Annotated in this window: 56 protein-coding genes (1 of these 56 cut by a window edge); 33 read left to right on the top strand and 23 right to left on the bottom strand. The window is 63.3% G+C overall.

The window, feature by feature from the left end; genetic code table 11:
- Positions 1–766, bottom strand: the 5' portion of a protein-coding gene (gene glmM, locus C495_RS12675) for a phosphoglucosamine mutase (RefSeq protein ID WP_008163510.1). It extends 563 nt beyond the left edge of the window; only the first 766 of its 1,329 coding nucleotides appear in the window; its start codon is at positions 764–766; the stop codon falls past the left edge of the window.
- A gap of 211 nt (positions 767–977) precedes the next feature.
- On the opposite strand from glmM, the gene C495_RS12670 reads away from it, so the two are divergent.
- The 4 genes from C495_RS12670 (at position 978) to C495_RS12655 (ending at position 6,386) form a co-directional block, all read left to right on the top strand.
- The gene (locus tag C495_RS12670; RefSeq protein WP_008163509.1) at positions 978–1,286 is read left to right on the top strand and encodes a transcription factor S; all 309 of its coding nucleotides are present in this window, start codon (positions 978–980) and stop codon (positions 1,284–1,286) included.
- Positions 1,287–1,474: 188 nt separating this feature from the next.
- Positions 1,475–1,780, top strand: coding sequence for a DUF7518 family protein (locus C495_RS12665; protein ID WP_008163507.1), 306 nt, complete (start codon positions 1,475–1,477; stop codon positions 1,778–1,780).
- 81 nt (positions 1,781–1,861) lie between these two features.
- Positions 1,862–5,446, top strand: a complete 3,585-nt coding sequence (gene smc, locus C495_RS12660; RefSeq protein ID WP_008163505.1) for a chromosome segregation protein SMC — start codon at positions 1,862–1,864, stop codon at positions 5,444–5,446.
- Positions 5,418–6,386, top strand: coding sequence for a segregation/condensation protein A (locus C495_RS12655; protein WP_049890341.1), 969 nt, complete (start codon positions 5,418–5,420; stop codon positions 6,384–6,386). The genes smc and C495_RS12655 overlap by 29 nt, the downstream gene beginning before the upstream one ends.
- A gap of 123 nt (positions 6,387–6,509) precedes the next feature.
- Here the strand turns inward: C495_RS12655 and C495_RS12650 are convergent, their stop codons facing one another.
- The gene (locus C495_RS12650; protein WP_449406475.1) at positions 6,510–7,028 is read right to left on the bottom strand and encodes a DUF7344 domain-containing protein; all 519 of its coding nucleotides are present in this window, start codon (positions 7,026–7,028) and stop codon (positions 6,510–6,512) included.
- 477 nt (positions 7,029–7,505) lie between these two features.
- Here C495_RS12650 and C495_RS12645 point away from each other — a divergent pair, with 477 nt between their 5' ends.
- Positions 7,506–8,954 (top strand): MATE family efflux transporter, encoded by a 1,449-nt coding sequence (locus C495_RS12645; protein WP_008163499.1) that lies wholly within the window; start codon positions 7,506–7,508, stop codon positions 8,952–8,954.
- A gap of 13 nt (positions 8,955–8,967) precedes the next feature.
- On the opposite strand, the gene C495_RS12640 is transcribed toward C495_RS12645, so the two are convergent.
- Entirely contained in the window at positions 8,968–9,666 is a 699-nt protein-coding gene (locus tag C495_RS12640) for a phosphoribosyltransferase (RefSeq protein WP_008163497.1), read from the bottom strand.
- Between the two features lie 151 nt (positions 9,667–9,817).
- Here C495_RS12640 and thiC point away from each other — a divergent pair, with 151 nt between their 5' ends.
- Positions 9,818–11,260, top strand: a complete 1,443-nt coding sequence (gene thiC / locus C495_RS12635) for a phosphomethylpyrimidine synthase ThiC (RefSeq protein WP_008163496.1) — start codon at positions 9,818–9,820, stop codon at positions 11,258–11,260.
- Positions 11,261–11,317: 57 nt separating this feature from the next.
- Positions 11,318–12,217: a PhzF family phenazine biosynthesis protein gene (locus C495_RS12630; protein ID WP_008163494.1), complete on the top strand. Its 900-nt coding sequence runs from the start codon at positions 11,318–11,320 to the stop codon at positions 12,215–12,217.
- Between the two features lie 69 nt (positions 12,218–12,286).
- On the opposite strand, the gene C495_RS12625 is transcribed toward C495_RS12630, so the two are convergent.
- Positions 12,287–13,003 carry a helix-turn-helix domain-containing protein gene (locus C495_RS12625; RefSeq protein ID WP_008163492.1) on the bottom strand — a complete coding sequence of 239 codons (717 nt, stop codon included), beginning with the start codon at positions 13,001–13,003 and terminating at the stop codon, positions 12,287–12,289.
- A 192-nt stretch (positions 13,004–13,195) separates the two neighbouring features.
- On the opposite strand from C495_RS12625, the gene C495_RS12620 reads away from it, so the two are divergent.
- The 4 genes from C495_RS12620 (at position 13,196) to C495_RS12605 (ending at position 17,833) form a co-directional block, all read left to right on the top strand.
- Positions 13,196–14,053 (top strand): SDR family NAD(P)-dependent oxidoreductase, encoded by an 858-nt coding sequence (locus C495_RS12620; RefSeq protein ID WP_008163490.1) that lies wholly within the window; start codon positions 13,196–13,198, stop codon positions 14,051–14,053.
- A gap of 2 nt (positions 14,054–14,055) precedes the next feature.
- Complete coding sequence (locus tag C495_RS12615; RefSeq protein ID WP_008163488.1) at positions 14,056–16,083, top strand: AMP-binding protein; 2,028 nt, start codon at positions 14,056–14,058, stop codon at positions 16,081–16,083.
- A gap of 105 nt (positions 16,084–16,188) precedes the next feature.
- Entirely contained in the window at positions 16,189–17,160 is a 972-nt protein-coding gene (locus C495_RS12610; protein WP_008163486.1) for a deoxyhypusine synthase, read from the top strand.
- Between the two features lie 184 nt (positions 17,161–17,344).
- Positions 17,345–17,833 (top strand): cupin domain-containing protein, encoded by a 489-nt coding sequence (locus tag C495_RS12605; RefSeq protein WP_008163484.1) that lies wholly within the window; start codon positions 17,345–17,347, stop codon positions 17,831–17,833.
- A gap of 183 nt (positions 17,834–18,016) precedes the next feature.
- On the opposite strand, the gene C495_RS17675 is transcribed toward C495_RS12605, so the two are convergent.
- The 3 genes from C495_RS17675 to C495_RS12595 form a co-directional block, all read right to left on the bottom strand.
- Positions 18,017–18,328: a hypothetical protein gene (locus C495_RS17675; RefSeq protein WP_152418909.1), complete on the bottom strand. Its 312-nt coding sequence runs from the start codon at positions 18,326–18,328 to the stop codon at positions 18,017–18,019.
- Between the two features lie 250 nt (positions 18,329–18,578).
- Complete coding sequence (locus C495_RS12600; RefSeq protein ID WP_008163482.1) at positions 18,579–20,807, bottom strand: LUD domain-containing protein; 2,229 nt, start codon at positions 20,805–20,807, stop codon at positions 18,579–18,581.
- Entirely contained in the window at positions 20,804–21,328 is a 525-nt protein-coding gene (locus C495_RS12595) for an LUD domain-containing protein (protein WP_008163480.1), read from the bottom strand. The genes C495_RS12600 and C495_RS12595 overlap by 4 nt, the downstream gene beginning before the upstream one ends.
- A gap of 200 nt (positions 21,329–21,528) precedes the next feature.
- On the opposite strand from C495_RS12595, the gene C495_RS12590 reads away from it, so the two are divergent.
- From C495_RS12590 to C495_RS12555, 8 genes are all read left to right on the top strand, one after another.
- Positions 21,529–24,657 (top strand): FAD-binding and (Fe-S)-binding domain-containing protein, encoded by a 3,129-nt coding sequence (locus tag C495_RS12590; protein WP_008163477.1) that lies wholly within the window; start codon positions 21,529–21,531, stop codon positions 24,655–24,657.
- Positions 24,658–24,729: 72 nt separating this feature from the next.
- Positions 24,730–25,407 carry a LiaF transmembrane domain-containing protein gene (locus tag C495_RS12585; RefSeq protein WP_008163475.1) on the top strand — a complete coding sequence of 226 codons (678 nt, stop codon included), beginning with the start codon at positions 24,730–24,732 and terminating at the stop codon, positions 25,405–25,407.
- Between the two features lie 67 nt (positions 25,408–25,474).
- On the top strand, positions 25,475–26,971 hold the full coding sequence (gatB, locus tag C495_RS12580) for an Asp-tRNA(Asn)/Glu-tRNA(Gln) amidotransferase subunit GatB (protein WP_008163474.1): 1,497 nt from the start codon (positions 25,475–25,477) through the stop codon (positions 26,969–26,971).
- Between the two features lie 244 nt (positions 26,972–27,215).
- Positions 27,216–28,565, top strand: a complete 1,350-nt coding sequence (locus C495_RS12575) for an ABC transporter substrate-binding protein (RefSeq protein ID WP_241430608.1) — start codon at positions 27,216–27,218, stop codon at positions 28,563–28,565.
- 15 nt (positions 28,566–28,580) lie between these two features.
- Positions 28,581–29,465 (top strand): branched-chain amino acid ABC transporter permease, encoded by an 885-nt coding sequence (locus C495_RS12570; RefSeq protein WP_049890339.1) that lies wholly within the window; start codon positions 28,581–28,583, stop codon positions 29,463–29,465.
- The gene (locus tag C495_RS12565; protein ID WP_008163468.1) at positions 29,458–30,516 is read left to right on the top strand and encodes a branched-chain amino acid ABC transporter permease; all 1,059 of its coding nucleotides are present in this window, start codon (positions 29,458–29,460) and stop codon (positions 30,514–30,516) included. Before C495_RS12570 ends, C495_RS12565 begins: the two co-directional genes overlap by 8 nt.
- Positions 30,513–31,244, top strand: a complete 732-nt coding sequence (locus tag C495_RS12560; RefSeq protein WP_008163466.1) for an ABC transporter ATP-binding protein — start codon at positions 30,513–30,515, stop codon at positions 31,242–31,244. The genes C495_RS12565 and C495_RS12560 overlap by 4 nt, the downstream gene beginning before the upstream one ends.
- The gene (locus C495_RS12555) at positions 31,245–31,955 is read left to right on the top strand and encodes an ABC transporter ATP-binding protein (RefSeq protein WP_008163464.1); all 711 of its coding nucleotides are present in this window, start codon (positions 31,245–31,247) and stop codon (positions 31,953–31,955) included.
- Between the two features lie 60 nt (positions 31,956–32,015).
- Here the strand turns inward: C495_RS12555 and C495_RS12550 are convergent, their stop codons facing one another.
- The gene (locus C495_RS12550) at positions 32,016–32,471 is read right to left on the bottom strand and encodes an acyl-CoA thioesterase (protein WP_008163462.1); all 456 of its coding nucleotides are present in this window, start codon (positions 32,469–32,471) and stop codon (positions 32,016–32,018) included.
- A 143-nt stretch (positions 32,472–32,614) separates the two neighbouring features.
- On the opposite strand from C495_RS12550, the gene C495_RS12545 reads away from it, so the two are divergent.
- From C495_RS12545 to C495_RS12535, 3 genes are all read left to right on the top strand, one after another.
- Positions 32,615–32,749, top strand: coding sequence for a hypothetical protein (locus C495_RS12545; protein WP_008163460.1), 135 nt, complete (start codon positions 32,615–32,617; stop codon positions 32,747–32,749).
- 113 nt (positions 32,750–32,862) lie between these two features.
- Entirely contained in the window at positions 32,863–34,155 is a 1,293-nt protein-coding gene (locus C495_RS12540) for an NAD(P)/FAD-dependent oxidoreductase (protein WP_008163459.1), read from the top strand.
- Positions 34,156–34,230: 75 nt separating this feature from the next.
- Positions 34,231–34,710 (top strand): cupin domain-containing protein, encoded by a 480-nt coding sequence (locus C495_RS12535; RefSeq protein WP_008163457.1) that lies wholly within the window; start codon positions 34,231–34,233, stop codon positions 34,708–34,710.
- A 30-nt stretch (positions 34,711–34,740) separates the two neighbouring features.
- Here C495_RS12535 and C495_RS12530 read toward each other — a convergent pair whose 3' ends face one another.
- Together C495_RS12530 and artA are read right to left on the bottom strand one after the other, a co-directional pair.
- Positions 34,741–35,451, bottom strand: coding sequence for a metallophosphoesterase (locus C495_RS12530; protein WP_008163455.1), 711 nt, complete (start codon positions 35,449–35,451; stop codon positions 34,741–34,743).
- A 114-nt stretch (positions 35,452–35,565) separates the two neighbouring features.
- Positions 35,566–36,582, bottom strand: a complete 1,017-nt coding sequence (gene artA / locus C495_RS12525; RefSeq protein WP_008163451.1) for an archaeosortase A — start codon at positions 36,580–36,582, stop codon at positions 35,566–35,568.
- 137 nt (positions 36,583–36,719) lie between these two features.
- Between artA and C495_RS12520 the strand changes: the two genes are divergently transcribed.
- Positions 36,720–37,499, top strand: coding sequence for a DUF7839 domain-containing protein (locus tag C495_RS12520; RefSeq protein WP_008163449.1), 780 nt, complete (start codon positions 36,720–36,722; stop codon positions 37,497–37,499).
- A 72-nt stretch (positions 37,500–37,571) separates the two neighbouring features.
- Positions 37,572–38,360: an enoyl-CoA hydratase/isomerase family protein gene (locus tag C495_RS12515; protein ID WP_008163447.1), complete on the top strand. Its 789-nt coding sequence runs from the start codon at positions 37,572–37,574 to the stop codon at positions 38,358–38,360.
- A gap of 2 nt (positions 38,361–38,362) precedes the next feature.
- Here the strand turns inward: C495_RS12515 and C495_RS12510 are convergent, their stop codons facing one another.
- Both C495_RS12510 and C495_RS12505 read right to left on the bottom strand, forming a co-directional pair.
- Positions 38,363–39,262, bottom strand: a complete 900-nt coding sequence (locus C495_RS12510; protein ID WP_008163445.1) for a glycosyltransferase family 2 protein — start codon at positions 39,260–39,262, stop codon at positions 38,363–38,365.
- A gap of 147 nt (positions 39,263–39,409) precedes the next feature.
- Positions 39,410–40,117, bottom strand: a complete 708-nt coding sequence (locus tag C495_RS12505) for a class I SAM-dependent methyltransferase (protein ID WP_008163442.1) — start codon at positions 40,115–40,117, stop codon at positions 39,410–39,412.
- Between the two features lie 455 nt (positions 40,118–40,572).
- Between C495_RS12505 and C495_RS12500 the strand changes: the two genes are divergently transcribed.
- The 4 genes from C495_RS12500 to C495_RS12485 all read left to right on the top strand — a co-directional run bounded on the left by C495_RS12500 (position 40,573) and on the right by C495_RS12485 (position 43,240).
- The gene (locus C495_RS12500) at positions 40,573–40,851 is read left to right on the top strand and encodes a helix-turn-helix domain-containing protein (protein WP_008163440.1); all 279 of its coding nucleotides are present in this window, start codon (positions 40,573–40,575) and stop codon (positions 40,849–40,851) included.
- An 80-nt stretch (positions 40,852–40,931) separates the two neighbouring features.
- Complete coding sequence (locus C495_RS12495; RefSeq protein ID WP_008163439.1) at positions 40,932–41,717, top strand: MBL fold metallo-hydrolase; 786 nt, start codon at positions 40,932–40,934, stop codon at positions 41,715–41,717.
- Positions 41,718–41,746: 29 nt separating this feature from the next.
- The gene (locus tag C495_RS12490) at positions 41,747–42,448 is read left to right on the top strand and encodes a YkgJ family cysteine cluster protein (protein ID WP_008163436.1); all 702 of its coding nucleotides are present in this window, start codon (positions 41,747–41,749) and stop codon (positions 42,446–42,448) included.
- Between the two features lie 66 nt (positions 42,449–42,514).
- A complete protein-coding gene (locus C495_RS12485; RefSeq protein ID WP_008163434.1) occupies positions 42,515–43,240 on the top strand; it encodes a heptaprenylglyceryl phosphate synthase in 726 nt (241 codons plus the stop codon).
- Positions 43,241–43,251: 11 nt separating this feature from the next.
- On the opposite strand, the gene C495_RS12480 is transcribed toward C495_RS12485, so the two are convergent.
- The 3 genes from C495_RS12480 to C495_RS12470 all read right to left on the bottom strand — a co-directional run bounded on the left by C495_RS12480 (position 43,252) and on the right by C495_RS12470 (position 47,049).
- Positions 43,252–44,616 carry a hypothetical protein gene (locus C495_RS12480; RefSeq protein WP_008163433.1) on the bottom strand — a complete coding sequence of 455 codons (1,365 nt, stop codon included), beginning with the start codon at positions 44,614–44,616 and terminating at the stop codon, positions 43,252–43,254.
- A 188-nt stretch (positions 44,617–44,804) separates the two neighbouring features.
- The gene (locus C495_RS12475; protein WP_008163431.1) at positions 44,805–45,209 is read right to left on the bottom strand and encodes a TRAM domain-containing protein; all 405 of its coding nucleotides are present in this window, start codon (positions 45,207–45,209) and stop codon (positions 44,805–44,807) included.
- Between the two features lie 112 nt (positions 45,210–45,321).
- Complete coding sequence (locus C495_RS12470; RefSeq protein ID WP_008163430.1) at positions 45,322–47,049, bottom strand: radical SAM protein; 1,728 nt, start codon at positions 47,047–47,049, stop codon at positions 45,322–45,324.
- Between the two features lie 115 nt (positions 47,050–47,164).
- Here C495_RS12470 and C495_RS18125 point away from each other — a divergent pair, with 115 nt between their 5' ends.
- Both C495_RS18125 and C495_RS12465 read left to right on the top strand, forming a co-directional pair.
- Positions 47,165–47,323, top strand: a complete 159-nt coding sequence (locus C495_RS18125; RefSeq protein WP_008163428.1) for a DUF7559 family protein — start codon at positions 47,165–47,167, stop codon at positions 47,321–47,323.
- Between the two features lie 207 nt (positions 47,324–47,530).
- A complete protein-coding gene (locus C495_RS12465) occupies positions 47,531–47,959 on the top strand; it encodes an Hsp20/alpha crystallin family protein (protein WP_008163425.1) in 429 nt (142 codons plus the stop codon).
- A gap of 101 nt (positions 47,960–48,060) precedes the next feature.
- On the opposite strand, the gene C495_RS12460 is transcribed toward C495_RS12465, so the two are convergent.
- A complete protein-coding gene (locus C495_RS12460; protein WP_008163423.1) occupies positions 48,061–49,245 on the bottom strand; it encodes an NAD(P)/FAD-dependent oxidoreductase in 1,185 nt (394 codons plus the stop codon).
- A 258-nt stretch (positions 49,246–49,503) separates the two neighbouring features.
- Between C495_RS12460 and C495_RS12455 the strand changes: the two genes are divergently transcribed.
- Both C495_RS12455 and C495_RS12450 read left to right on the top strand, forming a co-directional pair.
- Positions 49,504–50,187, top strand: coding sequence for a DUF502 domain-containing protein (locus C495_RS12455; protein WP_008163420.1), 684 nt, complete (start codon positions 49,504–49,506; stop codon positions 50,185–50,187).
- A gap of 63 nt (positions 50,188–50,250) precedes the next feature.
- Positions 50,251–50,451 (top strand): hypothetical protein, encoded by a 201-nt coding sequence (locus tag C495_RS12450; RefSeq protein WP_008163418.1) that lies wholly within the window; start codon positions 50,251–50,253, stop codon positions 50,449–50,451.
- Positions 50,452–50,507: 56 nt separating this feature from the next.
- On the opposite strand, the gene C495_RS12445 is transcribed toward C495_RS12450, so the two are convergent.
- From C495_RS12445 to C495_RS12435, 3 genes are all read right to left on the bottom strand, one after another.
- Positions 50,508–51,098 carry an NUDIX hydrolase gene (locus C495_RS12445; protein WP_008163416.1) on the bottom strand — a complete coding sequence of 197 codons (591 nt, stop codon included), beginning with the start codon at positions 51,096–51,098 and terminating at the stop codon, positions 50,508–50,510.
- 109 nt (positions 51,099–51,207) lie between these two features.
- Complete coding sequence (locus tag C495_RS12440; RefSeq protein ID WP_008163414.1) at positions 51,208–51,681, bottom strand: DUF7109 family protein; 474 nt, start codon at positions 51,679–51,681, stop codon at positions 51,208–51,210.
- Between the two features lie 26 nt (positions 51,682–51,707).
- A complete protein-coding gene (locus tag C495_RS12435) occupies positions 51,708–52,868 on the bottom strand; it encodes a glycosyltransferase family protein (protein ID WP_008163413.1) in 1,161 nt (386 codons plus the stop codon).
- A gap of 169 nt (positions 52,869–53,037) precedes the next feature.
- Here C495_RS12435 and C495_RS17870 point away from each other — a divergent pair, with 169 nt between their 5' ends.
- On the top strand, positions 53,038–53,208 hold the full coding sequence (locus C495_RS17870) for an HVO_0758 family zinc finger protein (RefSeq protein WP_006067948.1): 171 nt from the start codon (positions 53,038–53,040) through the stop codon (positions 53,206–53,208).
- Between the two features lie 55 nt (positions 53,209–53,263).
- Here the strand turns inward: C495_RS17870 and C495_RS12430 are convergent, their stop codons facing one another.
- The 4 genes from C495_RS12430 to glmU all read right to left on the bottom strand — a co-directional run.
- Positions 53,264–53,818: a metal-dependent hydrolase gene (locus tag C495_RS12430; protein WP_008163406.1), complete on the bottom strand. Its 555-nt coding sequence runs from the start codon at positions 53,816–53,818 to the stop codon at positions 53,264–53,266.
- A gap of 109 nt (positions 53,819–53,927) precedes the next feature.
- Positions 53,928–54,443: a metal-dependent hydrolase gene (locus C495_RS12425; RefSeq protein ID WP_049890338.1), complete on the bottom strand. Its 516-nt coding sequence runs from the start codon at positions 54,441–54,443 to the stop codon at positions 53,928–53,930.
- A gap of 1 nt (position 54,444) precedes the next feature.
- Positions 54,445–55,074: a hypothetical protein gene (locus tag C495_RS12420; protein ID WP_008163403.1), complete on the bottom strand. Its 630-nt coding sequence runs from the start codon at positions 55,072–55,074 to the stop codon at positions 54,445–54,447.
- A gap of 53 nt (positions 55,075–55,127) precedes the next feature.
- On the bottom strand, positions 55,128–56,059 hold a 932-nt coding region (gene glmU, locus C495_RS12415), incomplete at its 5' end, for a bifunctional sugar-1-phosphate nucleotidylyltransferase/acetyltransferase (protein ID WP_008163400.1).

Here is a 56,059-nt window from a genome sequence, read left to right as displayed (position 1 = left end):
CGAACAGCGCCAGCAGGAGGTCTTTCGGAACGAACTCACCGCGCTCGTCGACAGCCATCATCCGGTCACCGTCGCCGTCGTGAGCGATGCCGAGGTCGGCATCCGTCGCCCCGACAAGTTGCTGGAGATCCGTCAGCGTCTCCGCGTTGGGTTCGCTGGGTCGCCCCGGGAACCGCCCATCGGGCTGGGCGTTGAGCGTCCGGACGTGACAGCCGAGTTCGACCAGTGCGTCCGCCGTGACGCTGCCGGCTCCGTTGCCGACGTCGACGACGACCTCGAGACCCTCGAGGCCCTCGACACTGTCGACAATCGTCTCGACGTGGCGCTCGAGCACGCCGTCGTGGTGACTGCGGTCGCCGATACCGGTCCAGTCCTCGAGGTCGTAGCGCTCGTTCTCGACGCGGTCGGTGATCGCCGCCCGACGCTCGGTGTCGAAGGCCTGCCCGCTCGGTGACCAGAGTTTGATCCCGTTGTCCGTGGCCGGGTTGTGCGAGGCCGTGATCACGACTCCCGCGTCGGCCTCGAGCCAGTCGACGCCGCGGGCAACGGTCGGTGTCGGCGCGACGCCGACGTCGACCACGTCGCCGCCACACTCTCGAACACCGGCGGCGAGTGCGTCGGCCAACATCGTCCCGCTCTCGCGGACGTCACGGCCGACGACGACGCGTTCGTACCCCTCCGAGGCGAGCGCTCGACCGACCGACAGCGCCAACTCGGCCGTCACTTCCGAACCGACTTCGCCGCGAATACCGCTCGTTCCGAACATGCTCGAGGGATAGTACGAGTGGGTATATAAAAATCAGAATCCCGTCCAACACACTGAGACCGAGACGGTGCCCACTGTGACCACTCTCGGACGGTTGTAACTCGGGTGGCCGTTCACAGAATTGCGAGGCGGATGCCACGGGACTTGACCCCGAGGCAGTTGACGTTAAACGCTCCGCTTAAGTCACTTGGCAGACGTAGCCCGGACAACGATGGAATTTTGTGACGAATGCGGTTCGATGATGAAAGCCAACGACGGGCTCTGGGAGTGTGGCAGTTGTGGCTATACGAAACCGAAAGGCGACACGTCCGACTACACCGTCACGGACGATCAGGAAGCGAGTGAGGTCATCGAGTCCTCCGGCGAGACGTCGCTGCCGGAGACCGACACCCACTGTCCCGAGTGTGGAAACGACCGCGCCCACTGGTATATGCAACAGATCCGATCGGCCGACGAATCCGAGACGCGCTTTTTCATCTGCACCGAGTGTGAACACAAGTGGCGCGAAGACGACAACTGATCTGCAGACCGGCTGCTCATAGGGATTGCTGTCGGCAGTGACCACCGGTCGCCGATCCGTGACTGGCGATCGGTCCAACAGTCTTTCTCATTCGATTCCATGACGAGTACGGTCCACAGCGTGAACGTACCAGAACGGTTAGCTGTGTCTGACGTATGTTTATGTGGGCGGACGAACCGCTAGATGATATGTCGAAAAACCGTGTCGAGCAACTCGAGTCGACAGTCGCAGAACTCGAGTCGACGGTCGAAGGGCTGACGGAGGAACTCATCGAGGCGAAAGAACGCATTCGCGTCCTTGAGGCCGAACTCGATACCGAGACGCCGACTCGCGTTCCCGAGCGACGCAGCGCGACGGCAGAGAAAGACGCCGAAACGACACAGGAAGCAGCGCCCGACGATGTCGCCGAAGCGACGGCCGATGCGGACGCCGACGAGGAGACTTCCACCGACGAAACGGAAGACTCAGGTAGCGACGACATTATTGTCGCATAACTGCGTGGCAGCGTCGCGGCCCCACTCGATTCGCGAACGACTGGTCACGATTCCCTGACGAGACGGAGGGCTGGCTAACATATGTATATCAAGGCACTCATTCTGGACGATTTCAAGAGCTTTGGCCGCAAGACGAAGATCCCATTTTACGAGGATTTCACCGTCGTCACCGGGCCGAACGGCTCCGGTAAATCGAACATCATCGACGCCGTCCTCTTCGCGCTCGGACTGGCTCGCACGCGCGGTATTCGCGCCGAGAAGTTGACCGACCTGATCTACAATCCCGGCCACGAGGATGGCAACCGTTCGACCGGCCCGCGCGAGGCGACCGTCGAAGTGATTCTCGACAACAGCGACGAAACGCTGACGCGCTCGCAGGTCGTCAACGCCGCTGGCAGCGACGACGTTGGTGACGCCGATGAGATTCGCATCCGTCGGCGGGTCAAAGAGACCGAGGACAACTACTACTCCTATTACTATCTGAACGATCGCTCGGTCAACCTCTCGGACATTCAGGACCTGCTCGCACAGGCGGGGGTCACGCCCGAGGGCTACAACGTCGTCATGCAAGGCGACGTCACCGAGATCATCAACATGACGCCCCATGCCCGCCGGGAGATCATCGACGAGATCGCCGGCGTCGCGGAGTTCGACGCCAAAAAGGAAGACGCCTTCGAGGAACTCGAGGTCGTCGAAGAGCGGATCGACGAGGCCGAACTCCGTATCGAGGAGAAACGCGACCGACTCACCCAACTCGAGGACGAACGCCAGGAAGCCCTTCGATACCAACGGCTGCGGCATGAAAAGGAGGAGTACGAGGGCTACAAGAAGGCCAGCGAACTCGAGGAGAAACGCGACGAACTCGCGAGCGCCGAGACGCGTGTCGAAGACCTCGAGGAGGAACTGACCGACCTCCAGCGTGAACTCGACGAACGACAGGGGAAAGTCGTCCGCTTGCAAGAAGACCTCGAAGATCTGAACGCCGAAATCGAGCGCAAAGGTGAGGACGAACAGCTCCGGATCAAAAGCGAGATCGAGGAGATCAAAGGCGACATCTCACGGCTCGAGGACAAAATCGAGACCAGCGAGGACGCGATCGAAGACGCCGAATCGAAGCGCCGCGAGGCCTTCGTCAAAATCGATCGCAAACAGGAACGGATCGAAGACCTCGCCGGCGAGATCCGCGAGCACAAACTCGAGAAAGCACAGGTCAAAAGCGAGATTCAGGACCGCGAGGCCGAACGCGAGTCACTCGAAGCAGAGATCGACGCCGTCGACACCGAGTTCGACGAGCTGAAAGCCGACCTCGCCGAGCGAAAAGACGAGCTGGAGGCGGTCAAAACCGAGAAAAACGACCTCCAGCGCGAACAGGACCGCCTGTTAGACGAAGCCCGGCGGCGCTCGAACGAGATCAGCGAAAAGGAGGCGACGATCGAACAACGCCGTGAGGACCTCCCCGAGATCGAAAACAGACGGGCCGACCTCGAGCGCGAACTCGAGAAGGCCGAGAAAAACCGCGAGAACATCGCGGGCGTCGTCGACGACCTCAAACGTGAAAAGCGCCGGCTCCAGTCGGATCTCGACGACGTCGACGATACGATTCAGGCGAAACAACAGGAGTACGCCGAACTCGAGGCCAACGCGGGCAAAAGCGGCGACTCCTCGTTCGGCCGTGCGGTGACGACGATTCTGAACGCAGGGATCAACGGCGTCCGCGGCGCGGTCGCCCAGCTTGGGACCGTCCCCGGCGAGTACGCCGTCGCCTGTGAGACGGCCGCAGGCGGGCGACTCGCGAACGTGGTCGTCGACGACGACGTCGTCGGCCAGCAGTGTATCGACCACCTCAAATCGCGCAACGCAGGCCGGGCGACGTTCCTCCCGATGACGGACATGCACAAGCGCCGGCTGCCCAACGCGCCGAGCGATCCCGGCGTGGTCGACTTCGCGTACAACCTCGTCGACTTCGACGGGCAGTACGCCGACGTCTTCTCGTACGTCCTCGGCGACACGCTGGTCGTCGAAGACTTAGAGACCGCTCGTTCGTACATGGGCGACTACCGAATGGTCACGCTCGACGGCGACTTGGTCGAGAAAAGCGGCGCGATGACCGGCGGCTCTGGCGGCGGCTCGCGGTACTCCTTTACCGGCGGCGGCGAGGGCCAACTCGAGCGCGTCGCGAAACAGATCACCGAGTTGCAAGACCAGCGCGACTCCCTTCGCGAGGAGCTTCGTGGCGTCGAAGAACGCCTCGACGACGCCCGCGACCGCAAGACCGATGCGGCCGACGAGGTGCGCTCGATCGAAACCGAACTCGAGAGCCTCGCGGACGAACGCGAGTCGATCGAAGCCGAGATCGACGAACTCCGAGACGACCTCGACGACCTCGAGACCGAGCGGGGGTCCGTCGACGAGCGGATGACCGAACTCTCCCGCGAGATCGAGACGAAGACGGCCGAAGTCGAGGAGATCGAAGCCGAGATCGACGACCTCGAGACCGAACTCGCCGACTCGAAGATTCCCGAACTCACCGCCGAGATCGAGGAGATCGAGGACGAGATCGACGACCGCGAGGATCGCATCGCGGATCTCGACAGCACACTCAACGAACTGAGCTTGGAAAAGGAGTACGCCGAGGACGCGATCGAGGACCTCCACGACGACATCGAGACGGCCCAAAACCGGAAAGCCGAACAGGAAGCCCGGATCGAGGACTGCGAGGCCGCGATCGCTGAGAAACGCGAGAGCCTCGAGGACAAACGGGAGGCCGTCGCGGAACTCGAGGACGAACTCACCGAACTCAAAGCCGAGCGCAGCGACCTCAAAGAGGAACTCTCCACGGCCCGAACCGAACGCGACCAGCAACAGGATCGGGTCAACGCCGTCGAGAGCAAACTCGAGGACGCACGCAGCCGGCTGCGCGACCTCGAGTGGGAGATCGAGAGCCTCGAGGCCGAGGTCGGCGACTACGATCCCGAGGACGTGCCCGATCACGAGACGGTCCTCGAGATGATCGAGGTGTTGCAAGCGGATATGGAGGCGATGGAGCCGGTGAACATGCTCGCGATCGACGAGTACGACGATGTGCGAGACGATCTCGAGGACCTCGAGGACGCGAAGGCGACGCTGGTCGAGGAGGGCGAGGGGATTCGCGACCGAATCGAGCAGTACGAGACGCTGAAAAAACAGACGTTCATGGACTCCTACGACGAGATCGCCGAGCAGTTCACGGAGATCTTCGAGAAGCTCTCGGAGGGGACCGGGACGCTCCATCTGGAGAACGAGGCCGATCCGTTCGACGGCGGGCTGACGATGAAAGCCCAACCCGGCGACAAGCCGATCCAGCGACTCGATGCGATGTCCGGCGGCGAGAAGTCACTGACGGCGCTGGCCTTCATCTTCGCGATCCAGCGCCACAACCCGGCCCCGTTCTACGCACTGGACGAGGTCGACGCCTTCCTCGACGCCGTCAACGCCGAACGGATCGGCCAGATGGTCGACGAACTCTCCGAGAAGGCGCAGTTCGTCGTCGTCTCGCATCGCTCGGCCATGCTCGACCGCTCCGAACGGGCGATCGGGGTCACAATGCAACAGGACAACGTGAGCGCGGTGACCGGGATCGATCTCAGCAGCGACGGCGATGGCGAGGAGGTGCCAGCAAGTGACTGAGGACGACGACATCCCACTGCAGATCGCCGGCCACGACGAGCGCGAGCGACCGGGAGCCGACGAGTCGACAGTTCTCGAGTTTTCAGAAGGCGACGAACACGACGGCGACAGTGGCGACAACGAAGCGGGGGGCGACGATGTCGAACCCGTCGAACTGCTGGTCCAACTCGCCGAAGACGGCGAGATCGATCCGTGGGATATCGACATCGTCGCCGTGACCGACAAGTTCCTCGAGGCGCTCGACGACGCCGACCTGCGGACCTCCGGCCGGGCGCTGTTCTACGCGAGCGTCCTCCTGCGGATGAAAAGCGACGAGCTGTTCACGCCGGACGAGCCCGACGAAGAGGAGCTGCCGCCGTGGGAAGCCCCCTTTGCCGACGAGGGGCCAGTGGACGGGGGTGACGGCGGCGGGCCGGCACCCGGCTTCGATCCCATCGAGAGCCTCGAGGCGGAGATGGAACGTCGCCTCGAGCGCAAACACGCTCGCGGGAAGCCGGAGACGCTCGACGAACTGGTTCGGGAGCTCCGCAGCGCCGAACGCGATACGCGATGGAAAGAGTCCCGGAGTTACGACACGAGCGACTCGCCACGCGGGTACGACCGCGGGATGCAGGAGCTGAACTACCACTCGGACGACGACTTCCGGGTCGACGACGAGCCGACCAGCGACGATGTCACGCACACGACCCACGAGGAGGATATCGAGACGGTCATCGACACCGTCGAGGATGCGCTTGCAAGCCAGTACGAGCAGGGCCGCGATGAAGTGTTGTTCGCTGAAATCGAAGCCGTTGGTGGCTCACGCGTGATGACGTATCTGGCGTTGCTGTTTCTCTCCCACCGGGGTCGAATCCGCCTCGAGCAGGACGAACTGTTCGGTGATCTCTGGGTGCAAGACGCGACAGTCGAGACGGACTCGAGCGAAGCGATCGCTGATTGATCGCCGACTCGACGAAACCGAGACGCTATAGTAGCCACTGAAGTCACTGCACACCTGACTGCACGACGGCTGTGCGGTCAGTGTGTAAATCGTTTCAGTTGTTACTATAACGCAGCCGACGAGCTACTCCGTCGTTCGAGCCCATGGAAACGAGTAGCCGTAGCTCGTTCCGATCGTCGCAAGGACGAAGAGAATGGTGATGATCGTGCCGAGCATCACGCCGGGGAGTGCAAGCAGACCCAGCATCGAGGCGACCAGCAAGCTCGTACTCGCCGCGATTGCCGTCGCGTAGTAATCGTTGACGAAATGAACGGCGATCGAGCGATCGGCGTCCGCCGACGCAGCATCGTCGTACGGCTCGAGATGTGGCCGGAAAATCTCCAGTCGGTCGGTGGATCGGACGATACCACGCGATTTGTTGTACTCGATGACGCCTTTCTTATCGAGTTTCGGCAGATGTGACTGATACAACGGGATGTACACGCGCTGGCGCTGAGCGGATGTCAACTCCCGAACCGTCGTCTCGTGTTCAAGCGCGGCGACGTGCTCTGCGATGTCGCGCATTCTGACGGACTCATCGTCCAACTCGAGCAGATAACGGATGGTATCTCGCCGGCGATTGGTCTGTAAAAGATGAAAGATTTCGTCCTGAGAGAGTTCGTGTGGTCCCTCCGAAGCGGAGCCGCTGGAGGGATCGTCCGAATGACGAGAAGGGAGGGATGACTGGGGACTCATACGCGTTACTCGGAGCAGGTTTTCATAATGATGTAAACCTTTCCATATGCAGAGATTCCTTTGTGCTTTTATTCCATTTCAGAAGAATAGTCTATTCTCGGCAGAAATATGTCGAATCGGTACGCTTTCGTCAGACTGAATGTCGGCCAAGGAAATGGGATGGTCGACGGTTGGACGGCGGCCGCCCGAACGATCGGTCGCTCGAGGGCGTGTCGATTGGATCTGAGCGTGGCGACAGATAGAGTAGCCACTGTAAGTCACTGCACATCAACTCGCACGATAGCTGTGTGTACATCGGTTCAGTTGTTACGATAATACATGGATACTGACCACAGCTATCACATCTCACGAGCCATGAAGTACGACGAGCAACTGTGTTGAAGTATGTCCTCCGGCGAGGTGTCGGACGAGAGCAACCTCACGGAAGGGAGCCTCGTCCGACCGATGTTCCAGTTGGCCTGGCCACTCGTGGTCATCCAACTGTTACAGGTCGCCTACAACGTCGGTGATACGTTCTGGCTGGGCGCACTCTCACCAGACGCCGTCGGCGCGGTGAGCCTCGCCTTTCCACTGCTGTTTCTGGTGATCGCGGTCGGGGCCGGCTTCACCACCGCAGGGGCGATCCTGATCGCCCAGCATACGGGTGCCGAAAGCGGCAAGGGCGGGTTGATCGCCGGTCAGACGATCTCGTTTATCTCGTTGCTCGCGATCGTGCTCGGAATCGTGGGCTACGTCGCGACGGACCCGATGCTCGCCGCACTCCCCGCCGATAGCGACACGCAGGCCGCAATCCTCCCGCTTGCTGGGGATTATCTACGGATCTTTTTCCTCGGCGTTCCGTTCGTTTTTGGGTTTTTCATCTTCGCGGCACTCATGCGCGGCTACGGCAACACCCGTGCCCCAATGCGGGTGATGGTCATCAGTGTCGTCGTCAACCTCGCACTCGACCCGCTGCTCATCTTCGGTGTCGGACCGTTTCCCCGACTCGAGATCGAAGGCGCTGCCGTCGCGACCGTCGTCTCGAGAGGGCTCGCCACGGTGATCGGCTTCTATCTGCTGTACTACACGACGACCGGCCCCACCATGGAGATTGCCCACTTTCGCCCGCGCCTCGAGTACGTGACCGAGATCACCAGACTCGGCGTGCCGACGGCGCTCGAGCAGTCGATGACGGCGCTGGCGATGGTTGCGATGACGGCGATCGTCGTCACCTTCCCGCCGGCGGTCGTCGCGGCCTACGGGCTGGGTAACCGGCTGATCTCGCTTGCATTCCTACCCGCGATGGGGATGGGGCAGGCGACGGATTCGATCGTCGGCCAGAATCTCGGCGCTGGGCGGGCCGATCGGGCAGCGAAGGCGACGTGGCTTGCCTCGGGTGTGATCGGCGGGATCATGGCCGTCGCCGGTGCGCTCGCCATCCTCTTTCCCGAGCCGTTCGTTGCGGTGTTCCTCACGGCCGAGACAGCCGGACGAGCCGAAACCCTCGCGTACGGCGTCACGTATCTCCAGTTCGCCGCGGTCGCGTTCGTCTTCATGGGTATCATGCAAGTCATGCTGGGGGCGTTTCGGGGTGCCGGGAACACGAAGACGGCGCTCGTCTTTTCCGTGCTGGGGCTGTGGATCGTCCGCGTTCCGGTCACTTACTATCTGATCTTCGTCGCCGGCTGGGGCACCACGGGTATCTGGACCGGCGTCGTCGTCGGCGACATCGTCGGTGCACTCGCTGCTGTCGTGTGGTTTACCCGTGGGACATGGAAGAAGTCGCTGGTCGACGACGATGGTTCGGGGCCGGAACAGGCAGCGCCGACCGAGACGGACTCCGTCACAGAGTAACGGCGAAACCGAGTTAGTCGTCAGCCAGTTTCCACTCGCCGGGGCCGGCCGACTCGAGCACGTCTCGTCGCTCCATCTCGGAGAGCACTTCGGGAATCCGATCGGGCTGGGCGATCTCCATTTCGATGCGATCGACGCCGTGGAACGCGGCGAGATAGTGGCGGATCTCCGTCCGGGTGAACGACTCCTGATCGGCTTGTGCCATCACACTCGAGATGAGATCGATCATATCCTCGATGAAGTTCCACGGGTAGACGACCCACGTCCACTCCTCGAGATGCTCGCCGACGTAGTCGGGCTCGTACTCGCTGGTGCCGAGCAGTTGGAGGGTTGCGGTCCGAACCTCGCCGGCGTCACGGTCGGTGACGTACTCGTGGGCGCGCTCGATCGAGCCGCCGGTGTCGGCGATGTCGTCGATGATGAGGACGTCTTTCCCTGCGACGCTACCTTCCGGCATGGGGTAGCGAACGGTCGGCTCGTCGCTTTTCTCTGCGGCCCCGACGTAGTGTTCCATCTTCAGACTCGTCAGATCGTCGAGTCCGAGAAAGTCACACAGACAACGGCCCGCAAACCAGCCTCCGCGGGCGAGCGCGACGACGACGTCGGGTTCGAACGCGTCGTCGCGAACCTCGTCGCCGACGTCGCGACACAGGCCGTAAATATACTCCCAGTTGGTGATCGTACAGTCGAAGTCGTCCGGTAGATCGGACATGGTGCTATCTACTCGAGTGAGGGGACGCGACCCTCATAAGTGGGCTGAAACCGATCCCGGGGACCGACCACCGTGTCTCGAGACGCTCGTATCGCTCCTCGAAGCGAGTAGCACAAGTGCTATATAACTTAGTAATACAACCTAGTTGTAAATGGTGCAAACCCAGCTCGAAGCCGCCCGTGAGGGAACGATCACCGAGGCAATGGCACACGTCGCCGACCGCGAAAACCGCGATCCGGAGTTCGTCCGACAGCAGGTCGCCGACGGACAAGCCGTGATCCCAGCGAACGCCTATCACGAGGCACTCGATCCGATGATAATCGGCCGGGAGTTCGCGACGAAAGTCAACGCAAACATCGGCAACAGCGAGACGACGGGCGACCCCGAGACGGAACTCGAGAAACTGCACACGGCGGTTCACTACGGGGCTGATACGGTGATGGATCTCGGCACCGGCAGTGATCTCGACGAAATCCGCGAGACCCACATCGACCACTCACCGGTGCCAATTGGAACGGTGCCGCTGTACGAGGCCGTCAAGCAGGCGGGGAGTCCCGAGGAAATCACGACTGAGTTGTTACTCGAGATTATCGAGAAGCAAGCCAAGCAGGGTGTCGACTACATGACGATCCACGCGGGGATTCTGGCGGAACACCTGCCGTTGACCGACGGTCGCACGACGGGGATTGTCTCGCGTGGCGGTTCGATAATGGCGACGTGGATGGAAACCCACGGCGAGCAGAACCCGCTGTTTCAGATCTACGACGAGATCTGTGAGATATTCGCCGACCACGACGTCACGTTCAGCCTCGGCGACAGCCTGCGACCGGGCTGTCTGGCCGACGCCTGCGACGAGGCCCAGTACGCCGAACTCGACACGCTCGGCGAGTTGACCCGGCGCGCCTGGGACCGCGGGGTACAGGTGATGGTCGAAGGACCGGGCCACGTCCCGATGAACAAAGTCGCCGAGAACGTCGAGCGCCAGCAGGAGGTCTGTGACGGCGCGCCCTTCTACGTGCTCGGCCCGCTGGTGACCGACGTTGCGCCCGGCTACGACCACATCACGAGCGCCATCGGGGCCGCGATGGCAGCCCAGGCTGGCGCGGCGATGTTGTGTTATGTCACGCCCAAAGAACACCTCGGTCTCCCCGACGAGAACGACGTCCGCGACGGCCTCGCCGCCTACCGGATCGCCGCCCACGCGGGCGACGTGGGAAGCGGCCACCCCGGCGCTCGAGACTGGGACGACGCCCTCTCGTCGGCCCGCTACGCGTTCGACTGGCGCGAGCAGTTCCGCCTCGCGCTCGATCCCGACCGCGCCCGCGAGTATCACGATCAGACGCTGCCCGAAGACAACTACAAAGACGCCCGTTTCTGCTCGATGTGCGGCGTCGAGTTCTGCTCGATGCGGATCGATCAGGACGCCCGAGACCGTGCGGACGGTGAGATGGACCGCCTCGAGTCCGGAATCGACCTCGAGTCGTCGCCAGCCGCTGAGGTGAACCGTCCCCCTGTCGGAACCCACGAGTCAGCCATGCTGCCGTCGGATGAGACGTGGACCGATCGGTCGGTCGAAGAAGCCGGAGACGACTGAGTCGCCCGTCCAGCCGACGACCGAGGATTGATACGTCACTCGGCCGACCGATGGCGTATGCAGACGACTCGAGTCTTACAGGTCGACGCCTTCACCGACGAACCCCTGACTGGCAACCCGGCCGGCGTCGTCCCGAACGCGGACGACCTCTCGGACGCACAGATGCAAGCGATCGCCGCCGAGATGGCCGTCAGTGAGACGGCCTTCTTGCGCTCGAGCGAAAGCGCTGATCGGCGGATTCGCTACTTCACGCCGACTCAGGAGGTCGATCTCTGCGGGCACGCGACCATCGGCTCGTTTGCCCACCTCTACGACGAGGGTCTCGAGCCCGGCACGACGACGCTCGAGACGAACGTCGGCGACCTCGAGATCGCCCTCGAGGACGACGGCACGGTCTGGATGACACAGGAACGACCTGAGGTTCGCGAGGTCGACATCGGCTACGACCGCGTCGCCGACGCGCTCGGGGTCGAGCAGGCCGCCCTCGAGGGCGCGAGCGACGACATTCCGCTCGCGGTGGCCTCGACTGGCCTGTCGTTTCTGGTCGTCCCGATCACGTATCTCTCCGATCTCGGGAGTGCCGCCCCCGAGATGCAGACGATCGAGGAACTGACCGACGCGCTCGACGTGACCGGCGTCTATCTCTTTACGTTCGACGCTCTCGAGCGAGAATCGACGCTCCACGGGCGGATGTTCGCACCCGGGGCCGGCGTGCCCGAAGATCCAGTTACGGGGACCGCAAGCGGTGCCGTCGGCGCGTATCTCGACCACTTCGGCGCGTTCGACGACGACTTCCCCGAGGAACTGCGCCTCGAGCAGGGCCACTACGTCGACCGGCCGGGGCTGGTCCGCGTTCGCGTCGACGGTGACGTCCGGGTCGGCGGTCGCGGTGTGACCGTCCTCGACGGTTCGCTCGCCGTGCCGGCGGACGACGACGAGGAGATCATCGAGGCCTAATCCGGGGGTTCGCCCTCGGTTCCGGCTGTCGGCGGCGGGGTCGGCGGTCAGTGTCGACCGCAGTCCGTCTCAGACGTGGCGCGCCCCATCCATGTCCTCGAGCGCCCCCAAGGCGGCTTTCAGGACCTTTCGCTCGCCCCGGCGGAGGTTCATCGAGACGGCGGTCTTCGAGACGTCGAAGTGGTCCGCCAACTCGTCGAGTGTCGTCTCGCGTGGGGTCTCGTAGTAGCCGTTTCGGGAGGCGACCTCGAACGTCTCGCGTTCGGTCTCAGTGAGCGACCGACAGCCCTCGAGCAGTCGAAGCGCGCTGTCGGAGTTCTCGAGTAAGTCGAACAGCGCCGTCGGACCGACCTGGTCGCGATCCTCGACGGTGAACTCGTTGTGGCGCTCGAGTTCGGCGAGTGCGTGATCCTCGTCGCGGTCGTCGTCGAAGCCGACGTGCCAGTGTTCGCGGCCGTCTTCGATCCGGAAGGGGCCGGTGATGTAGCCGCCGTGGTGTTGAATCGTCCGCATCGCGTTCGTCTCCTCGATCGTCGTTCCGATCTCGGCGACGGCGTCGCGCTTCGAGAGGATGTAACACTCACGCATGTTCGGGTGTGAACGGAGTTCGTGGAGCCCCGCCTCGAGTGCACCGGTCGACTCCCCTTTCGCGATCAACCGCGTCTCGAGTTGCGCATCGTCGGTATCTAGTTGCCACTGGACGGCCGAGAAGGCGATGTCGACATCGTCAGTCGTGTCGATGAACGGACAGTCGTACTGTCGCATATCGATGTCGAGGTCGATCATACTAGGTCCCAGGTAACATACAAGGTATTAATATTTCACTGTTTATCTTGAGAGTCCTGCATATTCTCGAACATCGACCGGTGGGAGTGAACAAGAGCCGGTCGTGATTCTCGGCTTTCGGTCGGCTCGTTGTTGATATGTTAACAGTCGTGTTTTAGCGTGTCTCGAGGAAACGTATACTGAGAACACGAGATGTCTGAACCACAGCTTACGGCGCCGACAGTGACGCGAGAGGACATTCAGTCGATCGACGACAACTCGTTTATCGGCCGAAACGTCTGTCTCGTAACGGGGGCTGGCTCGGGGATCGGTCGGGCGACCGCACTCGCCGCCGCCGGGAACGGTCTCAGCGTCGCGGCGACGGATATCGACGCCGACGGCCTCGAGGAGACGATCGACCGTGGCGAGGAACTCGGCCTCGAGGGGTCGATCACGTCGATCGTGGGTGATCTGACCAGCGATGAAGACCTCGAGCGGATCGTCGAGGAGGCGGCGCAGTTGGGCGATCTCAAGTATCTCGCGAACATCGCCGGGATGCAACACATCGACTCGATCGAGGAGTTCCCCATGGACACCTACGATCGTATGCACCAGATCATGCTTCGTGCGCCGTTGTATCTCTCGAAGCGCTGTATTCCCCACTTCCGCGAGACGGCGGACGGGCAGGGCTGTGTGGGGAACATGGGCTCGATCCACGGCCACTACGTGACCAGCGACAAGGTCGGCTACAACGTCTCGAAGTTCGGACTGCGGGGGCTCACCCAGTCGATCGCGGCCGAAGGCGAGGGCGAGATCCGCGCCTACTCGGTCAGTACCGGCTACGTAAAGACGCCGCTGGTGATGAACCAACTCGAGGACACCGCCGAACAGCGCGACATCTCCGTCGACGAGGTGATCGAGGACGTCATGCTGGGCCACTCCCGCGTCACGGAGATGATGGAGCCGATCGACGTCGCCAATCTCTTCCTGTTCGGCTTCTCCGATCTCGGCCGACACCTCGACGGCGGCGACCTGTTGTTTGATGGGGGCATGACCCTAACCTACGAGTGACAATGTCTGAAAACACAACAGATCCGAGTCTCGAGGACGTCGACGAGATCGTTCACGAACCCAGCGAGGCGTTCGTCGAATCGACCAACGTCGCTGCGTTCATGGAGACGTACGGGATCGACGACTACGACGAACTCATCGAACGCACGACGACCGACCTCGAGGGCGTCGAGGCGTCGGGCGTCGACTGGTTCTGGGACGAACTCGTCGACTATCTCGGCATCGAGTTCTACGAGGAGTACGACACGGTGCGAGACGACAGCGAGGGGCCGCAGTTCACCGACTGGTATCCCGGCGGGGAACTCAACGTCGCCCACAACGTCGTGGACCGCCACGCCGCCCTCGAGAACGAGCGACGAAACAAAGTGGCGACCATCTGGGAGGGTGAAGACGGCGAAGTTCGCGAGATAACCTACCACGAACTCCACCGCCAGTCGAATCAGGTCGCAAACGCCCTCGAGGAACGCGGTATCGAGACGGGCGATACGGTCGGCCTCTACATGCCGATGGTGCCCGAGGTCGTCTCGATCCTCTACGGCTGTTTCAAAGTCGGCGCGATCGCCGTGCCCATCTTCTCGGGCTTCGGCGTCGACGCGGCCGCGACCCGGATCGCGGATTCGGAGTGTTCGGTGCTCTTTACGGGTGACGGCTTCTACCGTCGCGCCAGCCCGGTCTATCTCAAGGGCGCTGCCGACGAGGCAATCGCGGAAGCCGGCTACGTCGAGGAGACGATCGTTTTCGACAGACTCGGCGCGAGCGACGCTGACTCAGAACACGACGTTCCGTGGGACGACGACCGCGACGAGTGGTGGGCCGACGCCGTCGAATCCCAGGACGACGACTACGAGAGCAAATCGCTCGACTCGAGTCAGGAGTCGATGCTCCTCTATTCGTCGGGCACCACGGGCAAACCCAAAGGCATCGTTCACACCCACGCAGGCGTGCAGATGCAGTGTGCTAAAGAGCTGCATTTCGGCTTCGATCTCAAGCCGTCGGATCGGTTCTTCTGGGTCTCCGACATCGGCTGGATGATGGGGCCGTGGACGCTCATCGGCACCCACAGCTTCGGCGGCACCGCATTCATGTACGAGGGGGCACCCGACCACCCGCAGCCGGATCGGTTCTGGGAGATGATCGACCGCCACAAACTCACGCAGTTCGGTATCTCGCCGACCGCGATTCGGGCGCTCCGAAAGCACGGTGATGACTGGCTCGAGGGCCACGACCTCTCCTCGCTGCGCCTGCTCGGCTCGACGGGCGAGCCGTGGGACCCCGAATCATGGCAGTGGTTCTACGAGAACGTCGGCGGCGGCGAAGCCCCGATCATCAACATCTCGGGGGGGACCGAGATCTGCGGCTGTTTCCTGATGCCGATGCCGACCGAGCCACTGAAACCCTGTACGCTGGGTGGTCCCGGCCTCGGGATGAACATCGACATCGTCGACGCATCGGGTGAGTCGGTCAAAGAAGACCACGAACGCGGCTACCTCGTCGCGCGCGACTCCTGTCCCTCGATGACCAAGTCACTGTGGTCGGGCGACGAACGCTACCTCGATGAGTACTGGTCGCGGTTCGATGACCTGTGGAACCACGGCGACTGGGCCCAGAAAGACGAAGACGGCTTCTGGTTCCTCCACGGTCGGGCCGACGACGCCCTGAACGTGGCGGGCCGGAAGGTCGGTCCGGCGGAAGTCGAAGGCGCACTCATCGACCACGAGTCGGTCAATCAGGCCGCCGCGATCGGGGCACCCGACGACACCACCGGTACCGCCGTTGTCACGTACGTCGTCCTCGAGGACGGCGTCGAGGAAACGGACGACCTCCGTGGGGAACTGCGCGCACAGGTCGGCGAGGAACTCGGAAAGCCGTTCCGGCCACGCGAGGTGCTGTTTGTCGACGAGTTTCCCAAAACCCAGTCGGGCAAGATCATCCGTCGCGCTATCGAGGCCACGTATACGGGCGAGGACCTCGGCGACATGAGCAGTATCGAGAACCCCGACGCCCTCGAGAACCTCGAGGACGCGAGGTAGGCGACTCGAGGGGCTTGCGGTAGTCAATTCCTCGACAACCGATACCAGTCTGCACACCGCGATCGATCCCGAGCAATTCAAAGCCCTGCTCGGGTAGCTAGGGATATGACCGACGACGAGTCCCACGACCACGTCGTCCCGGGCAGCGACGAGGCGCTGTCGACGGACGACGTTCGTGGCTACGACTTCCGCGGTGAGTTCGATTTCGGCGAGTTACTCGAGTCCTATGCGACGACTGGCTTTCAGGCGACACAGCTCGCAGAGGCGATCGATATCGCCGAACGAATGCAAGAGGAAGACGCAACGATCTACCTGACGTGCACCTCGAACATCATCTCCTCGGGACTGCGCGAGGTCGTCGCCGCCCTCATCCGGAAGGGGTACGTCGACGTGTTGATCACCACCTCCGGCTCGCTGACCGAGGACGTTATCAAAACGGAAAAACCGTTCAAGATGGGCGAGTGGGATGCAGACGAGGCCGAACTCCGCGAACGCGGCATCAACCGCCTCGGGAACATCTTCGTCCCCTCCGACCGGTACGTCTGGCTCGAGGAGTACCTCTATGACTTCTTCGACGACTTCTTCGCGGAGGAGAAGGTCCGAACGCCGACGGCGTTCGCCCGCGAACTCGGCGAGACCCTCGACGACGAGGATTCGGTCCTGAAACAGGCCGCAGACAACGACGTGCCGGTGTACTGTCCGGCGCTGACCGACGCCGAAGTCGGGAACTTCCTCTACTACTACCGACAGGGGTACGATTCGGAGGTCGGCATCGAAATTCTGGACGATTACGACTCGCTGATCGAAGACGGCCTGCTCTCCGATACGACCGGCCTCATCGCCGTCGGCGGCGGCGTCCCGAAACACCACGCGATCATGACGAACCTCTTCCGTGGCGGCGCGGACTACGTCGTCTACATCTCGACGGGGATGGAAGGCGACGGCTCGCTGTCGGGTGCCCCGCCGAACGAGGCCGTCTCGTGGGGCAAGATCAAGGAAGCCGAGACGAACTACACTCAGATCGAAGCGGAGGCGACGCTCGTCTTCCCGCTGCTCGTGGCCGCGGCGTTTAACTGACGCCGCTTGAGCCACTCGAAGACGCGATAGTCGGCGTCCTGTCGCCGAATCAGTCTCTCCCATCGCCGTGAAAAATCGTTATACTCTGAGCGCGCGTTTGCGCACTTGATTCAGGCCGCCCCGCATCGAGTTGGCACTTTTCATGCCGCCGCGTGACGACCCGAAATCACCACGGTGAGAGCACATGGCAACAACAGCACGGAAACAACCGGAAGCGGCTCGAGCCATCGACCTCGACCAGTTCGAAGGGGCCGATGTGAGTCAAGAAGGCGACGAACACGCCCAGCTACGCGCATACTTCCCGCTGACGCCCGGGATGCCGAATGGAACCGACGCCGGCGCGGAAGAATCGATGCTCGTCTGTATCGAACTCGAGCCCGGCAACTACCTCCCCAGCCACCGGGATAGCAACGAAGAACTCCTCGTCGCGACCTCGGGACGGGTCGAGGCGACGGTCGGTGACGAAACGATTCCCCTCGAGGCGGGCCAGTGTGCCGTCGTCCCCGAGATGGAACCGCACGGGCTCGAGAACACCGGCGACGAGACCGCCCACATCATCGGGTTCTTCCCGGCCGCCGAACTGACCGCGACGTTCGAAGAGCCACTCGAGCCGTTCGGAACGGCGGAGATAACAATCGAACCCGCCGCGGGCGACGAGCCACGCGACGAGTAGCGAGTCGATCCACTCGTCCGCCGATCAACTCCGTTTTTATCAGTAGATAGTGTCGCGATTTCTTTATTCAGTCTCGTACCTGAAACTGGAACAAGCGATTCGGAATTAAGTCTGCGAACAGATCACTGTATGGCTGTGGATACTCCGAAACCGGAATGGAACCGATGTCGCCCGTTCAGCTACTCAACCGCTGATTCCGTCCCCGTTATCGCCACCACCGCCGCCACTGCCGGGGAATTTAATATCGAGTTTGTCTTTCACGAATGATGGAACTTTTGTTTTCGCGTTCTCAATACCCTTTGGAGTTTTCTTCGCGGCCTGTGTTTGGGCTTGCTGTGTTCGTGCTTGTTTCGTCGGATTTTGTTGAGCGCTGGCACTGCCGACACCCATTGTGAGCAAACCGGCGACGCCTACGCCACGGATTACGGTTCGGCGCGTGGGCCGCATAGACTCGGATTCGGTATCTGCCGTCGTGTTGTTTGGATCGTTGCTCATGATTACTTGCCTCTCTTGAGCGTTGGAGAACTGCTACAGTCGACTCACACTATCCTACGTCAGACCCCTATATAAAATAGTGGCAATTGAACCACATATACTCTTGACATTTGGACAATACGGACTGGTGAAAAAACACCAATACCTCAATATGCTACGTGAACCCTCTCTACTGAGCACGAGTTTCACCTCTCTCACTGAATAAAGAAACTGTGATACCGACTACTGTTATTGCTGCTATCGACGGCTCTCAGCGAAGCCGCGAGCGCGGATCGAGCACTTCGACCGGATGGGACGCGTCGCGCTCGAGCAAGTCCTCGAGTTGGTCCTCACACGAGGTGCCGCTGGCGACGACCAGTCGGTTCTTCGCCTCGGGTGCGCTGAACTGCTCGGCGAGTCGGTCGCCGACGTCCATGCTCAGCTCGTAGTACTCCTGTTTATATCCGAACGAGCCGGCCATCCCACAGCACTCGACATCGCTCTCGAGAACGTCGTAGTTGAGGGCTTCGAAGACGGCCCGCGTGTAGCGATCGACGCCCATCGTCCGCTGCTGGCAGTGGGAGTGGTAGGCGATCGCCGGCCCGCCGTCGCCGGTTCGCAGTCGGGCCCCGTTGGCTCCGTTCTCGAGGCAGCCGTAGACGTACTCGATGACCTCGTAGCTGCCCGCACGGAGGCGCTCGAACGAGGCCTCGGGGAGGAGCTTCTCGTACTCGCGGTGGAACATCGCCAGATCGCTCGGCTCGATGACGACGATATCGCGGCCGGCATCGAGGTGTTCGGCCAGCGCGGCGTAGACGCGACTTGCCTTCGCGTCGGCGGTCGCGATCATCCCCTGTGAGAGCGGTGCACGGCCGCTTTCGCTGACCGCTGGAATCCGGACGTGGACGTCCATGGCCTCGAGGACGCGGACGGCCGCCTTCCCGCGGTCGACGTCGATGTAGTTCGTGTAGGTGTCGGGGTAGAGGACGGCTTCGCGTTCGGCGTCGGCGGCGGACACGCGCGGGCCGCGCGCCTCGAACCAGTCGACGAGCGTCTCGCGTTCGAACGCGGGTAGCGCGCGGCGACGGTCGATACCGGCAGTGCGCTCGAGGAGGGATCTGACGGGCTCAAGGCCGGCGGTCCAGTTCGACAGCGGCGCGGTCGCCGAGCCAAGTTTCGCCAGCGTCTCATAGTTGCCGAAGAGGCGCTTCTGGAGGCCGATGCTCCCGGTCGCTTCCTCGTCGGGGACCAGTTCGTCGTAGACGAACTCGAAGCGGCCGGCGTCGCCGTCGCGGTTGATGCGGTCCCTGACGACGGTGTTGATCCACGGGATGTCGATCTCGACCGGACAGGCCTCGACACAGCGCGAGCAGCCGGTACAGAGGTCGTTGAACTCGGCGGCGCTGTCTTGCCCGTGGACGCCGGCTTCCCAGCCGGTCGCGATGCCGCCCGTATAGGTCTCGCCGCCGAAGGCATGGCCGCCGACGGACTGGAAGTTTCCACAGGTGTTCGCACAGGCCGAACACCGGATGCAGTACAGCGTCTCCTTGAGCTGATCGTCCTCGCGCATCGCCATACGGCCGTTGTCGATGAGCACGAGGTGAAAGTCGCGGTCATCGTCACGGTCGGCAAAGGCGACGTCGGGATCGTCGATGTCGACGACCGGCGAGTCGACCGGCGGCGTCAGCAACGAAATATAGGAGGTGATGTCCTGACCCGTTCCCGAGCGGCCGATCAGTTCGATAAACGGCGCGAGGTCTTCGACTGACGGCACGATCTTCTCGACGCCCGCGACCGCGACGTGCGTATCGGGGACGACGGCCGACTTTCGGGCGTTGCCCTCGCTCGTCACAAGCATGAGCGAGCCCGAATCGGCTGTGATGAAGTTCGCGCCGGTCATCCCGACGTCGGCCTCCCGGATCAGTTCGCCGAGTCGGTCGCGAGCGAACATCGTCAACTCCTCGGCGGTCTCGAGCGGCTCGTCGGGGTCGAACTGCTCGTTGAACAGGCGGGCAATCTCCTCGCGGGATTTGTGGATCGCCGGGGCGACGATGTGGGAGGGCGCTTCGTCTGCGACCTGCAGGACCCACTCACCGAGGTCGGTTTCGACGACGTCGACGCCGTCGGCCTCGAGGGCCTCGTTGACCTCGAGTTCCTCGCTGGTCATCGACTTCGATTTGACGAGTCGCTCGGCCTCTTTCTCGCTGGCGACCTCGCGGATGTATCGGTTGGCGTCGGCCGCGTCGTCGGCGATGTAGACCGTGCCGCCGTTTGCCTCGACGGTCTCGGTCAGCTCGTCGATCAGCGCCGGCAGTCGCTCGATGGCGTCCTCTTTGATCGCACGGGCCTCACTTTTCAACCCCTCGTAATCCTCGAGGTCCGCCACTGACTCGTAGCGGCCATCGTTGAAGCCGAGCGTGTTCGCCTCGACGGCGTCGCCTTCGGTCTCGAGGAGATGACGGATGTGGTCGGCCTTCTGTTCGCGTGCGTTCCCGCTCATTCGTCATCACCCTCGGACTCGAGGACGAGCACGTGGACGTCTTTCGGGCCGTGAGCACCCTTGACGAGTGCGCCCATATCGGCGGTCGCGCTGGGACCGGTCGCGACGATGGCGCTTTCGCCGTCTCGAAGGTGGGGGCCGAGCCGTTCGATCGCCGTCGGCATATCCGCGACGAGATCCGCCTCCCGAAGCACGGGGACGTGGAGGTCCGGAAAGAGGCTCACCTGCTCGCTGCCGTCGGGCGTCGACGGCAACACGACGCTGCCGTAATCCGCGATCCCGAGCGAGGCCGCAGTGACACTCGTCGTCGCCCTCTCGAGCGTCGCCGGCGTGGGTTCGTCGTCGACCCACTCGGGCAGCGACACACCCTCGAAAGGCAGCGTCGTTCCGACGGTTGGGTCGGACGCAATCGTCTCGAGTGTCGACTCGAACGCGGCCGGGGTCGTGCTGGTTACGGGGACGTCGAGGTCGGCGAGCGACGCTTCGAACCGTCGCCGGATCGCCCCTGTCTCGGCGCTCATACCTCGAGGCTTTAGCCCCACGGATATTACTGTTGTGCTACACAAGCCCACGCAATGGTGCGGACTCCCGACGACGATTGCCGCCTCCGTCCGCGTCCCGACGGCGCGTTGACCCGTCGCTGGCAGTATAAGGATCGGCTTCCAATACTGCTCTCACGTAGTATTCGATCGACACCACCGGACACCCTCCCCCAAATCCAATGACAATCACACCACCGAACCGACTCGATCCAGCGGCCGACCCCGAAGCGAACTACGACTATCAGAGCGACGATGTCGACCGACCCGATCTGCTCGCTGCCCTCGAGGCCCGGGTCGATGGCGACGTTCGCTTCGATAGCTACTCGAGGCGGATGTACGCGACCGACGCGAGCATCTACGACGTGACGCCGGTCGGTGTCGTCTTCCCGACGTCGACCGACGACGTCGCGAGCGTCGTCGCCTACTGCGCCGAGCAGGGGATTCCCGTTCTCCCGCGCGGCGGCGGGACGAGCCTCGCCGGCCAGACGGTCAACGAGGCTGTCGTCCTCGATTTCACGACGTACATGGACGGCGTCGTGAACATCGACCCCGACGAGCGGCGGGCGACCGCCCAGTCGGGGATCTACCTCGGCTCGCTCAACGAAGCGCTCGCCCCCCACGACCTGAAGTTCGCACCCGACCCCGCCTGGGGCGACAAGAGCGCGCTCGGCGGCGCGATCGGCAACAACTCGACGGGCGCACACTCGCTGCAGTACGGCAAAACCGACGCCTACGTCGAGGAGGTCGAGGTCGTGCTCGCGGACGGCACCGTCACCACCTTCGGCGAGGTCGCCCTCGAGGAAGTCCTGGAACTCGCAGACGGTGACGACCTCGAGTCGGCGATCTACGCCGAAGTCGCACGCATCTTAGAGGAACAGGGCGACCTGATCGACGAGCAGTACCCCGACCTGAAGCGTAACGTCTCGGGGTACAATCTGGACTGGCTCGTCGAGGACGCCTACGGCGGCGAGCGCGGCATCGGCGAACCCGACGCCGAGGGCGGGACGATCAACCTCGCGAAACTGCTCTGTGGCAGCGAGGGAACGCTTGCGATCGTCACCGAGGCGACCGTCTCGCTCGAGCCCATTCCGGAAGAAAAGAGCATGGCCTTGCTCGCTTACGACAGTGTCCTCGAGGCGATGGACGACGTCGAGCCGATCGTCGAACACGATCCGGCGGCGGTCGAGGTACTCGACGACGTGATGATCGACCTCGCCCGAGATACCCCCGAGTTCGCGCCCGTCACCGAGATGCTACCGGACGGGACAGCTGCGGTCCTGATCGTCGAGTTTTACGCCGACGACGTCGCCGACGGCAAACGAAAGGTCGCGAACCTGCTCGCAGATCGCTGTCCGACCGTCGATCCCGAAGGCGACGCCGACGACGAGGACGAGCGGGTCGCCACTGCGAGCGACGTGCTCGCGTTCGACACCATCGAGGCCTACGACGCCGACAGCCGCGCGAAGATCTGGAAGCTGCGCAAATCCGGTCTTCCGATCTTGCTCTCGCGGACGACCGACGAGAAACACGTCGCCTTCATCGAAGACACCGGCATCCCACCGGCGAACCTCCGTGCGTTCGTCGCCGACTTCCAGGATGTCCTCGAGGACCACGACACCTACGCCAGCTTCTACGCCCACGCTGGGCCGGGGGTCCTCCATATCCGCCCGCTCGTGAACACGAAAACCGAGGCGGGCCTCGAGGACATGGAGTCGATCACGGACGCCGTGACCGACCTCGTCGTCGAGTACGACGGCTCCGTTTCGGGCGAACACGGCGACGGCCGCGCCCGAACCCAGTGGAACCGCAAACTGTACGGCGAGGAACTCTGGGAGACGTTCCAGGAGCTCAAAACGGCGTTCGACCCCGACTGGCTGCTCAACCCTGGGCAGGTCGTCTTCCGCGACGGCGTCTCCGCGAGCGACGCGATCGGAGGCTCGTCACGGGGCCGTGACGGTGACCAGACCGACATGACCGAAAACCACCGCTTCGGCCCCGACTACGAGTTCAACGCCGGCTTCGACCCCGTCCTCGAGTGGGACACCGAGCAGGGCTTTCAGGGGATGACCGAACTCTGTCACGGCTGTGGCGGCTGTCGCGGCGAGCAGTCCACGACCGGCGGCGTGATGTGCCCGACGTTCCGGGCCGAGGACGAGGAGATCCTCTCGACGCGCGGCCGCGCGAACATGCTCCGGGCGGCGATGAGCGGCGAGTTGGATCCCGACGAGCAGTTCGACGACGAGTTCGTCGAGGAGGTCCTCGACCTCTGTATCGGCTGTAAGGGCTGCAAGCACGACTGCCCGAGCGGGGTCGACATGGCCAAGCTGAAGGCCGAACTTACCTACGAACATCACAAGCGAAACGGCGTCTCGCTTCGCGATCGGTTCTTTACGAACTTCGACACGCTCGCGAAAGTCGGCTCCGCCACCGCGCCCGTCTCGAACTGGGCGGCGAATCTGCCCGGCAGCGGCCTGCTCACCGAGAAACTGCTGGGGATCTCCCGGGAGCGCGACCTGCCGACGTTCCAGCGCAACACGTTCGCAAAACGCGTCGCGGACCACCGACCCGCCGTCTCAGCCCGCGAGGCCGACCGTCGCGTCGTCCTCGTTCCCGACGTCTACACCAACCACGAGTATCCCGAGGCCGGAGAGGCCGCCCTCGCAGTGCTCGAGGCCGCAGGCGTCCACGTCGAGATTGCTGACCCACGCGATGTCGGTCGGCCAGCGTACTCGAAGGGGCTGCTCGGTCAGGCCGCTGAGGACGCGACCGACACCGTCCACGAACTCCTGCCGTACGTCGAGGACGGGTACGACGTCGTCCTGATCGAGCCCTCCGACGCCGTCATGGTCCAGTCGGATTATCTCGACCTGTTCGACCATCCGGAGGTCGAGGCGGTCGCCACGAACACCTACGGCGTCTGTGAGTACATCGATCAGTTCGATCTCGACGCCGACATCGAGTTCGCGGCCCCCGACGAACACCTCGCCTACCACGGCCACTGCCATCAGAAGGCCCACGCGAAAGACCACCACGCCGTCGGCGTTCTTCGACGGGCCGGCTACGCGGTCGATCCGCTCGATTCGACGTGCTGTGGAATGGCCGGCTCCTTTGGCTACGAGGTCGAACACTACTCGATGAGTAAGGCCATCGGTGAGGTCCTCTACGAACAGGTCGACGACAGCACGGCCGAGCGCGTCGTCGCTCCCGGCGCATCCTGTCGGACCCAACTCGAGGACCGTCCCGGTGCGACCGAGAAGCCGCCGACGCCGATCGAGGTCGTCGCTGCGGCGCTCGCCGAACGGCAGTAGGCAGCGCCGACGCGAGTGTCATCGCCGTCTTCATCCGTAGTTTTATTTATGTGATCAGTCTGGTTTGTATGTATGTCTTCGCGCCGTCTTTCCGCCCAGGCACTCCTCGGCGGGTTCATCGTCCTGTTCGGTCTCTTTCTGTTGCTCGACACCACTGGCGTGTACGATACGACACAGCTCCTCCAGTTCGTCCCGTCACTGTTCGTGATTGCCGGTATCTATGCGCTCGTCTCGAGTCGCCTCCGGAACGTCGCCGGCCCGCTGGTCGTCATCGTCGTCGCTGGCGGCTGGCAACTCGCCACGCTGGGAGTCGTCGAATGGCGTGACTTCGAGGCGTTCTGGCCTCTGCTTATCGTCTTGCTCGGCCTCTCTGTGATCCTCGGCCGGTACCGGGCGCGGGCGTACGAGGTCAGCGACGCGTTCGTGACGGCGGTCGGGCTGTTCGGTGGAGCCGACCGACGGGTGACGACTGCCGGATTCGTCGGCGGCGAGCTGACAGCCGTGTTCGGCGGCGTCGATCTCGACCTTCGTGATGCAACCGTCTCCGATCGGCCGGCTCGAGTCAACGCAACGGCCGTGTTCGGCGGCGTCGACGTCCGCGTCCCGACTGACTGGAACGTGCAGGTCGATGTCCTCCCAATCTTTGGCGGTGCAGCGGACGAACGGCCACGCCGGGCCGAAGAACACGACGAGGTCGATCTCGTCGTCACCGGGTTCGCCGCGTTCGGTGGCATCACCGTCGTCGATTGAGACTGACGGCTGGCGACTCGAGTCCGTCCCGTTACGTTTTACCCGGCCCGGCCCGAATCGAGGCGCAATGACTGCTCAGACCGTCCAGCAGGGCGACCTCGTGACCGTCATCGGCCTCGAGGTCCACGTTCAGCTGGAGACCGACACGAAGATCTTCTGTGGGTGTTCGACCGACCAGACTGACGAGCCAAACGAGAACGTCTGTCCGGTCTGTCTCGGCCTGCCGGGGGCGTTGCCGGTGCTCAACGAGGCCGCCGTCGAAGCCGCCGTCAAGATCGGCAAGGCGATCGACGCCGACATCCCCGAGGAGACCCGCTTCCACCGGAAGAACTACTACTACCCCGACCTGCCCAAGAACTTCCAGATCACCCAGTACGACGAGCCGATCTGTCAGGACGGCGACCTCGAGATCAGTGTCGAGGGCCAGCGCCGAACCGTCACGATCGAGCGCGCCCACTTAGAGGAGGACCCGGGCAGCCTCCAGCACATCGGCGGCGGTGGCGGCATCGATTCGGCCGACTACACGCTCGTCGACTACAACCGCGCGGGCACGCCACTGATGGAGATCGTCACAGCCCCCGACTTCCGCAGTCCGGGCGAAGTCCGTGCCTTCTTGGCCGAACTCGAGGAAGTACTCGAGTATCTCGGCGTCTTCGACGCCGAACGCGACGGCAGCCTGCGGATCGACGCCAACCTCTCGATTATCCCCGAAGAGGAGATCGAAAGCGACGACGTCACCGAGATCAGCGACGAGGCACTCGCCGCGGCGAACCGAACCGAAGTGAAGAACATCTCGAGTCACAAGGGCGCAGAGAAGGCCTTGGCCTACGAGGAGACCCGACAGAAGAACGCGATCCAGCGTGGGCGCGCGGTCGAACAGGAGACCCGCCACTGGGACGAGTCTCGCGGGATCACGGTCTCGATGCGCTCGAAAGAAGAAGAAAAGGATTACCGCTACTTCGAGGAGGCCGACCTGCCGCCGCTTCGCGTCTCGGGCTGGAAAGACGAAATTTCGATTCCTGAACTCCCGACGGCACGTCGCGAGCGATTCCAGGACGAGTATGGGCTGAGTGAGGAAGCCGCCTCGAAGCTCACCTCGACGAAGCAGGTCGCGGACTTCTACGAGGACGTCGCCGGCGAGTTCGACCCCGATCTGGCGGCGACGTGGGTTGCAGACAACCTGCTGGGCGAACTCAACTACCGCGATATGGAAATTACGGATCTCGAGGGCCGACTCGAGGACATCACCCGACTCGTCGAACTCGTCGCCGACGACGAAATTACGGCGAAAAACGCCCACGAGACCGTACTGCGGTCGATGCTCGACGACGGGGACGCTCCCGACGAGATTGTCGATCGGGAAGGACTGGGCAAAACCGGCGAGGACGAGGTCCAGCAGGCCGTCGTCGAGGCGATCGACGAGAACCCCGACGCCGTCGACGACTACGAATCGGGCGACGACGGGGCGATCAACTTCCTCGTCGGGCAAGTGATGCAAAAGACCGGCGGCAGCGCCGACCCCGGCGATGTCAACCAGCTGTTGCGAGCCGAACTCGAGGCGTAACGACCCGGCTGGAAAGCGGTTCCTCGAGGCGAGTTGGTCTGTTTTTGTCCGTAGAGTGGACTGGTAGAGAGCGCCAGCTGAACGAGTTGTCTATAGTAACACCTGAAACGATGTACCGCCAATCGCCAGCGCGGGCGATCGGATGTATATGTGGACTGTTCACGAATCGTTTGGTAACATCCCTCATCTTTATTATGGACTAATCAGAAGATGTGACTGAGTATCGGTAACTCAATGACTTATAATGACTAACGAAAATAATCATACTGCTGAATCCAGTAGCTGTGGTAAAGGGAGTGTTGGGCGACGGATGTTTCTGGGGGCAACGGGAGCGGCTGCGGTAACGACATCGCTGGCCGGCTGTCTCGGCGGGATCAGCGGCGATGATGACGACGTGTTCCGAATCGGCCATCTCGGACCGACGGAGATGGAAATGGGGCGTGGCGCTGCACGAAGCGCAGAACTCGCCGTCGACGAACTGAACGACAACGGCGGTGTACTCGGACGGGATGTCGAACTGCTCTCGGAGGACACCGGCGGCGAACCGACAGAGGGGGAGCGAGTCGCCGAAAACCTGGTCCAACAGGACAACGTCGACCTGCTCGTTGGAACGTTCGTCAGCGAGGTCACACAGGGAATCATCGATTTCGTCGCGGAGGTGGACGTCCCGTTCCTGATCACCGGCTCTGCGGACCCGGATACGATCACGCAGAATCACGGCGAGGACTACGACCACTACAAGAACATCTTCCGAACCGGGCCGATCAACTCGGATCTGCAGGCCGAAGGCATGGCCGACTACGCGGCTCACCTCAACGACGAGTACGGCTGGGATAACTTCTCGATTCTGGCCGACGACGCCGCCTGGACCACGTCGTTTCGCGACATCCTCCCGGAACAGATCGAAGCGACCGAGGGGCTCTCGGTCGTCCACGAGGACCGGATGTCGGTCGAAACGGACAACTTCACGTCGTTTCTCGACGACGCCGACGATGCGGATGCCGACGTCGTCTTCCGGTTTATCGCCCATGGTGGTGCCGCAGGCTTCACCAGCACCTGGGCCCAAAACGAGTACCCGTTCGCACTCGAGGGCGTCAGCGTGCCGGGCATGTCCCCCGAGTTCTGGGACGCAACCGAGGGAGCCTGTCTGTACGAAACGACGTCCCAGTCCGGGGCCGGTGGCGTTGCCCCCCTGACGGATCGGACGATGGACTTCGTCGACGCCTACGAAGCCGAGTTCGAAGATGAGGGGCCGCCGAGCAAGCCGATGTACATGGGGTTCAACTCCTACGACGCGGTGCTGTTCTACGCCGAGGCGGCCGCAAACGCCGACACGGTCGATTACGAGAGCGATCTCGATGCCATCATCGACGCCATGCTCGACCTCGAGTTCACCGGCGCTGCTGGAGAGATGTCGCTCTACGGGCCGGACGAGGAGTACCCACACGACGTCAGAGAGACCAGAACCGCGGACGGAGTTATCTCGAACTTCCCGGTCACGCAGTGGCAAGAAGACGGGGACGACGGTGTCGTCGAGTGTGTCTACCCGCGCGAGGATGCGACTGCAGACCACGTCGAACCCGAGTGGCTCTGACCGACGCAGAAACGAATGATAAGTCAATTACTCTCGATACTGGTGTTGGGTGCGATGATCAGTGCGGTCTACGCACTGATCGCCATCGGCTTTACGATGATCTTCGGCGTCGGCGGTGTACTGAACCTCGCTCATGGCGCGTTGATCATGATCGGTGCGTTCGCCTACCTCGGGCTTACGTCGTCCGCCGGGGCGCTCTCGCTGCCGCCAGTCGTCGGCTTCGTCCTCGCAGTCGCGATCACTGCCGGTGCGTCGTACGTGCTGTACGCAGGGCTCGTCACATACATCGAAGACAACATCGTGATCACGTTTCTGGCGACGGTCGTCGTCGCGCTCTTGCTGACCGAACTGATCATCATCCAGTTCGGCGCCGAACCGTCACAGCTGATCCCGGTTGTGCCGGGATCGATCTACCTCGAGGCCGTCGGCACGCGCATCCGGTACGTGGAACTGGTCGCGTTCATCGTCTCGTGGATCGCGATCGGCCTGCTCTGGTACTACGTGACCAAAACCGACGAAGGACGCTCGATCCTCGCGACGTCGATGAGCACGCGCGGGGCAGAACTCACCGGTGTCGACCTCGGGACGGTCAAGTCTCGAACCTGGCTGATCGCCGGCGCGTTCGCCGGGATCGCCGGCGTCTTCATCGGGACGTTACAGTCGACGACCCCGGAGATGTGGCTCAATCCGCTGGCGCTCGCCTTTATCATCGTCGTGATCGGCGGCATCGGCAGCATCAAGGGCTCGGTCGTCGCCGCGTACCTGATCGGCTACCTCGAGACGGCGTCGATCGAGATCCTCGGCCCGAGCTTTCAGGGAGTGCTCTCGCTGATCGTGCTCGCTGCCGTCTTGCTCGTCTTACCACACGGTCTCTACGGGAGGGAGCTCGTCCATGAGTAGCGCAACGGACCGGCTCAGTACGGTGACGGGCCGGCTCGATCAATCACTCCAGCCGCTTGCGGATGGCTTCAACCGGCTCGTTGGTGACTACGTCGGCGAGCTCAACGGGCTGCAGTTCGCACTCGTCTTCGGTTCGCTCGCCGCGGTGTTGACAGCTCCGTTCTGGGGAACCTTCGGGCTCGTCAGAGCGATGACGGTCGCCGCGATCTGGGCGATCTTCGCGATGAGCTGGGACATCCAGAGCGGCTACACCGGGTACATCAGCTTCGGCCACTCGGTGCTCTCCGGGGCAGCGGCGTACACGACGGCGATGTTGGTCCACAACGTTGACCCGGAGCTGTCGATGGCGATCACGATTCCGGTCTCGATTTTGGCCGCCCTCGTGGTGGGGCTGCTCATCGCCCTGCCATCGCTTCGCCTCTCCGGGCCGTACTTTTCGTTGATCACGTTCGTCGCCGTGTTGATCTTTTACCGATTGATCCCCTCGTTCAGTGCGTACACTGGCGGTGAAACGGGGATTCAATCCGTGGAGGTTTTCACGTACGATCCGATCGCCCGGTACTACTACATGATCGTGCCGATGCTCGTGATCGCCGTCGTGCTCACGGTTATCGCTCGATCGAACATCGGCTTGATTCTCGTCTCGATCCGCGAGAACGAAGCCGCAGTCAACGCGGCCGGCATCGATGCGACGAAGTTCAAGATCTTCTCGTTCGCGCTGAGTTCGATCCCGATGGGGATCGGTGGCGTGTTGCTGGTTCACTTTACCGGCGGCGTCGACCCGACGACGTTCATCGTGGTCGACCGCAGCATCGAGATGATCGCGATGGCCGTCCTCGGCGGGATGAGTTCGATCCTCGGCCCGCTCGGCGGTGCGTTCTTCCTCATCGTGTTGCGAGACTACATCCTGACCGATCTCGCAGGCCTCTCGTCGCCGGCTCGCTGGACGATCTTCTGGGGGCTCGTACTGGCCGTCTTGGTGTTCGTCCGTGAGGGACTGTTCCGCAAACTCTGGCACACCCTCGAGCGATACGGAGGTGGCCAGCCATGAGCTTACTCGAGATCGACGGCGTCACGAAGCGGTTCGGGGGGCTAGTCGCGGTCAACGACGTCTCCTTTGAGATCGACCGCGGCGAGATCGTTGGCCTGATCGGGCCAAACGGCTCGGGGAAGTCGACGGTGTTCAACTGCATCATGAGTATCTACGACGTCACCGACGGGTCGATCACCTTCGACGGAACCGATATCACCGACCACCGAACGCACGAGGTCGTCAACAGCGGCCTCTCGCGCGTCTCACAGGAGTCGAACCCGATCGAGTCGATGCCCGTCGCCGGCAACATTCAGCTGTTTACGTTGCCCAACAGCGTCACCTCGCTTCGTGGCGGTGCAAGCGACGAGGAGATCTACGAGTACGCGGCCCGCGTCGACATCGAAGACAAACTGCGTGAGATGCCCGACGAGTTGCCACACGCGGACGTTCGTCGCCTCGAGATCGCGAAAGCGCTCGCGACCGAGCCGGACCTGCTGTTGCTCGACGAGCCCTTCGCAGGGATGAATCAGGCCGAAATCACCGAACTCGCGGCGACGTTCGAACGGTTTCGCGAGGAGGGTATCACGATCGTCATCGTCGACCACAACATGGGCGGGCTGATGAACTTGGTTGATCGGGCGATCGTCATCAACAACGGCGACAAACTCATGGAAGGCACACCGACACAGGTCACGGAAGACCCGCGCGTTCAGAAAGCATACCTCGGTACCGCGGAGGAGACATAGATGGCACACCTCGAACTACAGGACGTCCACGTCCGCTACGGCAAAGCCCACGCGCTCAAAGGGATCTCGCTGTCGGTCGAAAAAGGGGAGATCTACGGCGTGATCGGCCCCAACGGGGCCGGCAAGACGACCATGCTGAACGCGATCGCCGGCTTCGTCGACTACGACGGCACGGTCACCTACGACGGCACCGATCTAGCCGCGGTCTCCTCACAGCAGATCGTCCGAGACGGTCTGGTGTACTGCACCGAAGATCGGGACCTGTTCCCGTTCTTTTCGGTCCACGAGAACCTGCTGATGGGCGCACAGTTCCGCGACGACCGCGATGGGGTCGCCGACGACCTCGAGATGGTGTACGAGCTGTTTCCGCGGCTTGACGAGCGCCGCGAACAGGAAGCCGAAACCATGAGCGGGGGCGAACAGCAGATGCTCGCCATCGGTCGCGCGCTGATGAGCGATCCCGACATGCTGATGCTCGACGAGCCGACGATCGGCCTCGCGCCAGTCATTATTCAGGACATCAGCGCAGCGATCGAGCGCCTGCAAAACGAGGGGCTGACGATCCTGCTGGCCGAACAGAACTCCACGTTCGCGTTGCGCCACGCCGAACGCCTCTCGCTGATCGAAACCGGCGAGATCGAACTCGAGGGGACGTCCGACGAGTTCCACGACAACGAGTACGTTCGCGAGGCGTACGTCGGCGTACACTAAGCGGACCGAACGGGTTTTCAGGACGCGAAAATTGCGCCGCGTTGGTTTCGATCGGCAGCCTCAGCTGTCGGGGAGACCGCCCTGAAACGCCGCGACACCCTCTCGAAAGGCGTCGGGAACGCGAGTCGGTCGCTCGGTCTCGAGGTCGACGGCGACCTGTGTCACGCTGCCGTCGACGAGGAGTTGGTCGTCGGCTGCTCGTTTTGCCCGATACTCCACGGTGAAACTCGCCGTGCCGATCTCTGCGACGCGAAGTTCGTTGCTGATGACATCACCGAACTCGGCCGCGTTACGGTAGTTCAGTTCCGTGTTGGCGACGTGGACCTGCCAGCCGTCCTCGTGCATCCGATCGTAGTCGTAGTCGATCTCCCGGAACAGCTGGGAGACGGCTTCGTCCTGAAACGTGAAGTACTCGCCGTAGAAGACGATTCCCTGCTGGTCGGTTTCGGCGAAGCGGACGCGGTTCTCAAAGACGGGCTGAAACTCCGGCTGCCCAGTATTGTCGGTTGCTCCCATAGAACATAGCGCCGTTGCAATCACTAAAGCCGTACCGGCCACGGCAATGGCGGGCATCGAGACAGGCGCTGATTTTCGAGACGATGTCGGTACGCTGTCAATGCCGGCCGTAACGCTACCCGTCCACACAACGACGACACCCCATGGTCAGAGTTTCGACGATCGTGATTCTCGCCGGTATCGGCTTGCTACTGATCCCGATTCCGCCAGTTGCGACGATTCTCGGGGTGCTCGTGATACTTCTCGGACTCGTCCTTCGGCTGCTGACGGATCTGTAACACACGGCTTTCGGTATCGCTCGCGTTTCGGGGACCCGATACAGACAGTGTCGGCGTCCCGCTCGGCCGTGTTTGGCCCTACGCCTTTGTGCGTTCCTTGCGATGAGTCGTGCATGCAGTCGACTCCACAGGTCGTCGTTGTCGGTGGTGGGCTCGCCGGACTCGTCGCAGCACGCCATCTCGCCGACGGCGGGGCTGATGTCGCGGTGCTGGAACGTCGTGATACCGTCGGTGGCCGGGTTCGAACACACGAACAGGACGGCTATCGATTCGATCGCGGGTTTCAGGTGCTTTTCCCGGCCTATTCTGCAGTCAAGCGAGAGTTGGATCTCGAGGCCCTCGAGTTGCGTCGATTCACTTCGGGGGCGACCATCGTCGGGACCGACCACCGGACGGTGCTCGCTGACCCGCGCCAGCGGCCGGAACTGCTCCCCGCGACGCTGGCGAACAGTGACGTGACGCTGGGTGACCAACTCCGGCTCGCCCGGCTCTGGTGGGAGCTTCGCCGAACCGACCCGGCGGCGTTTTTCGAGGACGACCACCGAACGGACAGTTCGATCGGGCGCTATCTCCGCAAACGGGGCTTTTCCGAGCCGTTCATCGAGCGCTTTTTCGCCCCGTTCTACGGCGGCATCACCCTCGACCGATCGCTCTCGACCTCGAGTCGCGTCTTCGAGTACACGTTCGCCACCCTCGCCGAAGGCGGGGCCGCCGTTCCAGCCACGGGGATGGGCGCGATTCCGGCCCAACTCGCCGACCGCGTCCGAGCGGCCGGCGGACGACTCGAGACCGGCGTCGATGTCACGGCCGTCTCGAGTGCGGATAACTCGGCGACGGTGACGACGACCGACGGCGAGACGGTTGCGGCCGACGCGGTCGTCGTTGCGACCGATCCGCCGACCGCGCGCGAGCTGACCGACCTCGAGTCGATCCCGACCGCCGCACGGGCCTGCGTGACCCAGTACTACACGCTGCCAGCCGGGGTGGACCTCGAGACGGGCACGCGACTGCTGCTCAACGCGGTCGACGACGACGCGCCAAATCACGTCGTCCCCCACAGCGCGGTCGCCCCGGCGTACGCCCCCGACGGGTCGACGCTGCTCAGTGCGACCTATCTCGGCGAGCCAGCCGCGAGCGACGACGAACTGGCCGAGCGCACACGGCTGGCGCTCGAGACGTGGTATCCTGACCAGCGCTTCGAGGCCCTCGAGACGCTGCGGACCGACCGGATCGAGTTCGCGCAGTTCGACCAGCCACCGGGGACCCACGACCGACTTCCCGACACCCGCGATCCCGAGGGTGCGGTCTACCTCGCCGGTGATTACACCCGCTGGTCGTCGATCCAGGGCGCGATGGAAAGCGGGCGAGTGGCGGCACAGGCGGTGCTCGAGGACGTGTCGAAATGACCTCTCTCTGAAATAGCAGGGATCGAACGCTCTCGGACGAAATAATAATATGGCCGTTGATTGAGAAGAATCACCATGGGTCTCATAAACGAGGCTGATCTCGAGTGGACGAATCTGGAACACGGCGAGATGCGGGTCCGGCGAAAACAGTTGGGAGAACAAACGGACGGCGACGAACTCGGCTGTAGTCTCTACGAACTGCCGGCGGGCCACGAATCGTGGCCTTATCACTACCATACCGCAAACGAGGAGGCGATGTACGTGCTCGCGGGCAGGGGAACACTACGGTTAGCCGACGAACCCCACTCGCTTACCGCGGGCGACTACGTGTCTTTTCCAGCCGACGAAACAGGTGGCCACAAGGTGATCAACGACTCGGATGCGCCGCTTCGCTATCTCGTGGTCTCGACCATGAACGAGCCGGACGTTACGATCTACCCGGATTCGGAGAAACTGGGCGTGTTCGTCGGCACACCGCCCGGCGGTCGAGCGGAGCGGTCGCTTCACGGCTACTATCCAATCGACGCCGACGTCGACTACTGGGAAGGCGAGTAGTGAGCTCGGTTCGGTGCCGCCAGCACGCCACTACAACAGCCGCCGACACCCCCCCAACGGCGGAAACCACAGTACGTCCTCGCTCGAGTCGTCCCAAACGCCCGGCTGAAACGCATCCGCGTCGGTGACCAGCGGCGACTGGAACGCTCGCGTCCGCATCCCGTTGACGGTCACACCGGCCGCAAGCGGCGAGAGGGCAGGACAGACGAACACGTCGGCTCCCTCGTAGACGCCTGGTCCATACAGAACGCAGGGGTGTTTGCGCCCGTCGACGGAGAGGGCGGGGTGGTCGTGCCCGATGACGTACCGGGGCGCCGACGTTTGTGGGGGTTCGTGGCCGTGACAGACGACCGTCTCGCCGTCGGCGAGTCGATACTCGCTCGTCACGGTTCCGTCGAACACCGTCTCGAGCATCGGATCGTGGTTTCCCGGCGTGACGACGAGCGACGCATCGGCCGCGTCGACACAGTCCTCGAAGGCGGCCAGATCGCGCTCGAGACCGCGAGGGATGGTGTCGAACGCGTGGAGGAGGTCGCCGGCGACGACGACCGTCTCCGGGTCGGTGCGACCGAGGAGTGACTCGAGGCGCTCGCGAACGACCTCACCGTCGTCGATCGGGGCGTCGATACTCGAGGCGGCCGCGCGACCGAGATGGACGTCGGCGACGACAAGCGTCTCGGCTGCGGGGACGAAGAGTGCACGGCCGATCGGCGAGACAGGACAGTCGACGCGGGGGGTCACGGCTTACTGCTCGTGGTCAGGGCCGCCGTCAGCGCGTACGTGTTCTTTGTCGAGGGCGTCGAAGAGGTCGTACTCGGTGCCGGTAAGGACGAACAGCACTTCCTCNGTCACGGCTTACTGCTCGTGGTCAGGGCCGCCGTCAGCGCGTACGTGTTCTTTGTCGAGGGCGTCGAAGAGGTCGTACTCGGTGCCGGTAAGGACGAACAGCACTTCCTCGAGCGGAGCGAGCACCTCTGGAACGATCTTAACGATCGCGTAGGTGATGCCGACGAGGGCGACGACCGACAGCGACTGGGCGATGTAGTTGTGCGCGACGAGAAAGGAGACGCGACTCTCCTCGGCACCCATATACGTGGTCATAAACGAGACGAGCCACTCCTGTTGGAACCAGCCCCACGGCGAGGCCAGTCCAATGAAGACGTTCCGAATGAGGTTGAGAAACCAGATGACGCCGATCGCCAGCGCGAACGCCGTGGCCTTCCGCCGCAGCGGTGCTTTCACGGACGCGATCAGGCCGCCGAAGATGGCCATACTCCCGATCCCGGTACAGGCGAGGATGATGTAGGTCGTCCGTCCCGTCACCGTCTCGTTAGGGTCGAAATCGAAGCGACTCATGTAGCCGTTTGCGCCTTCGCTCAAACCGGGACTGTGGCCGAGCAGTTCCATGGCGAAATGAGTCTGGGCCGCAGTCGTCTCGATCAGCCACGCCCGGAAGACGGGAATCGTCTCGACCGGGAGGTAGATCAACCCCATGAACGCGATCGCTTTCGTGAGCACGAACAACGAGTCTCGTCCATCCCACAGGAGATAGCCGGTGTAGGCACACAGCGGCAACGCAGCGAGGGCTAACACGGTCTGCAGGGGGCTTTGCATCTCGTAGTAGTAGTACGGCACCATCGACAACCAGAAGCTTCCGAACGCGATCCAAGCGCTTGTGGCGAGATATCGCGCCGACTCGAGTGCACCGCGCCATCGGAGCAACAACGCCACAAAAAACGCCGCGATCGAGACCCATGCTAACAGGTCCGTCAGTTGGATCGAACCGAGAACCGCCGGCGTCAGTATCGTCGCGCCTGCATGTTCGAGGCCGACGACCGACACCGCATCGGTGCCAGCAGAGAGGGGCGGCATAGTCATGAAAACCTGACGGACGCTCGCGCTATCAACTTGACGCCTCATGTCTCGGCGAGCAAACCGGACACCGAACGGACACGAGGGCGCATCGCCGACCGTGTAGCTTTTTGTCGCGGTCGGAAAAGAGTAGGCGTATGGTCGACGTCCTCGATAACAAACGGGTCGCGACGCGGTTTCGGATTCTCGTCCAGATCGCCGAGCGCCAACCCGCCGTCAGTCAGGGAGAGATCGCCGAGGAAGTCGGCGTGACGAGTCAGGCCGTCAGTGAGTACATCCGCGAACTCGTCGACGACGGACTCGTCGAGAAAGAAGGGCGATCGCGGTACCGTGTCACGAACGAGGGCGTCGACTGGCTCTTTCGAACCGCCGACGACGTCCGTCGGTTCGCCGACCACGTCACCGGAGATATTCTGGGCGCGATGAGCGAGGCTGCGTACATCGCAACTGACGACATCGAAGAAGGCGACACCGTCACGCTCTCCGTAAAAAACGGCTTGCTCCACGCGAGCCCCAGCAGCGAGGGCCCGGCGACCGGCGTCGCAACGACCGACGCCGAAGCCGGCACCGACGTCGGCGTCACGAGTTTCGAGGGCGTCATGGATCTCGAGCCCGGTTCCGTCACCGTCTTGCAGATCCCCGCCGTTCGCACTGGAGGCAGTCGAGCGGCCGACGCAGCGGCCGTCGACGAACACTGCGCCGATGCCGATCTGGTCGTCGCGGCTGGTGTCGAAGCCGTCGTCGCCTGTCGACAGGCCGATTTCGAGCCGGCCGTGTCGTTCGCGACCGGCAACGTTGCTGCCGAAGGAGCCGAACGAGGGCTCGAGGTCACGGCGGTTGTGACGACCAACGAGGTCGGCCGCGTCACTGACACGCTTCGCGATGCTGACGTCTCCTACGAAGTACTCGAAGGGTAAGCGCGGACGATTCCGTCGAGCGCTATTGTGTGGTCCCTGAACCTTACAGTGGTTGGACTGGTCTGCAGTGGTATGGAACCAATTGGCACAGGACGTGCAGCGATCGACTGGCACGACCGACGCGCGGACATCTATCTCTCCCGGCCCGACAAACGAAACGCGATGACCGTCGACCTGATGACGGACCTGATTGCAGCGTTCGAGCAGGTCGACGCCGACGAGGATATCCGGGCAGTGACGCTGCTCGGCGAGGGGCCGGTTTTCTCCGCCGGAATGGACCTCACCATGATGCGCGAGCGCGTCGACCCCGACGCCGAAATCGACCGCGACGTCTTCCCGCAGCTGCTCGAGGCCATCGAGGAGACCCGTCAACCGGTCGTCGCCGGGATCAAACGCGCCGCCCCAGCGGGCGCGTTCGAACTGACGCTGCCCTGTGACCTCCGCGTGATCGGTCGCGAGGCGAAATACGGGTTGCTCGAGACGAGACTCGGGACGTTCCCACACGGCGGCGGCACCCAGCGGCTGCCCCGACTGGTCGGGCTGTCGAAGGCCAAAGAGATCGTTCTCATGGGCGCGTTTATCGACCCCGAGGACGCTGCCGACATGGGACTCGTCCACGAGGTCGTCGACACCGGAACGGTCGACGACCGAACGAAAGCGCTCGCGGACAGGCTCTGTGAAAACGCCCCGCTCGGTCTCCGCAACGCCAAAGACGCGCTCAACGCTGCCTTCGAGATGCCACTCGAGCAGGGACTGGCCTACGAACGGCAACTCGCCGCCGAACTCGACGACACTCGCGACTACCGCGAGGGGTTCGAGGCGCGCCTCGAGGATCGAGAGCCGGAGTTCCGCGGCGAGTAGCGTTATCGTCGATCGTAGACACGAACCGCCCGGTCGTGGCGCACGGACAGCCCGTTGGGGTTGCGCTGACTCGAGCGGTCAGTGTAGCGGGCGTACAGCCCATCCCGAAGCCCACGTGCGGCGTTCGTGACGACGTCGGTCCCGTCGGAGAACCAGCCCGTCGGCGTCTCGTCGCCGGCGAGTACGCCGCGAACACCCGATGCACCGTCACGGATCGCACTCCCGATCGTCCGGGCGAGGACAGTCGGTCGTGGCCCGTAGTTCTTCGAGAGGCGATAAGAGAGCGATCGATACGCCATCCCCCAGTCGCGGTCCGTCTGCCCGCCATCAGTGCCGACCTCCGATCGTGCAGCCATCTCCGCGTCCCAGTCGGTGTCGAATCCGAGGCCAGCCACGCGATGAGCCCCGTCTCGCTCGCCGCCGACCTCGAGATACTCGTCGAAGCCGTCGAGCGCCTCGAGGACGGTCCGGTCGAACGCAACGTTATCGCCGTCGAAGTGGACGACATCGCGGCCGGCGATGGTCCGCGGCGTCCGGAGGTCATGATCGGTCTCGGTGCCGGTTACCGGCCCGGTTACGACGTCGGTGCCGCCGGCGATCGAGCGCTCGATGGCGTCGTACCAGCTGTGTTCGATAGCGTACTCGCCGTCGAGGAAGGCGATGACGTCACCCGTCGCAGCCCGAAAGCCGGCGTTGCGCGAGACGTTCGGGTTTCGCTCGGAGATTTCGACGAGCACGTCGACATCGGGCCGCTCACGGACGACGCCGGACGTGCCGTCCGAGGAGGGGCCGTTGACGACGATCAGTTCCGTCGCCGGTGGCGTCCGCTCGGTGAGGACATCGAGCGATGACAGCAACTGCTCCCGGTCATTAAGCGTCGAGACGACTACCGAGAGCTCCATACGCTGTGATAGAAGTCATCGATACTAAAATTAGGGGGCTTCATCGCTACGAGACGACGAGACCTATCGGTCAGCCCGTCGCGAACGGGACGTGGAGACGCCGTGGCGAGACGAGACGGCTCGTCTTGTACACACAGCAGCGGCGCGTCAGCGGACCCGCGTGTTCCAGTAGGACACTGACGCCAGATGGTCGCTCACCGGAATCTTGCCGATCGCCTTATCGAGCGTGCGGATCGGCGAGGCGAGTTCGTTCGGAATCGCCCGGTAGAGTCCGTAGGGTGCGATGAAATCGTCCTCGACGTCGACCAGCGTCAGGTTGGTCTTGGCGAGCAGGATGCTCACCTCGCTTTTCGAGTAGAGTCGCGACCCCATCGGCAGCGCCCAGTTGTAGATGCTGCGTGCGCTGAAGCGATTGAACGTATCGAAGACGATCTGATCGCGTGACACGCGTCGCATCTCCTCGAGGAACGCCTCCGGGTCGTCCGCGAGGTGGAAAAACCGCATCGCGATGACGGTATCGAAGTGATCGTCCGGGAACGGCAGTCGCCCGGCATCACCGCGAAGGAACTCGAGGGTTCCCTCGAACTCCATCTGTTGTGCTTTCTTGCGCCCCTGTTGCAACATCGCCGCCGAAATATCGAGTCCTACGACGTCAGCGCCTTGCTCGGCGAGCATCACCGTAAATCGCCCGGTACCACAGGCGATCTCGAGGATGTTCCGGTCCTCGACGGGCATAATTGCCTCGAGGACGGCCTGTTTCTCCCGGCGGTCGATCAGCTGGCCGCCCTGGGAGAACCGCTTGTCGTCGTATTCTTCGGCGACGTCGTCGGCTTGGTACCACTCCTGTCCTTTCACACTGGGCGAAACTACAGGAGCGGGAGGATAAAACGATACTGGAGTCTGTCGATGGGGTGGACTAGAGTAGCCACTGCACGTCACTGCACACCTGATCGCACGACGGGAGCGCGGTTTGGAGCGTGCGCGGGTCGGAGCGTGCGCGGGTCGGAGCGTGCGCGGGTCGGAGCGTGCGCGGGTCGGAGCGAACGACGTGAGCGAGACCCGCGGAAACGCGAACGGGGAGAAACGACCCGTGAGCGAGAACCGTGGACAGTGCGATCAGTGTGTCAATCGTTTCAATTATTCCATAACAGTCCTGCCCCCTCGAGCGCAACGGCTCGCTCTCCGATCGAGAGACGGCGCTGCAATTGGACGATCTGTATTAATACTCTAGAGAGGTCCCTTATACAAACTGGACTGTTCGTATCCACATATAGGGAAGCTTTACCATTGGCGATTCCGGTGAGATAGGTATGAGCACGACAGCTGAGGACCACGGCGTTGCTGGCGAGGAACTCCTTTCGGAGGACGAATACCGCGACCGACTCCGTGAGCTGCCACCGAGTGCGAAACTCGTCGCAAAAGTGTTAGAAACCGACTCCCCGCTTTCACAGGGCCAACTCGCCGAGGAGTCGCTGCTGCCCGACCGCACCGTCCGCTACGCACTCAACCGCCTCGAGGACGTCGGCCTGATCGGTTCACGGTACAGTTTCCGCGACGCGCGCAAACAGGTCTACTATCTCAACCACTGAGACGGGCTGCGGTCCCGAGTGTCGACCTCCTCGGTCGAAACCGCATCACTGAGGGTCGTTCGATGACAGACAGTCGAGTGATGGACGTCACTCGGTGTTCGGTCCCAGTTCCGACGCGTGCGCCAACAGGGACAACCAACGCCTATCTGCTCGGCTCCGGTCCGGCGATACTGGTCGACCCGGCGGCACGAACCGACGCTCTCGATCAGCTGGTTCGAAACCGCTCCGTTGTCCATATCCTCGTTACGCATACCCACCCTGACCACGTGGGCGCTGTCACCACCTACGCCGAAGAAACAAACGCGACCGTCTGGGCTCGAGCCGGCCGCACTGACCGGTTCCGGGACGTGGTCGGCTGTGACCCGGATCGAACGTTCACGCCACGAACGACGATTCCACTCGGCGACGACCGCGTTCGGCTCCTCGAAACGCCCGGCCACGCTCCTGATCACATCGCCCTCGAGGCCGGCCGCGGCGGCCCGATTCTCTGTGGTGACGCTGCCGTCCGCGAGGGAAGCGTCGTCGTCGGCGCACCCGAAGGCGACATGCGGGCGTACATGACGACCCTGCGTCGACTCCGGGCGATCGACCCGCCGACGCTGTGGCCCGGCCACGGTCCCGAGATCGAGACACCTCGAGCGACCCTCGAGCGACTGCTCGCCCATCGACGACGGCGGGAACAGCGCATCCTCGAGGCGGTCGACACCGGTGCAACGACGCTCGAGGAGATTCTCGATGGGGTCTACGAGAAAGACCTCACCGGCGTTCGTGACCTCGCGCGGGCGACCGTCGTTGCCCATCTCGAGAAACTCGCCGTCGAGGGGCGACTCGCGTGGGATGGGAGTCGGGCGACCGCGAGCGACTGATTTTTCCCCGCTGGCAGCGATCTTCGAGTGTGCAATCACTCGAGGCCGAACTCGAGACGGCGCGCCAGCTGTCGATCGACGAACTCGCCGACGCCATCGAGTCGATCGGCTTCGAATGTACTCGCTGTGGGGCGTGCTGTACGGGCGAGGCCGACGACGACCATACGGCGACCGTCTTTCCCGACGAGGTTCGAGACCTCGAGGCGAGCGACACCGACGGCGCAGACGACTGGCGCGACATCGCCCGCCCCATGCCTTACGGTCTCTCCGAGACCGACGACGGCGACCTCGAGGGCGAGACCTTCGAATGGGCGCTCCAGACCGACAGCTGCGGCGACTGTGTGTTTTATGAAGAGACCGACGGCGTCGGCGGCTGTACGGCCCACGACGATCGCCCACTGATCTGTCAGACGTATCCGTTCAGCGTGGCGCTTGCGGGGACCAGCCAGCCGATGGGCAAGGCCGTCGACAGCGTTTCACTCCCAGCGCGGGACGCCGACGACGAGGACGGCATCGTCCGCGCCCACGAGTGTGAGGGGCTCGGGCGGGAGATCTCCCGCGAGGACGCCGAGGAACTCGCCGGCGCGCTCAAAGAACGAGCCGTTCGTGAACTCGAGGAAGCGATCGCCGTCCGGGACAACTACGCGCCCGCCACGCCGGCTCCCGGCGAGGTCGTCGTCCACGACTCCGAGGGCTCAAAACGGGTCGATGGGACGCCACTCGAGAAGTAAGGCCGTCTCCGGCGGCCACGCTGTGGAACCGATAGGCCATTGACTCGGCTCGATGAAGGGGGTCGTATGGCACTCGAGTGGGCTGGCATCACGCATATCACGAAGGTCGATCCAGCGAAGGCGATGCCGGCTGAGCTGTCCGTTCTCGAGGGAACCGATCTGGTGGTCGTCGGTGGCTCCGACGGCGTCACCGCGGCCAGCGCACTCGAGACGATTCAGACCGTTTCGCGTGCGGTCCCGGAGACGCCCGTCTTGCAGGAGCCGTCCAGTCCGACCCACGTCTCCCGGGCGACCGTCGACGCCGTCGATGCGATTGCCGTCCCAGCGGTCTACAACGGCGACCGCGACCATTTCGTGGGCAAACACGTCGACATGTTCACTGAACTCGGGCGCAACGTGGCGTCGGTGGCCGGCGAGGGGACGACCGCGCTCCTCGAGACGCCCATCCTCGGCGAGGGGTACGTGATCCAGCATCTCGAGTCGACAGCCGCAGCCGCGTCAGGCGTCGAGACGGCGTACACACCCGAACAGGTCGTTGGCGCTGCCCTCGCGACGGAGACGGTGTACGACTTTCCGATCTTCTATCTCGAGTACGCCGGGCGCTACGGCGGCCCGACTGATGTCGCCGCCGCCGCTTGCGTACTCGAGGAGACGACCCTGCTGTACGGCGGGGGGATCGACAGCCGGGAAAAAGCGACCGAGATCCTCGCGGCCGGCGCGGACGCGATCGTCGTCGGTGACTGTTTTCACGACGATCTCGAGCGGTTTCGGGAGACGATTCCGACGACGTAGTCTGTGGGCGGTCAGAGGTAGCCAAACAGCGTTCCCACGAGGACGAGCACCCACATTGCGACGCCAGCGAGCAGCATGTCGTTGATCGGAGACGTCCGTGTCGCACGTTTGGCCGCGCCGCCGGCGATCAGTCCAAGCGCGATCACCACCAGCATCCGCTGGACCACGACGTCGATCGGGAGCGAGTTCAAGCTGACGAACCCGTAGTCGAGCCAGATCGCCACGGCGAACGAGGCCGACGCGACGACTCCAGCATCGAGTCGACTGGTGAGCCCACGAGCAATCAGATACGTCGAAACTGGCAACCCGAGCGCGATGAACGGATACAGCAGTGCTGCGATCATGTGGACCGAGAGGAACCCGGCGTGACGGTCGAGGGCGACACCCATGACCCGAACGCCGAGGATAATCGTAATGATCGTCCCGAGGAGCACGAGATGACCGGCTTCGATCCGGTCCGTAGCGGCTTCGATACGCGTTCGATCGGCTTCGGTGAGCCGCTCGTCGAGTTTCGATTTGGCTGGCTCGAGGATGCCGTCACGACGGGTGGCGAGGCCAACCGTGAGCAGGACGGTCGCACTCATGAGGTTGACTTTCGTTGCCCAGCCGTCGGCATCGGAGGGACCGCTGTTCCCGAGGTTGATCCGCGTCACGTCCTCGCGCTCGTCGACCGCAGGGATCGACATCAAATCCTTCTCGAGGCGATACTGGGCCTGCTCGACGCCGTCAACCCGGTGTCGCAGCGTAAACCAGTCGAAGTGCTCCGAGTGGGTCTGCATCACCACCCACTGATCGTCCGGGTTCGGACTCTCGTACAGCCGGATATGATACCGATAGCCGTAGTACTCACCGTCCTCGAGTTGGAGGGTTTCGGTCGTCCAGTAGGCATCCCCACCGGCTCCCGGATCGAGGTAGGCGAGTCGGGTTGCGCCGTCGGCTTTCGACCATGGCACCTCCGTTGGGGAGAGTGCCAGTTCCGTCTCCGTCTGTTCGGTGGCGAGGTCTCCACCGACGACGTCGTCGTCGGCATCGCTTCCGTTGGTCGCCGACTCAACGAGTTCCCCAGCATCGAAATGATCGTGATCGGTCTCCTCCCAGTCTTCATCACCGTGTTCTCGCAGTTGTTGGACGATCGTCTCGGCATCACTTCGAACGACGACGTTGAGCGGGCTCCGTTTCTCGTGTGCCTCGCGGGCGTTGAGATACGGCCAGAATCCGCTCTCGCTTCCGTCCGGTGTGACGAGCTCCGGGTCCGATGCATCGTCTTCTTCGGGCGCGATGTCGGCCGTTGACGGCGAAAACAGAAGCGACGGACCACCCACGAAGAGAAACGCGAGTGTGACGAGTACCGCCGCGACGACGATTGAGCGACGCATTCGTCAGCGACTCTCTCTTGATCACTTATAATTCTGCTGTCGACATCGCCTCTCAGTGCGCCAAGTGACAACACAGTAAACACTCACGCCGATCCAGACCGGGACCGCGAGTGCTCCGTTCGGGGACGGATTCGAGAGGAATGCCGTGGCTGTGACACCGGTAGCTGGCACAGCAAAAAGGCCGTGTCTTAGAACGTCTCTTCGATGATTTCGCCGACGGCGAAATTCGATTTGACTTCGGAGACTTCGACCTTGACGCGCTCGCCGACGTCAGCACCGGGAACGATGATGACGTACCCGCGTTCGACACGAGCGATGCCATCGCCCTGTTTGCCGATGTCTTCAATTTCGACGTAGCGTGTTTCGCCGACGTCGACCGGTGGCTGTGGCTCCGACGGCGCGCTCTGTGGCTGTGCCGACGGTGATTCGGTATCGGTCGCCTCATCACGGGAGATCAGTGCGACACGGTAGACGTCCTCCGGGTCGATATCTCCAGTTTCGACTTCTTGACGTGGTACTTCGATGACGTATCGGTCCTCCTCTGCCGAGACCTCCGTACTGAACAGACACAGGAGTTTTTCAGATATTTCCACAGGTAGACCCTCAGTCTCACTTCTGACGGGCCTCCATAATAGTACTACCGACTGTAAACCGTTATTTTCACAGGATTTTTCCTGATCCCGAGTTACAACGCGGGTTTCGCCGTCAATCCGCGTGCTCGAGTGCCTTCGTCGTCATGAACTGCGCGAGGTCGAACTCGGTCTCGAGGTCGGCATCGCCGACGGAGTCGTAGGGGCGGTTAATGACGATGTCGCCCGCGGTTCGGTCGCCGATACCGGGGATCGCGGTGAGTTCGTCCATCGAGGCGTCGTTGAGATCGAGTGGGTACGGGACGCCGGTGACGGAGCGATAGCCGTGGTCGACGACGGCGACATCGATCGTCTGCCCGAGGTCGCGTTCGCCCGGCACCCCGACCAACAGCGGATAGGTGCCGAGTTGGCGGCCGAACGTCGTCCCGTCCTGATGGTACTCGAGGTGGACGTCCGGAAGCACGGTTCCCGGCGGCGCGACACGTTTAAGCATCGGATTGTCGATCTCCTCGCGAACCTGTCGCTTGTAGCGTTTGAACAGCTTCTTGTGCTCGTTTGCGATCTCGGCACCCGTATCCGACATCTCGGTGCCGGCGAAAGACATCACCTGCCGGATGTTGACCCGGCGAAGCATGTACCCCTCGTCGTAGACCCGCTGGAGGAACTCGAGGTTGCGCTCGTAGGTCTCCTCGCGTTCGCCTTTAAGGCCGTGGAGGAGGTTGATTCCGGGGAGCAGTTTGGGGAGCCGTCGTGGGGCGTCGTCGCCGAAGGTTGGCGCGTCGGCGGGCTCCTCTCCGGGTCGCCAACCACCCTCCTCGTTGACGATCCGAACGGCCTCGAAACACTCCTCGGCGCTAACGTTCAGGTTGTTCTCCTCCTGAACCACCGGATCGGCCGACTCGAGGCCGAACGCGGCGGTGTCGCCGGGGGTGTTGTACTTGGCGATGATCCGAATCCCCTCCCGACTCTTCTCGGGCCAGTTGACGACCGTGATCGGGTTCATATTGTCCAGATGAAGCGTCTCGAGGTCGGGGGCGACCTCGCGGATACCGCTGTAGAGTTGGCGCAGGGCGTCGGGATTCGGCGCCTCGCCGTCGCCGCCGTACGCGAGGATGTCGGCCTGCCGACCGATCCGGAAGTGTTTCACGTCGTGATCGGAGAGGGCGTCGACTTCGCCGACGACCGACGGCGGCGGCCGGAACGTGGGGTTGCCGTAGAGCGGCTCCGTACAGAACGAACAGCGATACGCACAGCCACGAGAGGTCTCGAGTTCGGCGATGAGGTGGTCGGGGTGGTTGGGATGTTGGTCGACGATAAACGCACCCTCCTGGGCCCACCGGGAGACCTCCTCGATGTCGCGCATCCGATTCGAGAAGCCCTCGAGGCCGTTGTCGACGAGGTCGTAGACGGCGGCCTCGACGTCGCCTTTGGCGACGAAATCGAAGTCCAGGTCCTGACGTTCGGTTTCCGTCGCGCCGGCGTTCTCGTCGCCGACGCCGAACTTGACGGGACCGCCCATCAGGCTCGTCCCGGTCGCGGTCCAGGCGAGTTTTCGCACTTCGTCCGGTTCGGCGGGCGTGCCGCCGACGTACTTGCCGGGTACGGTCATCCCACCGAGATAGATCAGCAGATCGGCCTCGTCGACATCGCGCCACTGATCGGGCTGGTCGCGAAGCCGGTCGATCGTGTGATACGTAATTTGTTCGCGTGGGACACCCGCATCGACGAGCGCACCGGCCGTATACCGCGGGTACGTCGAGATGTACGGCGGCACCCCGAAGTGGGCGGGCTCGTCGACGTAGCCGTCGACGATCGTCACCGACAGCGTCTCGGGGGCAGTCATAGCTCCCGATAGCGTCTGGAGTGATAAAACGGTGACTACACGCTCGAGCGCACGCCGTCGTGCTCGAGTCGCCGAAACCCCGGCGTTGATGGTTGTCGTTCCCCTACGGGGGAGTATGCCACTGACGGAAGAGTACGTCTGCACCGCTGAGGACTGTTTTCTCGATCTGTTCGAGAACCACTACACGTACGACGTCCCCGATGACCTCGAGGTGACGGATCTTGCCTGTCCCGTCTGTGGCGGCACCGATTGTCTCGAGAAAGTGACGTTGTGAGACGCGTTGAGATGGACACGCGAACGCGTCACGGGCAACGGCAGACACCGCCGACAGTAGCCGGGACACGAGACGCACGTCAGGCGTTTCTTTGTTCTATCAAAAGAGATATGAATGGGGATCGTGTAAGCTTGTGACAAGCCATGGCCTCGACGCACCTCCCGGTCCCCATCACGGCCCCGCAGACAGCCACAGGGGTGACACACCGTGAGTCTCAGTGAACTTCGCAAGTCGGTCGGTAACGCCCTCTACCGCCACGTCGGTCGGGCCCACAGCCAGGTCCAGAAACACCGCTCGTTACCTGTCGACATTCTAGAAAACGAGACGACGTATCAGGTCGTCTTCGACGCGCCAGGGGTCGAACCCGACGATGTACAGGTCCGCTATCTCGAGGGGACTGTCAAAATTCGAATTAATCGTTTCCGGCAGTTTCGCGAACGCTACGAGATGCGGTTTCCCGGCCGCGGGATGGAACTCGACGGCGAGGCCGACCTCCCCGACGATGCAATCGTCGATCCGGACTCCGGGACGGCAACCCTGACCGAAACCGGCACGCTGCGGATCGACATTCCGAAAGACTCCTCGGTCGACGACGCATCCGATGCCGAGACGGACGAGCTAACCGTCGACGAGTGAGACGGATTGCTGTCCCGATGGCCCGCCGATCGACAGCACGGGTCGGCGATTGGCGGTCAGTGACGACAGGAAACCGTCTGAGTGTTCCGCGTCGCAGACGCTCACTGTGTTGTGTCGATCGCCATCCCATCGCCGATCTCGAACGATTCATCGCCGTCGAACCGGGTTGGATCGAACGCATCGATCCCCGTTCCGCCGAGCACGTCCGCCGCGAGCCGGTCACCGATCGCTGGCGAACGCATGAAGCCATGCCCCTGAAACCCAGTCGCAACGTACAGCCCCGGCCGTAGCTCGCCGACCAGCGGCTCTCGATCCGGGGTCGCCGTACAGAGTCCGGCCCACGCCCGCTCGAGGTCGAGGTCGGCAGCGGGCAGTCGGTGGCGAAGCCGCTCGAGTGTCTCGTCGACGAACTCGGGGTCGGCGTCGCGGTCGTACGCGTCGGGATCGGCCTCGACGAGTTCCGTTCCGTCACCCGCGAGCACACCGTCGGGATGGGGGCGGAGATAGAACGCCCCGCTTGCGTCGTAACACATCGGTTCGTCGACATCACCGCTCGCGATGAGCGCCTGCACTCGGTACGGTTTCATCGAGATCGAGACGCCGGCATCGGAGAGGAGCTGTTTCGTATGTGCGCCAGCGGCGACGACCACCGCATCGACCTCGTGTTCGGTGCCGTCCTCGAGGACGACGCGTGAGGGATCGGTTCGGACCTCGACAGGTGTGTTCGGCTCGAGCGTTGCGCCAGCCCCGTTTGCGGCGGCAGCGAGACAGGCGGTGTATGTGCCGGGATCAGTGTACCCCGCCGCGCCGGCGATCCCGGCGACGGCGACGTCGTCGGTTCGCAGCGCCGGGAACCGAGCTGCCAGCGCGTCGGCGTCAGCCTCGAGTGCGATGGTGCCGTTTGCTTGCATGCGCTCGATCTGGTCGCGAATCTGGTTGGCGCGTTCCGTGTCGCCGTCACGGGCGAGCCAGACGTACGGGCACTCGACGAACGGGAAGGTTTCGTCGCCGGAGAGGGCACGAAAGCGTTCGATGGCGTCGGCCCCGAGTTCGGCCTCGAGCGGGTCCGCGAAGGCATTATAACAGACGCCCGCGGCCCGACCGCTTGCGCCACTCGCGATCGAACCCTTGTCGTACAGCGTCACAGTTGCGCCTTCGCGGGCGAGGTCGTACGCCGTTGTCGCGCCGATGGCACCCGCCCCGATGACAGCGACCTCGAGGCCAGCCCCGTCCTGAGCGAACGCATCCGCGCCGACAGCCAGTTCCGACTCGTCGGGAGCAGTCATTATGCGAACTACTGGGAACGGGGATCACTTATACTGCCGGACACCAGTCAGTACACGCCCGATCGCGTCTCACGGCTCGTCGGCGACGGCGACGAGCGTTCGCGTGCGATCGGTGCGTCAATCGTGTTGTCCGGCAGTGGTACCGCTGGGTGATCGTCGCCGCGGATCGAACACCAGCCGCGGGCAACAACGGCAGCCACTCGAGTCCACAATCTACTCGTAGGAGGGCCCCCTCCCATCGAGTGTGAGACAGGTCTCATGAGTTCGGTGAAAGGGGATTTCGGGCGTGGCCTCATCGTTATCGGGCCGATTCTCGTGACGCTTTTTTTGCTCTATGTTCTCTATGCGTTTCTCGCGAGTGTCACGCCGGGACTCATCCTCAATGCCGACACGCTCGAGGTCGTGTTACCCAGCGCCGGAGAGTACATGCGCGAGCGAATCGCCGGGTTCCTGCGAGTGATGACGCTCCTCTGTGTCGTTGCGCTCTCGATGTACGGCATCGGCCAGTTGACGGAGACGACCGTCGGCGAACTCCTCGAGGCGGTCGTCGACTACGCGGCCAACCGCGTCCCCGGGGTTCGTGTGATCTACAACGCGTCGAAAACCGCCACTGAGACCACGTTCGGATCGGAGGGGACGCTCCAGACGCCGGTCAAACTCGAGACGTGGGAGGGGTTTCGAATGACCGCGTTCAAAACGGGCCGGCTGACCGACGACGGTCGCGTCACGGTGTTCTTGCCGACATCGCCGAACATCACCACGGGGTTCGTCCTCGAGGTCGCCTCGGAGGACGTGACCGAACTGGATGAAACCGTCGAGGAGGCGCTGACTCGCGTCGTCAGTGCTGGATTCGGTGACGCAGACCGTGCAGAAACTGACTTCGAGGATACGTCGATCACGGTCGTCGGTGAACTCCAGACGGATCGCAAGCGACAGCAGTAGCAGCAGTATCGGTTGAGAGTGGTCCGCCCAACCCATAAGCGAGTGGGCCACGATTTCGAGGGTATGGTGGAGTCGAACAGAGACGGATCGGTACAAGGGACGTGGCTGAGGTTTGGGCTCCTCGTCGCGTTGCTCCACGGTGTCTTCGTTCTTCTCGTACTCGCCCTCTTACAGTTCGATGTCGCGCTCGCAGTGGGTGTCGCTGTCGGCGTCAGTATCGCGGGCGGTATCGGGATAACGATCGTCGCATTGTCCCTCCGCTGACCTGTGTGCTCGAACTCATACATCTCCTCCAGTGGGTCGCTCGAGTCCGTCTCGCGCTAGTACGAGCGATCGACTCGCTCCGGCGGTTCGAACGTCGTCGTCAACTCGAGCAACTGGACGAGGATGCGACCCGTCGCACCCCAGACGGTGTAGCCATCGACGTGAAAGTAGTGGATGATGATGTCGCCGTAGTAGGGGTGATCACGGCGTTCGTACTCGTAGTTGGCGGGATCGAGCAACTCGGAGAGCGGAAGCACGACGATCTCCGCGACCTCGGAGTCGTCGCGCTCGTACTCACGGTCGGGGACACGGGCGACGAACGGCGTGACGGCGTACTCCGTGATCGTTCGAATGTCGTCGAGTTGGCCGACGACCTCGGCCTCGTGGGGCTCGAGACCGATCTCTTCGTGGGACTCACGAAGCGCCGTCTCGAGGATCGTGTCGTCGATCGGTTCGGCACCGCCGCCGGGAAAGCTCATCTGTCCGGGGTGTTCCCCGAGGTGGTCGGCCCGACGGGTAAACAGCAGGTGATCTTCGCCGTCACGCTCGATGATGGGCGCGAGCACGGCTGCGTCGTATTCCTGATCGTCGATCTCGGTCGGCTCGTGTCCCGTGACCGGCTCGAGCGTCATCGTCGTCTGTGGCATGTGGTTACGCGGATCTCTCATACGCTGGGGTGCTGGTCGTCGAGTGCAGTCGTGGTCTGTGTCGGCCAGTTCCGGCTCGTCGGTGGCCGAGCGGTCGCGTCCGGCGAGGTCACGCTAACGCCGCCTCCAGTCGGGTGCGCTCGGCTGCAAGATCGAGTGGTGCCCACGCCTCGAGGTCGTAGCTGACATCGAGCAGGGTGTCGATTCGGTCGTCGTCGCCGGTCTCGAGCGCTGCCTCGAGGCGTTCGATGAACGTCTCGCGGGCCGTTCGAGCGAGCGCATCGCGGTCCGGCTCACGCGGTTCGATGTCGAGGATGTGCGGGACGTCCTCTGCGTGGGACGGGACCGACGGAAACGCCGTCGGGCCGGCAACCAACAGTGGCTGGCCGTCCTGTAGTCGCTCGTACCGAACGAGGGCAAACGACTCGAGGGCGTCGTCGATCGCCGTCTCGAGGGCCGACTCGTCGACGGACTGGCCGTCGGCTCGGAACGCGGCTTCCGAGAGTGCTCGCTCGAGTTCCGGCCGTGTCAATCCGCCGAAGAGGTCGACGACGCCTGCCAGTTCGTCGGCGGTCGCATCCATAGCTGCCACAACGGGGGGTGGTCAGATTAGTCTTGTGCGCTCGAGTCAAGCAACTCCAGCCCGGTTCGACACCCTCGTCGCTCGGGTTCGAGACAGGCTGCCTCGAGGACGGCAGCCGTCTCGAACGGCGCGTCACGCCAGCGTGGCAGCCGGCGATCGGGGCCGGGTGGCGCGATCGAGTCGACGTAGCGATCGAGTTGGTCGCGTTCGCTCGCCGGATCGTACGTGAGTCCGTTGACCATCGCGTCGGCGCGGTACTGGTCGATCAGGCGGGTTCCGGCCGTCCGGTACTGCTCCCGGAGTGTCGTGTACTCGGGATCGACGCCCCGTTCCTCGACGACACGCAGCAGTTCGCCAGCGACCTCCCGGCTCATCCCCTCGAGACCGGCCTCGCCGGCAACCACGCGGTGATCGTGTTCGTGGTAGCCGAGGTCGACCTGTGCAGTGCCCTCGAAGCCGGCGTAATCGAACGCATCGCCGAGCGTGCCGACCTCGAGGCCCCAAGCGCGTGGGGTCCGAAGCTGTCGGGCGAGGTCGGCAGTGACGGCGAACTCGCCGGCCAGTGCATACCGGAACGCGCCGAGATAGTCGAGGATCGGCGCGTCGTGGCTGGTCTCGAGGGCGCGAATCAGCGGCGCGTAGAACAGCCGAAAGAGTCGCCCGTAGAGCCGTTCGTCTTCGACGCGGGCGTAGTACCCCTTCGAAAACGCACTCCCCATCGTCAGCGGTGCGAGGAGACGGGTGACGTGTGCGGCTTCGTAACTCCGGGCGTCGGCGTCGTGAACGACGACGTAGTTGGCGGCCGCGGCGGCGGGGCCGAGCGCGAGCCAGACGTCCCGGCCCTTCCCGAAGCCGTTTGCCAGATCGGCGCTGGTGAGCAGCTCGTCGACAGCGGGCGCGTTACACCAGAGAACACACGTTGGCAGCGCAAACGACTCGAGCCACTCCCGAAACGGGCCGATCCGGTCGGCGTCGGCCCGAACTGGGATGATGACCGCGGCCGGAGCCGGCTCGAGCGTCTCGAGTTCCGAGAGCACGCGTTCGGCGGCGGGACTCCCGTGTTCGCGGCCGGCCATCGGAACGACAACGGCCGTCTCGGCGACGGCATCGGCGGGCGGAACAGTCGACGCGCCAGCCGCCCCGCCAAAATCGTGGAGCGTTGTGATGCGCTCCTGTACGTACTCCATCGATGGAGTGTTCGACCGAACCGGTAAAACGGCCACGACTCCGGCCAGATAGGCTGGCGGTTGCGATCACACACGAGGTAGGTTGATTGTGGGAAACTGTTGTCTGAATAAGAGTACAGTTCAGCGAAAGCACCGGTCTTTTTCTCCCCGACGTTCGTAGAGGTCGAACATGAAATCTGTCCGGAAGGCACTCCGCGAAGGCGACCTCGAGAAAGACACCTACGATCGACTCGTCTGTGCCGAGTGCGGGAAGCCCTTAAAGACCGAGAACGACCCGGACCAGATCAAGACCGTCCGTATCTGTCCGGACTGCGATGCGGAGTGGAAAGAGATCCGGTAGCAGACTCATTGTACCGCGTCTCCGATTCGAGGGTGCCGAGTCGGCTCGGTGGTGGCTAGCCCGGCGTCGGCCAGACGCGACCGACGGCGGCTCGAACCGGCTCGAGGCCGGGATAGCCGTCCCGACGCCAGAGGACAACCGCGATCGCAGCGAGGACGAACTCCGCGAGGAAAAACGGCTGGCCCAGCGAGTCTTGCACGAGCGCGAGGATGGTTGGCGGCCCCTGTTCGTACTCCTCGACGGGCACCACCGGCCAGAGGAGATGTGTTGCGCTTTCGTTTGGCCCCCAAAGCGCCGGCAGCGCATCGACGAGGACGTGTGAGAGCGCGCCGATCGTCAAGGCGATCCCGTACTCGCCGCGGTCGTAGTGGCTGGAAATAGCCAGGACGGCGACCGAAAGCGGGACGAGCACGAGCAACGAGTGGGCGAGCGTTCGCCCCGTCGGAATAACACCGAGATACCACGCCAGCGGCTTGTCCACGAGGTCGGGAAACTGGCTCCCGAAGACGAGGAGTAATGCCGGAATGTGTGCCGGCGGCGCATCGAAGCGGGCTCGAGTCGCGATCGTATAACAGAGATAGGCGACGGCGACGTGTCCGAGTGGCCACATACGCGTCGAACTGGGTGAGGGCGGATCATAACTGACGTGGTTGCCTCGCAGACGATGCCGTCACTCGGTTCGGTGGAGACACAGACGACGGGAACGGCTGGAGACGCTGTTAGCCGAGGGGGTGCGTTTCGGACGCCGCGTCACGGCGGCGTCGAGCGACGCTCCAGACGACCACTGCGACGAGCCCGGCGACGAGCGCCGGCCAGCGGTCGCTGCTCAAGTAGAGCCCACCCGCCGGCAACCGGTACTCGGTCAACGGCCAGAAGACGGCGTAGGCGTCCCCCGTCGGTGTCATGAGCAACACGTCGAGGGTGTGATGGGAGAGAGCTCCGATCGCAAACAGCGCGAGCGCCTGTGCTCGATACTCGGGCGCGAGCAGGAGCGAGCCGAGACAGATCACGAGGACGGTCCCACCGAGGGTGTGCAACGGAGACCACGAGAACGGCACGCCGAGAAGTGCCATCACGAGTCCGTCAGGGACGAGTAACTCGATCTTGACGAAATCGGGCGAGAGCGCGCCGATCATCACCAGCGTCACATGTGTCGGCTGGACCCGCTCGTATCGAATAGACAGCAACGTCCCGATGATGTAGCCGACGAGGACGTGTGTGAGGACATCGGCCACGTCACTCACCACCGTTCGTGTGGGCACGTTGGTCGTGCTCGGTGTCGTCCCGTCGGGAGTCGGGGTTCGCCGAGGAGTGGTCAGCGGTCGGCGACCGCTCGGATGGAGCGACAGGCCGGTTGCGGTCGGCGTCTCGTCGACGGCGTGGGACGAACGCCAGCCTCCGCCGATCGAAGCGCCACCCGCGGACGAACCGGCCAACGACCCAGAGCCCACCGATCGCCGAGACGAGATACATATACGCCGTCTCGGACGACTGGCGGGTCGTCGCTCGCTCGACGACGAGCGTCGATTCGTCCTCGAGGGTGCCGAACGCGCTCACCCGGTCGTCCGGTTCCAGTGGCCCCTCGGCGTTCTGGAGTCGGTCGTCCACATCGACGAGCGTAAACTGCCCGTAGCCGCTCGCGCGCGTCGCGATCATGACTGGATCGGTGTCGACGACGAACCCGCCGAGGACGACCTGTTCGCCGACGTACGCCTCGGGTTCCGGGGTCACCTCAGTCTCGTCCGGATACTGGCTCTCGAGTGGCTCGGCAGCCGTCGCTCCCACCCAGACCAGCGAGCCGACGAGGAGGGCACCGAGGATGACCGCGGCGAGAACGCGACCGGACTGTCCGTACGGCTCCGACATGCGTAGTCTTCGAGAGGGAGGGCAAGCCCGGACAAATGTCTTCTGTTCGTTCGCTACCGGTCGCGATCGACGGTCTCGCCGGGCCGCGTCGTCGCACCCGTGGTGAGTTTGAGCCCGGGTGTCAGACTCGAGTTGATCCCCGTCTTGACGTCGTCGCCGGCGACGACGCCGAACTTCCGCCGGCCCGTCGAGACGCGCTCGCCTTTGACGGTGAACTCGATGTCCGCGTCGTCGTGGCGCAGGTTCGCGACGTTGGTCCCCGCGCCGAGGTTGACGTCACGGCCGAGGACGCTGTCACCGACATAAGAGAGGTGGCTGACCGACGCGCCCGGAGAGAGCACGCTGTTTTTCACTTCAGCGCTGTGGCCGATCTTCGCGCCCTCGTCGACCAGCGTCGCCCCGCGAACGTACGCGTTCGGTCCGACGGACGCGCCGGAGCGAATCAGCGCTGGCCCTTCGATGACGACGCCGGCCTTTACCGTCGAGCCGGCTTCGACGACCACATCCCCCTCGAGGGTGGCGTCGTCGCTGACGTCGCCGTCGATCCGGCGCTCGAGGTCGCTCACTTTCCACTCGTTGGCCTCGAGCAGTTCCCACGGTCGGCCGACGTCGAGCCAGCGCTCGAGCGTGACGGGGGTGACGTCGAACTCGTCGATGACGGTCGCGAGCACGTCGGTAATCTCGTGTTCGCCGCGCTCGCTTGCGGGGACCTCGAGCCACTGGCGGGCTTTTGCGGGGAAGGCGTACGCGCCGGCGTTGGCGAGGTTTGTCGGCGGATCGGCCGGCTTCTCGACGATGCCGGAAACCGAGTCGCCGTCGGTGCTGAGAACGCCGTAGTTGCGCGGATCGTCGACTTCGATCGCACAGACGGCCGGACACTGCTCGAACAGCTGGTCGATCGCCGCCGGATCGTAGAGATTGTCGCCGTTCAAGACGGCGAAGGGGCCTTCGATATGGTCTCGAGCGGCGTTGACGGCGTCTGCCG

The sequence above is a fragment of the Natronorubrum sulfidifaciens JCM 14089 genome (assembly GCF_000337735.1).
GTDB classification, from domain to species: domain Archaea; phylum Halobacteriota; class Halobacteria; order Halobacteriales; family Natrialbaceae; genus Natronorubrum; species Natronorubrum sulfidifaciens.
Note: the sequence above shows the minus strand (reverse complement) of the source record. Positions and strands in the feature narration are given on the sequence as shown.

Excerpts from the sequence above, each read along its gene's own strand:
- thiC (WP_008163496.1), top strand. The coding sequence starts at position 9,818 with ATGGTGCAAACCCAGCTCGAAGCCGCCCGTGAGGGAACGATCACCGAG.
- C495_RS12520 (WP_008163449.1), top strand. The coding sequence starts at position 36,720 with ATGGTCGACGTCCTCGATAACAAACGGGTCGCGACGCGGTTTCGGATT.
- C495_RS17870 (WP_006067948.1), top strand. The coding sequence starts at position 53,038 with ATGAAATCTGTCCGGAAGGCACTCCGCGAAGGCGACCTCGAGAAAGAC.
- C495_RS12570 (WP_049890339.1), top strand. The coding sequence starts at position 28,581 with ATGATAAGTCAATTACTCTCGATACTGGTGTTGGGTGCGATGATCAGT.
- smc (WP_008163505.1), top strand. The coding sequence starts at position 1,862 with ATGTATATCAAGGCACTCATTCTGGACGATTTCAAGAGCTTTGGCCGC.
- C495_RS12515 (WP_008163447.1), top strand. The coding sequence starts at position 37,572 with ATGGAACCAATTGGCACAGGACGTGCAGCGATCGACTGGCACGACCGA.
- C495_RS12645 (WP_008163499.1), top strand. The coding sequence starts at position 7,506 with ATGTCCTCCGGCGAGGTGTCGGACGAGAGCAACCTCACGGAAGGGAGC.
- C495_RS12630 (WP_008163494.1), top strand. The coding sequence starts at position 11,318 with ATGCAGACGACTCGAGTCTTACAGGTCGACGCCTTCACCGACGAACCC.
- artA (WP_008163451.1), bottom strand. The coding sequence starts at position 36,582 with ATGCCGCCCCTCTCTGCTGGCACCGATGCGGTGTCGGTCGTCGGCCTC.
- C495_RS12595 (WP_008163480.1), bottom strand. The coding sequence starts at position 21,328 with ATGAGCGCCGAGACAGGGGCGATCCGGCGACGGTTCGAAGCGTCGCTC.
- C495_RS12540 (WP_008163459.1), top strand. The coding sequence starts at position 32,863 with ATGCAGTCGACTCCACAGGTCGTCGTTGTCGGTGGTGGGCTCGCCGGA.
- C495_RS12640 (WP_008163497.1), bottom strand. The coding sequence starts at position 9,666 with ATGTCCGATCTACCGGACGACTTCGACTGTACGATCACCAACTGGGAG.
- C495_RS12550 (WP_008163462.1), bottom strand. The coding sequence starts at position 32,471 with ATGGGAGCAACCGACAATACTGGGCAGCCGGAGTTTCAGCCCGTCTTT.
- C495_RS12590 (WP_008163477.1), top strand. The coding sequence starts at position 21,529 with ATGACAATCACACCACCGAACCGACTCGATCCAGCGGCCGACCCCGAA.
- C495_RS12500 (WP_008163440.1), top strand. The coding sequence starts at position 40,573 with ATGAGCACGACAGCTGAGGACCACGGCGTTGCTGGCGAGGAACTCCTT.
- C495_RS12665 (WP_008163507.1), top strand. The coding sequence starts at position 1,475 with ATGTCGAAAAACCGTGTCGAGCAACTCGAGTCGACAGTCGCAGAACTC.
- C495_RS12420 (WP_008163403.1), bottom strand. The coding sequence starts at position 55,074 with ATGTCGGAGCCGTACGGACAGTCCGGTCGCGTTCTCGCCGCGGTCATC.
- C495_RS12535 (WP_008163457.1), top strand. The coding sequence starts at position 34,231 with ATGGGTCTCATAAACGAGGCTGATCTCGAGTGGACGAATCTGGAACAC.
- C495_RS12585 (WP_008163475.1), top strand. The coding sequence starts at position 24,730 with ATGTCTTCGCGCCGTCTTTCCGCCCAGGCACTCCTCGGCGGGTTCATC.
- C495_RS12605 (WP_008163484.1), top strand. The coding sequence starts at position 17,345 with ATGGCAACAACAGCACGGAAACAACCGGAAGCGGCTCGAGCCATCGAC.
- C495_RS12470 (WP_008163430.1), bottom strand. The coding sequence starts at position 47,049 with ATGACTGCCCCCGAGACGCTGTCGGTGACGATCGTCGACGGCTACGTC.
- C495_RS12435 (WP_008163413.1), bottom strand. The coding sequence starts at position 52,868 with ATGGAGTACGTACAGGAGCGCATCACAACGCTCCACGATTTTGGCGGG.
- C495_RS12460 (WP_008163423.1), bottom strand. The coding sequence starts at position 49,245 with ATGACTGCTCCCGACGAGTCGGAACTGGCTGTCGGCGCGGATGCGTTC.
- C495_RS12445 (WP_008163416.1), bottom strand. The coding sequence starts at position 51,098 with ATGCCACAGACGACGATGACGCTCGAGCCGGTCACGGGACACGAGCCG.
- C495_RS12600 (WP_008163482.1), bottom strand. The coding sequence starts at position 20,807 with ATGAGCGGGAACGCACGCGAACAGAAGGCCGACCACATCCGTCATCTC.
- C495_RS12480 (WP_008163433.1), bottom strand. The coding sequence starts at position 44,616 with ATGCGTCGCTCAATCGTCGTCGCGGCGGTACTCGTCACACTCGCGTTT.
- C495_RS12510 (WP_008163445.1), bottom strand. The coding sequence starts at position 39,262 with ATGGAGCTCTCGGTAGTCGTCTCGACGCTTAATGACCGGGAGCAGTTG.
- C495_RS12495 (WP_008163439.1), top strand. The coding sequence starts at position 40,932 with ATGGACGTCACTCGGTGTTCGGTCCCAGTTCCGACGCGTGCGCCAACA.
- C495_RS17675 (WP_152418909.1), bottom strand. The coding sequence starts at position 18,328 with ATGAGCAACGATCCAAACAACACGACGGCAGATACCGAATCCGAGTCT.
- C495_RS12670 (WP_008163509.1), top strand. The coding sequence starts at position 978 with ATGGAATTTTGTGACGAATGCGGTTCGATGATGAAAGCCAACGACGGG.
- C495_RS12575 (WP_241430608.1), top strand. The coding sequence starts at position 27,216 with ATGACTAACGAAAATAATCATACTGCTGAATCCAGTAGCTGTGGTAAA.
- gatB (WP_008163474.1), top strand. The coding sequence starts at position 25,475 with ATGACTGCTCAGACCGTCCAGCAGGGCGACCTCGTGACCGTCATCGGC.
- C495_RS12485 (WP_008163434.1), top strand. The coding sequence starts at position 42,515 with ATGGCACTCGAGTGGGCTGGCATCACGCATATCACGAAGGTCGATCCA.
- C495_RS12560 (WP_008163466.1), top strand. The coding sequence starts at position 30,513 with ATGAGCTTACTCGAGATCGACGGCGTCACGAAGCGGTTCGGGGGGCTA.
- C495_RS12655 (WP_049890341.1), top strand. The coding sequence starts at position 5,418 with ATGGCGAGGAGGTGCCAGCAAGTGACTGAGGACGACGACATCCCACTG.
- C495_RS12625 (WP_008163492.1), bottom strand. The coding sequence starts at position 13,003 with ATGATCGACCTCGACATCGATATGCGACAGTACGACTGTCCGTTCATC.
- C495_RS12555 (WP_008163464.1), top strand. The coding sequence starts at position 31,245 with ATGGCACACCTCGAACTACAGGACGTCCACGTCCGCTACGGCAAAGCC.
- C495_RS12455 (WP_008163420.1), top strand. The coding sequence starts at position 49,504 with ATGAGTTCGGTGAAAGGGGATTTCGGGCGTGGCCTCATCGTTATCGGG.
- C495_RS12620 (WP_008163490.1), top strand. The coding sequence starts at position 13,196 with ATGTCTGAACCACAGCTTACGGCGCCGACAGTGACGCGAGAGGACATT.
- C495_RS12450 (WP_008163418.1), top strand. The coding sequence starts at position 50,251 with ATGGTGGAGTCGAACAGAGACGGATCGGTACAAGGGACGTGGCTGAGG.
- C495_RS12430 (WP_008163406.1), bottom strand. The coding sequence starts at position 53,818 with ATGTGGCCACTCGGACACGTCGCCGTCGCCTATCTCTGTTATACGATC.
- C495_RS12440 (WP_008163414.1), bottom strand. The coding sequence starts at position 51,681 with ATGGATGCGACCGCCGACGAACTGGCAGGCGTCGTCGACCTCTTCGGC.
- C495_RS12615 (WP_008163488.1), top strand. The coding sequence starts at position 14,056 with ATGTCTGAAAACACAACAGATCCGAGTCTCGAGGACGTCGACGAGATC.
- C495_RS12610 (WP_008163486.1), top strand. The coding sequence starts at position 16,189 with ATGACCGACGACGAGTCCCACGACCACGTCGTCCCGGGCAGCGACGAG.
- C495_RS12545 (WP_008163460.1), top strand. The coding sequence starts at position 32,615 with ATGGTCAGAGTTTCGACGATCGTGATTCTCGCCGGTATCGGCTTGCTA.
- C495_RS12565 (WP_008163468.1), top strand. The coding sequence starts at position 29,458 with ATGAGTAGCGCAACGGACCGGCTCAGTACGGTGACGGGCCGGCTCGAT.
- C495_RS18125 (WP_008163428.1), top strand. The coding sequence starts at position 47,165 with ATGCCACTGACGGAAGAGTACGTCTGCACCGCTGAGGACTGTTTTCTC.